52 protein-coding genes and 2 pseudogenes (1 of these 54 only partly in view) are annotated in these 57,671 nt (G+C 44.0%); 21 read left to right on the plus strand and 33 right to left on the minus strand.

Going from position 1 to position 57,671, the window contains the following annotated elements; translation table 11 throughout:
• Window positions 1-109: 109 nt before the first annotated feature.
• Entirely contained in the window at window positions 110-1,018 is a 909-nt protein-coding gene (gene nagK / locus QWZ07_RS13970; RefSeq protein ID WP_017112058.1) for an N-acetylglucosamine kinase, read from the plus strand.
• Window positions 1,019-1,232: 214 nt separating this feature from the next.
• On the plus strand, window positions 1,233-2,006 hold the full coding sequence (locus QWZ07_RS13975; RefSeq protein ID WP_261890905.1) for a YadA C-terminal domain-containing protein: 774 nt from the start codon (window positions 1,233-1,235) through the stop codon (window positions 2,004-2,006).
• Window positions 2,007-2,084: 78 nt separating this feature from the next.
• Here QWZ07_RS13975 and QWZ07_RS13980 read toward each other — a convergent pair whose 3' ends face one another.
• The 6 genes from QWZ07_RS13980 to QWZ07_RS14005 form a co-directional block, all read right to left on the minus strand.
• Window positions 2,085-2,351: a DUF2960 family protein gene (locus QWZ07_RS13980; protein ID WP_004733780.1), complete on the minus strand. Its 267-nt coding sequence runs from the start codon at window positions 2,349-2,351 to the stop codon at window positions 2,085-2,087.
• Between the two features lie 283 nt (window positions 2,352-2,634).
• Window positions 2,635-4,452: a bifunctional molybdopterin-guanine dinucleotide biosynthesis adaptor protein MobB/molybdopterin molybdotransferase MoeA gene (locus tag QWZ07_RS13985; protein WP_192853721.1), complete on the minus strand. Its 1,818-nt coding sequence runs from the start codon at window positions 4,450-4,452 to the stop codon at window positions 2,635-2,637.
• Complete coding sequence (mobA, locus tag QWZ07_RS13990) at window positions 4,452-5,036, minus strand: molybdenum cofactor guanylyltransferase MobA (protein ID WP_192853720.1); 585 nt, start codon at window positions 5,034-5,036, stop codon at window positions 4,452-4,454. The genes QWZ07_RS13985 and mobA overlap by 1 nt, the downstream gene beginning before the upstream one ends.
• Window positions 5,014-5,733, minus strand: a complete 720-nt coding sequence (locus QWZ07_RS13995; protein ID WP_192853719.1) for an energy-coupling factor ABC transporter ATP-binding protein — start codon at window positions 5,731-5,733, stop codon at window positions 5,014-5,016. Before QWZ07_RS13995 ends, mobA begins: the two co-directional genes overlap by 23 nt.
• A 10-nt stretch (window positions 5,734-5,743) precedes the next feature.
• Window positions 5,744-6,442 (minus strand): ABC transporter permease, encoded by a 699-nt coding sequence (locus QWZ07_RS14000; RefSeq protein ID WP_017107083.1) that lies wholly within the window; start codon window positions 6,440-6,442, stop codon window positions 5,744-5,746.
• A gap of 148 nt (window positions 6,443-6,590) precedes the next feature.
• Complete coding sequence (locus QWZ07_RS14005) at window positions 6,591-7,397, minus strand: ABC transporter substrate-binding protein (RefSeq protein WP_102268003.1); 807 nt, start codon at window positions 7,395-7,397, stop codon at window positions 6,591-6,593.
• 302 nt (window positions 7,398-7,699) lie between these two features.
• Here QWZ07_RS14005 and QWZ07_RS14010 point away from each other — a divergent pair, with 302 nt between their 5' ends.
• From QWZ07_RS14010 to QWZ07_RS14020, 3 genes are all read left to right on the plus strand, one after another.
• Window positions 7,700-9,163, plus strand: a complete 1,464-nt coding sequence (locus tag QWZ07_RS14010; protein WP_032501258.1) for a sigma-54-dependent transcriptional regulator — start codon at window positions 7,700-7,702, stop codon at window positions 9,161-9,163.
• The gene (locus QWZ07_RS14015; protein ID WP_192853718.1) at window positions 9,153-11,180 is read left to right on the plus strand and encodes a sensor histidine kinase; all 2,028 of its coding nucleotides are present in this window, start codon (window positions 9,153-9,155) and stop codon (window positions 11,178-11,180) included. The genes QWZ07_RS14010 and QWZ07_RS14015 overlap by 11 nt, the downstream gene beginning before the upstream one ends.
• Window positions 11,181-11,459: 279 nt before the next feature.
• Window positions 11,460-13,079: a methyl-accepting chemotaxis protein gene (locus QWZ07_RS14020; protein WP_192853717.1), complete on the plus strand. Its 1,620-nt coding sequence runs from the start codon at window positions 11,460-11,462 to the stop codon at window positions 13,077-13,079.
• Between the two features lie 149 nt (window positions 13,080-13,228).
• On the opposite strand, the gene QWZ07_RS14025 is transcribed toward QWZ07_RS14020, so the two are convergent.
• Both QWZ07_RS14025 and QWZ07_RS14030 read right to left on the minus strand, forming a co-directional pair.
• Window positions 13,229-14,116 (minus strand): mechanosensitive ion channel family protein, encoded by an 888-nt coding sequence (locus QWZ07_RS14025; protein ID WP_017112066.1) that lies wholly within the window; start codon window positions 14,114-14,116, stop codon window positions 13,229-13,231.
• Window position 14,117: 1 nt separating this feature from the next.
• Window positions 14,118-16,463, minus strand: a complete 2,346-nt coding sequence (locus tag QWZ07_RS14030; RefSeq protein ID WP_017112067.1) for an ATP-binding protein — start codon at window positions 16,461-16,463, stop codon at window positions 14,118-14,120.
• Between the two features lie 460 nt (window positions 16,464-16,923).
• Between QWZ07_RS14030 and QWZ07_RS14035 the strand changes: the two genes are divergently transcribed.
• A complete protein-coding gene (locus QWZ07_RS14035) occupies window positions 16,924-18,507 on the plus strand; it encodes an ABC-F family ATPase (protein ID WP_017107090.1) in 1,584 nt (527 codons plus the stop codon).
• A gap of 179 nt (window positions 18,508-18,686) precedes the next feature.
• On the opposite strand, the gene QWZ07_RS14040 is transcribed toward QWZ07_RS14035, so the two are convergent.
• The 10 genes from QWZ07_RS14040 to fdhD form a co-directional block, all read right to left on the minus strand.
• Window positions 18,687-20,576 (minus strand): methyl-accepting chemotaxis protein, encoded by a 1,890-nt coding sequence (locus tag QWZ07_RS14040; protein ID WP_192853716.1) that lies wholly within the window; start codon window positions 20,574-20,576, stop codon window positions 18,687-18,689.
• Window positions 20,577-20,948: 372 nt separating this feature from the next.
• Complete coding sequence (cydX, locus tag QWZ07_RS14045; RefSeq protein ID WP_080585223.1) at window positions 20,949-21,053, minus strand: cytochrome bd-I oxidase subunit CydX; 105 nt, start codon at window positions 21,051-21,053, stop codon at window positions 20,949-20,951.
• Window positions 21,054-21,079: 26 nt separating this feature from the next.
• Window positions 21,080-22,216: a cytochrome d ubiquinol oxidase subunit II gene (gene cydB / locus QWZ07_RS14050; RefSeq protein WP_192853715.1), complete on the minus strand. Its 1,137-nt coding sequence runs from the start codon at window positions 22,214-22,216 to the stop codon at window positions 21,080-21,082.
• Between the two features lie 9 nt (window positions 22,217-22,225).
• On the minus strand, window positions 22,226-23,842 hold the full coding sequence (locus tag QWZ07_RS14055) for a cytochrome ubiquinol oxidase subunit I (protein ID WP_192853714.1): 1,617 nt from the start codon (window positions 23,840-23,842) through the stop codon (window positions 22,226-22,228).
• A 108-nt stretch (window positions 23,843-23,950) separates the two neighbouring features.
• Window positions 23,951-24,559 (minus strand): HvfX family Cu-binding RiPP maturation protein, encoded by a 609-nt coding sequence (locus tag QWZ07_RS14060; RefSeq protein ID WP_065112601.1) that lies wholly within the window; start codon window positions 24,557-24,559, stop codon window positions 23,951-23,953.
• A complete protein-coding gene (locus QWZ07_RS14065) occupies window positions 24,556-25,341 on the minus strand; it encodes an HvfC family peptide modification chaperone (protein ID WP_192853713.1) in 786 nt (261 codons plus the stop codon). The genes QWZ07_RS14060 and QWZ07_RS14065 overlap by 4 nt, the downstream gene beginning before the upstream one ends.
• Window positions 25,334-26,218: an MbnB/TglH/ChrH family RiPP precursor modification enzyme gene (locus QWZ07_RS14070; RefSeq protein WP_192853712.1), complete on the minus strand. Its 885-nt coding sequence runs from the start codon at window positions 26,216-26,218 to the stop codon at window positions 25,334-25,336. Before QWZ07_RS14070 ends, QWZ07_RS14065 begins: the two co-directional genes overlap by 8 nt.
• A 113-nt stretch (window positions 26,219-26,331) precedes the next feature.
• On the minus strand, window positions 26,332-26,646 hold the full coding sequence (locus QWZ07_RS14075; protein WP_017112074.1) for a hypothetical protein: 315 nt from the start codon (window positions 26,644-26,646) through the stop codon (window positions 26,332-26,334).
• A gap of 1 nt (window position 26,647) precedes the next feature.
• Window positions 26,648-27,589 carry an MBL fold metallo-hydrolase gene (locus tag QWZ07_RS14080; RefSeq protein ID WP_102339642.1) on the minus strand — a complete coding sequence of 314 codons (942 nt, stop codon included), beginning with the start codon at window positions 27,587-27,589 and terminating at the stop codon, window positions 26,648-26,650.
• A 334-nt stretch (window positions 27,590-27,923) separates the two neighbouring features.
• Window positions 27,924-28,748 carry a formate dehydrogenase accessory sulfurtransferase FdhD gene (gene fdhD / locus QWZ07_RS14085; RefSeq protein ID WP_017107095.1) on the minus strand — a complete coding sequence of 275 codons (825 nt, stop codon included), beginning with the start codon at window positions 28,746-28,748 and terminating at the stop codon, window positions 27,924-27,926.
• A gap of 356 nt (window positions 28,749-29,104) precedes the next feature.
• Here fdhD and QWZ07_RS14090 point away from each other — a divergent pair, with 356 nt between their 5' ends.
• From QWZ07_RS14090 to cobB, 11 genes are all read left to right on the plus strand, one after another.
• Window positions 29,105-29,569 (plus strand): DUF3305 domain-containing protein, encoded by a 465-nt coding sequence (locus QWZ07_RS14090; RefSeq protein WP_017112077.1) that lies wholly within the window; start codon window positions 29,105-29,107, stop codon window positions 29,567-29,569.
• Window positions 29,559-30,176, plus strand: a complete 618-nt coding sequence (locus QWZ07_RS14095; RefSeq protein ID WP_192853711.1) for a DUF3306 domain-containing protein — start codon at window positions 29,559-29,561, stop codon at window positions 30,174-30,176. Before QWZ07_RS14090 ends, QWZ07_RS14095 begins: the two co-directional genes overlap by 11 nt.
• A 301-nt stretch (window positions 30,177-30,477) precedes the next feature.
• Window positions 30,478-32,139 (plus strand): 4Fe-4S dicluster domain-containing protein, encoded by a 1,662-nt coding sequence (locus tag QWZ07_RS14100; protein ID WP_192853710.1) that lies wholly within the window; start codon window positions 30,478-30,480, stop codon window positions 32,137-32,139.
• A gap of 9 nt (window positions 32,140-32,148) precedes the next feature.
• Complete coding sequence (locus QWZ07_RS14105; protein ID WP_192853709.1) at window positions 32,149-32,781, plus strand: TorD/DmsD family molecular chaperone; 633 nt, start codon at window positions 32,149-32,151, stop codon at window positions 32,779-32,781.
• Between the two features lie 76 nt (window positions 32,782-32,857).
• On the plus strand, window positions 32,858-33,058 hold the full coding sequence (locus QWZ07_RS14110) for a twin-arginine translocation signal domain-containing protein (RefSeq protein WP_029225905.1): 201 nt from the start codon (window positions 32,858-32,860) through the stop codon (window positions 33,056-33,058).
• 10 nt (window positions 33,059-33,068) lie between these two features.
• Window positions 33,069-35,924, plus strand: coding sequence for a formate dehydrogenase subunit alpha (locus QWZ07_RS14115; RefSeq protein WP_102307847.1), 2,856 nt, complete (start codon window positions 33,069-33,071; stop codon window positions 35,922-35,924).
• Between the two features lie 11 nt (window positions 35,925-35,935).
• Window positions 35,936-36,544, plus strand: a complete 609-nt coding sequence (gene fdh3B / locus QWZ07_RS14120) for a formate dehydrogenase FDH3 subunit beta (RefSeq protein ID WP_010440854.1) — start codon at window positions 35,936-35,938, stop codon at window positions 36,542-36,544.
• Between the two features lie 13 nt (window positions 36,545-36,557).
• Window positions 36,558-37,631: a formate dehydrogenase subunit gamma gene (locus tag QWZ07_RS14125; RefSeq protein ID WP_017107102.1), complete on the plus strand. Its 1,074-nt coding sequence runs from the start codon at window positions 36,558-36,560 to the stop codon at window positions 37,629-37,631.
• Entirely contained in the window at window positions 37,615-38,031 is a 417-nt protein-coding gene (locus QWZ07_RS14130; protein WP_192853708.1) for a hypothetical protein, read from the plus strand. Before QWZ07_RS14125 ends, QWZ07_RS14130 begins: the two co-directional genes overlap by 17 nt.
• Before the next feature lie 412 nt (window positions 38,032-38,443).
• Window positions 38,444-39,664 (plus strand): ammonium transporter, encoded by a 1,221-nt coding sequence (locus QWZ07_RS14135; protein WP_102327403.1) that lies wholly within the window; start codon window positions 38,444-38,446, stop codon window positions 39,662-39,664.
• A gap of 204 nt (window positions 39,665-39,868) precedes the next feature.
• Window positions 39,869-40,603: a Sir2 family NAD+-dependent deacetylase gene (gene cobB / locus QWZ07_RS14140; protein ID WP_065112610.1), complete on the plus strand. Its 735-nt coding sequence runs from the start codon at window positions 39,869-39,871 to the stop codon at window positions 40,601-40,603.
• 135 nt (window positions 40,604-40,738) lie between these two features.
• Here cobB and QWZ07_RS14145 read toward each other — a convergent pair whose 3' ends face one another.
• From QWZ07_RS14145 to potA, 6 genes are all read right to left on the minus strand, one after another.
• The gene (locus tag QWZ07_RS14145; RefSeq protein WP_192853707.1) at window positions 40,739-41,554 is read right to left on the minus strand and encodes a GGDEF domain-containing protein; all 816 of its coding nucleotides are present in this window, start codon (window positions 41,552-41,554) and stop codon (window positions 40,739-40,741) included.
• Window positions 41,555-41,637: 83 nt separating this feature from the next.
• A complete protein-coding gene (locus tag QWZ07_RS14150) occupies window positions 41,638-42,675 on the minus strand; it encodes an extracellular solute-binding protein (RefSeq protein WP_076672077.1) in 1,038 nt (345 codons plus the stop codon).
• 227 nt (window positions 42,676-42,902) lie between these two features.
• Window positions 42,903-43,937 (minus strand): extracellular solute-binding protein, encoded by a 1,035-nt coding sequence (locus tag QWZ07_RS14155; protein ID WP_192853706.1) that lies wholly within the window; start codon window positions 43,935-43,937, stop codon window positions 42,903-42,905.
• Window positions 43,938-44,074: 137 nt separating this feature from the next.
• The gene (gene potC, locus QWZ07_RS14160; RefSeq protein ID WP_004733706.1) at window positions 44,075-44,845 is read right to left on the minus strand and encodes a spermidine/putrescine ABC transporter permease PotC; all 771 of its coding nucleotides are present in this window, start codon (window positions 44,843-44,845) and stop codon (window positions 44,075-44,077) included.
• Window positions 44,845-45,702, minus strand: coding sequence for a spermidine/putrescine ABC transporter permease PotB (potB, locus tag QWZ07_RS14165; protein WP_192853705.1), 858 nt, complete (start codon window positions 45,700-45,702; stop codon window positions 44,845-44,847). Before potB ends, potC begins: the two co-directional genes overlap by 1 nt.
• Window positions 45,686-46,801 (minus strand): spermidine/putrescine ABC transporter ATP-binding protein PotA, encoded by a 1,116-nt coding sequence (gene potA, locus QWZ07_RS14170; RefSeq protein WP_192853704.1) that lies wholly within the window; start codon window positions 46,799-46,801, stop codon window positions 45,686-45,688. The genes potB and potA overlap by 17 nt, the downstream gene beginning before the upstream one ends.
• Window positions 46,802-47,131: 330 nt before the next feature.
• On the opposite strand from potA, the gene QWZ07_RS14175 reads away from it, so the two are divergent.
• The 4 genes from QWZ07_RS14175 to ttcA all read left to right on the plus strand — a co-directional run bounded on the left by QWZ07_RS14175 (window position 47,132) and on the right by ttcA (window position 50,848).
• On the plus strand, window positions 47,132-47,995 hold the full coding sequence (locus QWZ07_RS14175) for a DUF2189 domain-containing protein (RefSeq protein WP_102311104.1): 864 nt from the start codon (window positions 47,132-47,134) through the stop codon (window positions 47,993-47,995).
• Window positions 47,988-48,836 (plus strand): glucosaminidase domain-containing protein, encoded by an 849-nt coding sequence (locus QWZ07_RS14180; RefSeq protein WP_192853703.1) that lies wholly within the window; start codon window positions 47,988-47,990, stop codon window positions 48,834-48,836. The genes QWZ07_RS14175 and QWZ07_RS14180 overlap by 8 nt, the downstream gene beginning before the upstream one ends.
• A 123-nt stretch (window positions 48,837-48,959) precedes the next feature.
• On the plus strand, window positions 48,960-49,610 hold the full coding sequence (locus QWZ07_RS14185; protein WP_192853702.1) for a DUF2987 domain-containing protein: 651 nt from the start codon (window positions 48,960-48,962) through the stop codon (window positions 49,608-49,610).
• A gap of 344 nt (window positions 49,611-49,954) precedes the next feature.
• Complete coding sequence (gene ttcA, locus QWZ07_RS14190; protein WP_192853701.1) at window positions 49,955-50,848, plus strand: tRNA 2-thiocytidine(32) synthetase TtcA; 894 nt, start codon at window positions 49,955-49,957, stop codon at window positions 50,846-50,848.
• A 156-nt stretch (window positions 50,849-51,004) separates the two neighbouring features.
• On the opposite strand, the pseudogene QWZ07_RS14195 reads toward ttcA, so the two are convergent.
• From QWZ07_RS14195 to ccoP, 9 genes and pseudogenes are all read right to left on the minus strand, one after another.
• Window positions 51,005-51,115: pseudogene (locus QWZ07_RS14195) on the minus strand (universal stress protein UspE); the annotation flags it as partial.
• 62 nt (window positions 51,116-51,177) lie between these two features.
• The gene (gene tnpA / locus QWZ07_RS14200) at window positions 51,178-51,615 is read right to left on the minus strand and encodes an IS200/IS605 family transposase (protein WP_192854770.1); all 438 of its coding nucleotides are present in this window, start codon (window positions 51,613-51,615) and stop codon (window positions 51,178-51,180) included.
• 107 nt (window positions 51,616-51,722) lie between these two features.
• Window positions 51,723-52,577: pseudogene (gene uspE / locus QWZ07_RS14205) on the minus strand (universal stress protein UspE); the annotation flags it as partial.
• 132 nt (window positions 52,578-52,709) lie between these two features.
• Window positions 52,710-53,456 (minus strand): fumarate/nitrate reduction transcriptional regulator Fnr, encoded by a 747-nt coding sequence (gene fnr, locus QWZ07_RS14210; protein ID WP_192854314.1) that lies wholly within the window; start codon window positions 53,454-53,456, stop codon window positions 52,710-52,712.
• Window positions 53,457-53,542: 86 nt separating this feature from the next.
• The gene (locus tag QWZ07_RS14215; protein WP_192854339.1) at window positions 53,543-54,217 is read right to left on the minus strand and encodes a sulfite exporter TauE/SafE family protein; all 675 of its coding nucleotides are present in this window, start codon (window positions 54,215-54,217) and stop codon (window positions 53,543-53,545) included.
• On the minus strand, window positions 54,207-54,455 hold the full coding sequence (ccoS, locus tag QWZ07_RS14220; RefSeq protein ID WP_192854315.1) for a cbb3-type cytochrome oxidase assembly protein CcoS: 249 nt from the start codon (window positions 54,453-54,455) through the stop codon (window positions 54,207-54,209). Before ccoS ends, QWZ07_RS14215 begins: the two co-directional genes overlap by 11 nt.
• Window positions 54,455-56,827: a heavy metal translocating P-type ATPase gene (locus QWZ07_RS14225; protein ID WP_192854316.1), complete on the minus strand. Its 2,373-nt coding sequence runs from the start codon at window positions 56,825-56,827 to the stop codon at window positions 54,455-54,457. Before QWZ07_RS14225 ends, ccoS begins: the two co-directional genes overlap by 1 nt.
• A 5-nt stretch (window positions 56,828-56,832) precedes the next feature.
• Window positions 56,833-57,312: a FixH family protein gene (locus QWZ07_RS14230; RefSeq protein WP_017108020.1), complete on the minus strand. Its 480-nt coding sequence runs from the start codon at window positions 57,310-57,312 to the stop codon at window positions 56,833-56,835.
• 85 nt (window positions 57,313-57,397) lie between these two features.
• Window positions 57,398-57,671, minus strand: partial view of a cytochrome-c oxidase, cbb3-type subunit III gene (ccoP, locus tag QWZ07_RS14235; protein ID WP_017112094.1) — the final stretch only. The gene runs 701 nt beyond the window's last position; 274 of the gene's 975 nt are visible here — the last part of the coding sequence; the start codon falls outside the window, past its right edge; it ends in the stop codon at window positions 57,398-57,400.

The raw sequence follows: 57,671 nt of genomic DNA on the forward strand, positions 1-57,671 counted from the left end.
GTTTGTTATCTATCACGGTTTGTAGGGGGAGTGTTATGGATAATGCTCCTTAGTTGTTTAATTTAAAAATTTTATTTGCCCTAATTTAGGGAAAAATTGGAGAGATTTCATGTATTACGGCTTCGATGTTGGCGGCACAAAAATTGAGTTTGGTGCATTCAATGAGAAACTTGAGCGAGTAGCAACAGAACGTGTTCCAACACCAACAGACGATTATCAATTACTGCTTGATACGATTGCTGGTTTAGTTAAAAAATACGACAGCGAATTCTCTTGCGAAGGCAAAATTGGCCTTGGTCTTCCTGGCATGGAAAACGCAGACGACGGCACAATGCTGGTTGTTAACGTACCGGCTTCAACAGGTAAGCCACTGCGTAAAGATTTAGAAGCGCTTATTGGTCGTAGTGTAAAAATCGAGAATGATGCGAACTGTTTTGCGCTTTCAGAAGCATGGGATGATGAACTTAAAGATGAACCATCAGTTGCTGGCCTAATTCTAGGTACTGGCTTCGGTGGTGGTTTAGTTTATGAAGGCAAAGTGTTCTCTGGTCGTAACCACGTTGCAGGCGAGTTAGGCCATATGCGTCTTCCTATTGATGCATGGTTCCACCTTGGCGACAACGCGCCGCTATTAGGTTGTGGTTGTGGTAAAAAAGGTTGTTTAGACAGCTACTTATCTGGTCGTGGCTTCGAATTGATTTATGAGCACTACTTCGGTGAGAAGAAGAAAGCGATTGAAATCATCCAAGCGTACAACGAAGGTGAAGCAAAAGCGGCTGAGCACGTAGATCGCTTTATGGAGCTATTGGCTATCTGTTTTGCGAACCTGTTTACGGGTCTTGACCCACATGTTGTTGCACTGGGTGGTGGTCTTTCAAACTTCGAACTTATCTACGAAGAAATGCCAAAGCGCATACCTAAGTACCTACTGTCTGTAGCGAAGTGTCCTAAGATCATCAAAGCGAAACACGGTGATTCAGGCGGTGTTCGTGGCGCTGCATTCCTTAACATTAAGTAATCGCAACTTAACGTTAAGCTAGTTCAAAGCACAAATAAAAATGCCGCAATCTCGAAAGAGGTTGCGGCATTTTTTAATTCAGATAACGCCCACTGTCACTTAATGACAATTTTGAGCCTAACAAATGATTATAGTCCTCTCACTCCCGAGGACTTTGTTTGCTGAAATAGCACATTTCCTCTGAGACTTTGTAATTACATTTAGAGGAAACCTCGTGAAACTAAAAACCATCGTACTGTCAATTTCACTTTTATCATGTTCAGCTTTTGCTTCTAATACAACCTTTGACGACAATTGGAAAGCAAATACAACAACAGCACTTGATATCATCGCGAACTCAAATAATGAAGCAATCAAACAATATACAAAAGACCAGTTTTGGGCTCGAGATGGCCAAGAACGTGCAGACTCCGCGCGTAACGCATTGCAGTCTGCATCGCGCGAAGAACTAATTGTCATGAGCAAGATTACTTTAAATGAAGGGTCGTCGACGGAAAAATCAATGCTTGAATCGATGGTAACTGATGTTATTCACTTTGACGAAACAATCAGTCAATCTGAAAAAAATGCGTTAATTGATGAGGTTGGTAAAAAGTTTGAAGGTAACGAGCATCTTACTTTGGACGAACGTAAACAAGTAAATGATGCGATTGAAACAGCTATCGTTGAATCTGCTATTGAAAACAATGCAATTGATGAAGCTTTCAAGCAAGAGATGAGGCAAGAAGTTGATCGTTTAGATGACCGCATTGACGGCACTCAAGCATCATTACACGCAGTAACCAATGCTCGCCCTATGCTTGCAGAGCAAGGTGATTTTGCTTTGGGTGTAGGTGTAGGTTTCTCCGGTAATGCACAGGCTGTTGCGGCAGGTGTCGGTTATTCTATCAATAAGAATTGGTCAGCTTCAGCAACCGTCAATACGACGACTGGGATTGAAGATAATGACTTCTCAGCGGGTGCAGGTATTCAATATACATTTAAATAAGTTTCTATATGAAACAAAATCTCGTCATATAAAAAAGGGAGCTCAATAGCTCCCTTCAAAATCTAAATAACTTATTTGCTATTTCTTCTTTTTGCCAACGCCAAGGTTGTCTTTTTGCTTCAACGTAAGCTTAGTAAAGCCTAGCTTACGGAAATAGTTGTCTTGGTAGTTACGAACCGCTTTAGTATCAGAAATAAACTCAAGCTGTTGCTCAGTTTTTAGATACTCAGTGATGTCGATACCTTCAGCTGCAGCTACAGCTTCTTGGATCGTGCGGTGTTCTTGTTTCGAAAACAGTAACTCTTTGTCTTCGTCTTTGTAAGTGTACAGAATGGTACGAGCCATGATGCTCTCCAATAGAATTATTACTTTGCGCGCACTCTACATAAAAACAGTACGTGGCTCAAGGTTATGATAAAAAATCTTAAGATTATCGTTCTTCAGGCTTATCGCTATTTAAGCTTTCTGTCTTTTAAGGAACGAACAGGTTGTCTTTTACGAAACGAACAGAAAAGAAAGCCCCATAACATCGAAAATTCGATAGGAAGGGGCTTTATCTATGTTTTGGCAAAGAGCTTCTAAGTCATTTAAAAAGCGGCCAAGTCAATTCAGGTCATTGAACCTTCAATTAAACACGACCTTGAAGTGGAATGATCGTTACCGTCTCGCCAACTTTCACGGTATCAACCGCTGGCGAGATTTCGATTAAGCAGTTCGCTTCGCTCATTGAACGCAGAATACCTGAACCTTGCTTACCGGTTGTTTTCACTTCAAGCACACCTGATTCGTTCATTGAGAATACGCCACGGCTAAACTCAGTACGACCTTGACGAGAACGTAATTGCTCAGTTGCTATCGCGTTCGCTTTCACTGGTGTCCAGTTAGTTTGACCTTGTAGCTTACGGATTGCTGGTTCTACAAAGTTAATGAACGACACCATCACGGCTACTGGGTTGCCCGGTAAACCGAAGAAAGGTTTATTTTCAATTTTTCCGTAAGCAAGAGGGCGGCCTGGACGCATGTTGATACGCCAGAAGTTAATCTCACCCAACTTATCTAACGCGAGTTTGATGTAGTCAGCATCACCAACAGACACGCCACCTGAAGTCAGAACCATGTCGGTCTCTAACGATGCAGCATGAAGTACATCCATCATCTTTTGTTCGTCATCTTCGATAATGCCGTAATCAACGATGTCGCAACCTAGCTTTTGAAGCATACCGATAATAGTAAAACGGTTCGAGTCATAGATAGAGTTCGGCTTCTGCTCACTACCCGGTGCTTGAACTTCATCACCCGTAGAGAACACACCGACTTTAACTTTACGTAAAACAGGGCAGTTGCCAAAACCTAGTGACGCCATCATGCCCATTTCTGGTGCTTCGATTCGTGTGCCACGAGTAAAGACAGGTTGGCCGATTTCTAAATCTTCGCCCGCCATACGGACATTTTGTCCAACCGAGATTTTAGCGTCTGGGAAGCTAACTGTGTCGCCTTCTTGAACGGATTGTTCACGCATCACGACGACATCAACGCCCTCAGGCATTGGAGCGCCCGTCATGATCTTAACCGCTTCCCCTTGTTGAACGGTTTTATCGTAGCTGTGACCAGCCATGACTTCAGCAACGATGTTGTAGCTGTCCAATTCTAGGTCTTCGCTACGGATCGCATAGCCGTCCATTGCAGAATTAGTATTCTGAGGTACGTTGATTGGTGAAATAACATCTTCAGCCAGCACACGCCCGTAGCCTTGTAGTAATTCAACACTCTCAGTGAGGTCGAGCGCATCAATACTATCGACGATCTTTTGCTGACCTTGCGTAACGCTTAGGCCAGCAGGAGAGAAGGAGTCACAACACACAACAGGTATATCGTCTTTTGAAGATGAACACGACGCTGTTTTGCTTGTGGTCGATGAAGGGTCGAATGACTGAGCATACTCGATGATGAAATCACGAATCGCTTCTAAGTCGCTGATCGCCATTTGTGGCAGGTCAGATTCAACGTGGCTGTCTGCAGCAATCGCAATAATGTTGTTATCGTTTGGATACAACCAAGGTTTACCAACTTCGTCTCTGTGCAGTTCAATTTTTGGGAAGGCAATGTTCTTGCAGCCTTCAACCAGAATCAAGTCCAGCGTGTTGGTATCGAAACGTGTCAGTAGATAATCAAAATCAGCTTCGGCTTCTGGCGTTTCTGTCATCATCACGTGACGGTTACGCGAAGCGATCAGCATTTGATTGGCTCCAGCCTTACGTAGGCGGTAGCTGTCTTTGCCTGGCTTATCGACATCGAAATCGTGGTGAGCATGTTTAAGAACACCCACTTTTAAACCCGCATTCGTCAGCAGAGGCAACAACGCTTCAAGTACGGTTGTTTTGCCTGTGCCGCTGTAAGCAGCAAAGCCCAATAAAGGAAGGTTAGGGCGTTGTTTTGAATCTTTCATTATTGAAGCGTTCCAAATTGGGTGAGTTCTTCTGGCGTATTGAGATTAACAAAGCAGTTAGGCGCGTCGCTAAAGTCGACGTACTCAGTCACACACTCTTTGTACAACAAGATGATCTTGCGGTCGCCACGCTCTAAAAACGCTTCTAACTTTGGCAGAACACGTTTGTGGAACAGGGTGAATACAGGTTGCTTAAATTCGCCATCATGAGCCACAAGAATGTCGCTGTCTTCTTTTACTGCTGCACAAAAACGCTCAACAAGGTCGTCACTGATTTGAGGGCTGTCGCAAGGAACAAAGCCTACCCAATCTGTGGTCGCGTTTTTAAGGCCAGCGTGAATCCCACCCAAAGGGCCTGGGTAGTCAGGGAAAGAATCGGACACAACCGGTGCAAATGCTTGGTAACTGTCTAAGTTACGGTTGGCATTGATGGTAATGCTGACATCTTGTTGGGACAGCTTGTCTATAACGTATTGAATAAGCGGAGAACCGTTGAGCTCAACGAGTCCTTTATCTTTTCCGCCCATACGGCTGGCTTGTCCGCCAGCCAAAATAACCCAACTAGTTTGCGTTGAAAGCAACATAAATATTCTCTTGTGCTTTGTTCTTTTTAATAACTTGAAGAAGCGGTGATTCGGTCAAAGTGTTGTCTTTGATCCACCACTGCTTCTTACATAAATCGGTTAACGCGTTAGTTTGGTGGCTAGTGATGACCAAACTCGCGCCTCTCTGAAGAAGATCTTCGGCCATAATGACCAATCTTTCAATAGATTCTTTGTCTAAAGAAGCACTTGGTTCGTCCATCAGCAAGATTGAAGGCTTGAGAATCCAAGCTCGTGCCATTGCCACGCGTTGACGCTCACCACCAGACAAAACAGAAATGTGCTCGTCTGCTAGGGTTTCTAAACCTACCATCCTCAACGCATTAATTATTTGAGCTCGCTTATCTTTTTGGCTCTCTTTGTTAAAGCGAATGCCATAAGCGACATTTTGGTACACCGAGCCATCAAAAAGGTAAGGGGTTTGGTGGAGATAGATGATGTCTTTAAATTTTAACCGAGGAAACAGGCTGTGTTGCCAGCTTTGTGTCGGAGACTGAATACGGCCAGAGCTCGGCTTGATCAATCCTGATAAGATTTTAAGTAGGGTCGTTTTGCCAACACCGTTATCGCCTTTGAGATAAATAGCATCGTTAGGGCCGATCGACAATTCGGGGATGTGGAACAAAACACGCTCTTTGTAGCGCATTGAAATTTGCTGCGTTGTTATTTTTATACTCATGACAGCGTTCCTAAGTTCTCAAGTAGCCTTTTCCTCTCACACTGGAAAGGAAAAAGTTAAGGGCTAATGCCAATGCTAATAAGACCATACCAAGTGCCACACCTTGAGCAAATGCGCCTTTGTGACTTTCCATAGCAATAGCCGTAGGGATATTTCGTGTCATTCCCATAATGTTACCACCCACCATCATCGAACAACCGACTTCGGTCACGATACGTGAGAATGCAGCAATGGTGGCTGCCAACAGAGGGAATCGTGTTTCCCAAATTAAAGTACACGCGACTCGAGTGGTTGAGACTCCAAGGGTACGCGCTGTTTCTACTGCTCGGCGATCGCTGGCTTGCAGCGCGCCATGCATCATAGCAACCAGAATTGGGAAACAGATCAGCATCTGACCGAGAATCATCGCCTTTTGCGTGAACAGCAATTGCCAGTCACCCAAAGGGCCAGAACGAGAGAGCATCATGTACATCAACAAGCCAATTACCACGGTCGGTATCGCTTGTAAGGTGTTGATCACCGAAAGCAGCGCCCATTTACCGGGGAATTCGGTGTAAGCCAATAAGAAAGCCATGATGATTGCAGGAACAATCACCAATGAAATGGCGGACAATGAAACGCTGAAAGATACCGCGACGATTTTCCACAGTTCGTGGTCAAAACTCACCAGTAGATTCATTGCATCAAGCGTTGTTTGCCATAGGGTCATGAAGTATCTCGTTTAAAGCGACAATAAGTCTTAAAAAGTAATGCTGATGTTTTGGTAATAGCTGACACTGGATCAGTGAAACAGGGTGAGTCAGCCATTCATTCTTTTCGAGTTCACTATTCACCCTGTAAGAATAGTGCAATGACGACTATTCTGCGCTTGCAACAAACAGTTGTTTGCCGTGCAGTTTAAAGTCGTTAATCAGTTTCTGACCTTTAGGGTTAACCAACCAATCACTGAATACTTTCGCTGCTTGGTAGTTGATGGTCGGGTAGCGCTCTGGGTTAACAAGAATCACTTGGTAAGGGTTAAATAGGTTCTTGTCACCTTGGAAAAGGATTTTAAGATCCAATTTGTTTTGGTAAGCCAACCAAGTACCACGGTCTGTCATGGTGTAGCCTTGCATTTCAGACGCCATGTTTAGAGTAGGGCCCATACCTTGACCAACACTGCGGTAACCACCGAAGTTTGGTTCCATTTTGGTTTGTGCCCAGATACCCATCTCTTTCTTATGAGTACCAGAATCGTCACCACGAGAAACGAACGTCACGTTGTTCGTTGCAATCGCTTTGAACACATCAGCCACTGCTTTTTGAGATTCAATTTTCGCAGGATCATTTTGAGGGCCCACAATAACAAAGTCGTTATACATCAGTTTACGAGGTAGAACGCCATAGCCTTGTTCAACGAAATTCGCTTCTGCTTTTGGTGCGTGAGTCATCACCAGATCGACATCGCCGTTCTCACCCATACGAAGTGATTTACCCGTACCTGCAGCTAGAACGTCAACTTTAATACCAGAGTCTTTTTCGAACTCAGGTAATAGGTAGTCTAGTAGGCCAGAGTGATACGTGCTTGTTGTTGTCGCAAGTTTGATGTGCGTGGTGTCTTCTGCGCTGCTAGCCGAGTAACTGACGATAGATAGAGCGGCAATAGTTAAGGGAATTGCTTTCATTATTATTATGTCCATTCTGTTATAAATGAATGACACGCCTTCAACTTCAAAGGGCTCAAAGAAGGTCATGTTCATGAGTGCTAATTTTTGTAATTAGAAATCATCACCTTATAAGCAATGTTAGTGCCAATAAATCATGCATCAGATCTCATTAAATTGCTGTTATTTCGAACGAAACTGCGTCATTTGACCCCATAAATTAAAACAAAACATGAGCTAGGACAAAATGTCGCACATTGACCCTGTTGCGTAAAAGGTTAATTGGTACACTCTGTCCCAACTTTCCCTATCGGCTGATCATTATGTCTTTACCTAGTTCAAGCGCCTCTAACCTCAACTCCAACACATTGACTCAATATCAGGCATTTTCTGTCTTGGTGGTCGACGATGAAATTGGTATGCAGGCTATTCTTAAGAAAGCACTAGGTAAGTATTTTGGCAAGGTATCCAGTGCCGGTTCCGTAGAAGAAGCTGAAGTTCTACGCTGCAACGAGCACTTCGATTTGATCGTGCTTGATATCAATCTTCCAGGTCGTTCTGGTATTGAATGGGAAGAGGTATTCAACGACGCAGACAAACGCGCCGACGTAATTTTCATGACAGGTTACGCTGATCTCGAAATGACCATATCTGCACTTAAGCTTGGCGCCTCTGATTTCATTTTGAAGCCTTTCAACTTAGAACAGATGATAAAAGCAGTACTTCGCTGCATGGACAAGCGCCTAGACCAAAGAATGCAATATGCGTTGAAACGCGACGTAAGCCGCCATATCAAAACGGAACTGATCGGTAACTCAGATAAAACCAAACAACTTAAGCAGCTCATCAGTCAATTCGCACCATCAAGAGCATCGGTGTTAATCGAAGGCGAATCTGGGACGGGTAAAGAGTTGGTTGCTCGTGGCGTGCATGAAGCCAGCAAACGAACAGGGCCATTTGTGCCAATCAACTGTGGAGCTATCGCTCCTGAGCTTTTAGAAAGTGAATTGTTTGGCCATACGTCTGGTGCCTTTACTGGTGCTAAGAAAAATAGAGAAGGCCTATTTAGAGTCGCAAGTGGTGGCACATTGTTCCTTGATGAAATCGGTGAGATGCCACTGCCAATGCAAGCAGCGCTGTTACGCGTTTTAGAACAACGAACGATTCGACCTGTTGGCAGTGAGAAAGAGATCGCTGTCGATGTTCGTGTGGTCGCAGCGACAAACCGTAATCTTCAAGAAGAGGTCGATAAAGGACATTTCCGTCGTGACCTGTTTTACCGACTTAATGTTCTTAAAATTGACGTTGTCCCACTAAGAGAACGTCCGTCCGATCTTATTGAGCTCGTTCCTTACTTTACCCGTTTACTATCGAGCGAGCTTTGTGTACCCGTTCCAAACTGGGCGCATGAAGACATCTTGGCAATGAACGAGTATGAATGGCCGGGGAATATCCGCGAACTTAAAAATTTAGTCGAACGTTGTATCTTATTAGACAAGCCACCAGCTCATTACTGGCGTGAGATTAACGGTGACCCAGCACCCACCAGCATTTCAGTGACGGTGTCACATGGCGCTGAGTTACCTAATTTGGATAACAATGATGCCGTTGAAGGTTACCCAAACACTTGGACACTCAAAGATGTTGAGAAAGCACATATAGAACAGTTGGTTAGTTTTCATGATGGGAACAAATCAGCAGCGTCTCGGGATCTTGGCGTTGCTCGTAAAACGTTAGAGCGTAAATACAAAGAATGGAATACAGAAGGCTCTGAATATGCCGATTAGACGTCATTGGTGGTCAAAGTGGGCGTTCCGATTCAAAACCATGGTGCGGTACCGTCTGTTATTTTTAACGTCGGCTCCGATCATCTTAACTCTATGTGCTCTGGTTGCGATCACTTTGTATTGGTCTGTTCACTACACATGGCAGGGCGCATTGATTGATGTTGATGAGCGGTTGGATGTTGCAGACAACAGTATTCAACTGATTCAAAGCCAACAGGCCTATAACGTTCAAGCCTTTGCTGAGTCTTACAACTTCCGAATCAAACTCAAGAGTGATATTTCAAAAAAAGAGCTCACACGCTGGGTTTCAGAAAACAAATCTCGCTATGAACTCGATTTTCTGCGCTGGCGTAGCGTCGAGAGCATGGAGAAAAAACTTGAATACCTCAACCTGACACACAAAGCGTCGTTCTTTAGTGTATTAAGCCAAAGCGAGCTCAACGATTTAGACCAAAATCTTGCAAGGCAAGCCGAAGTCCCAATGCTTAATAGTCGAAATGTTGAAACTCGTGGTTTGGTTAGCCGCACTGTTGTGTCGATTCGAGACAAGAATGATCACGTCATTGGTTTTCTTGATGGCGGGATCTTACTGAACAACAGCACGCAGTTAGTTGATCAGATCAGCAACTTAATTTATCCGCAACGCGATAGTTTCAATCGTCGTATCGGTACTGTCACGGTTTTCCTTGATGACCTACGTGTGAGTACGAATGTACCGCTGAGCAGTGAAGAGAGTGCAGGGCGTGCAATCGGCACTCGTGTTTCGCATGAGGTTCACTCAAAAGTCTTGAATGAAGGCAAAGAGTGGTTGGATCGTGCTTACGTTTACGACGCTTGGTACATCACAGCATATCAACCGATTCATGACCAGTTCGATAACGTTATCGGCATGCTCTATACCGGTTATTTGATTTGGCCATTAGTGGAAACGTACTTAACCAACCTTGGTGAAATCAGCATTACCATTGTGCTGTTACTCTTGATCTCCGGTTGGATCGTTCACCGTGGCGCGCGTGATCTTTTCAACCCAATTGAACGCATCCATAAGGTCGTGAAGCTCGTCCAGATGGGGCAAGACAAGCGAATAGGTACGCTTGGTTTAGATGATCAACACGAACTCACATTGCTGGCTAAGCAGTTCGATAAAATGTTGGATTTGCTCCACGAACGCAATCAAGAAATTCAACAAGCGGCGTCTGAGCTCGAATGTAAGGTTCATTCTCGTACTGCCAGTTTGAAAGAGAAAACCGAAGAACTCGAACTTCATATCCAGCTTCTCAACCAAGCTAGAGATAAGCTGGTGGTTAACGAGAAATTAGCCGCATTAGGTGAGTTAACCGCAGGTATTGCTCATGAGATTAATAACCCAACAGCTGTGATTCTTGGCAATGTCGAGTTGATGAAGTTTGAGCTTGGTGACGAAGTGGCCCGTGTAGACGAGGAAGTCCACGCGATCATGGAGCAGATCGACCGAATCCGAAACATCACACGAAGCCTACTTCAATACAGCCGACATGGCGGCGTACAAGACGAAATCACTTGGCAACACATCAATCCAATCGTCGACGAGAGTATTACACTTGTCAAAACAGGCGCTAAGAAGAAAGGCATTGTTTATGTCTCACAACTGCACGCGAAAACGTCTGTCGAAGTGAACCGCAACCAATTGCTACAGATTCTGGTTAACCTACAAATGAACGCGATTCACGCGATGGACGGAAAGGGCACATTGACTATTTCAAGTGAAGACTGGGTTGAAAACGGCGTGTCTCATGGGGCTATTGTTCATGTTGAAGACGAAGGCTGTGGTATCAAAGAAGAGCAATTGAAACGTATTTTCTCGCCTTTCTATACCACCAAACGCGACGGTACAGGTTTAGGTTTGTCGGTATCTCAAAGTATCTTGAGTCAAACGGGTGGCGAGATACGTGTCGAATCAGAAGTGGGCAAGGGAAGCCGCTTTAGTATCTACCTTCAACAAAAAGCGACACCACAATTGTTGGTCTCAAACCTATAAGTTTTAGCTTTAAGATCGAATCCAACCATATTATCACCTGATAATATTTCTATTGCGCTTGGGCGGTTACATGAACGTTTCAACCCAAGCACGAAAATTCCGCACTACTAAACTATCGCCAACCAAATCTCAACCTCTGCCCGTTTGACGAGCACCTCCTTTTAGCTATGTAACATGGTGTATATCTTTTGATCTTGATGCATATCATCTGAACTGTACGAAATTTTGATAACTTGGTCGAAAATCCATAATCAAAACAAATAATAAAGTCAGTCAGCTATGAAATTAAGTAACTTATCTATCAAATCAAAACTCGTATCCATCGTTATTTTATCGGTTGTTCTATTGGTAATGGCATCCACTTTTAATTTAATGCAACAGCGCGCTAGCTCCATGGAAGAGCGGCAAGATAAACTCAGTGCACAAGTCGAAACAGCGGTCAGCCTAGCTCAACACTATTATGACCAACGAAATGTTCTTGGCGAAGAGACAGCAAAGAAACAAGCACTGCAAGCTATTGAAACGCTTCGCTATGACAGCACCAACTATTTTTGGATCTTAAACCAACAACTCAACATCATTAGTCATCCACTCAAGCCAGAACTCAATGGCAAAAATGCGGGTAACTTAAGAGATGGCGCAGGCAAGCAACACTGGCGTGAGATGGTCACCATCTCTCAAACAGCGCAACAGAAAGGCTTTCTTGACTACCAATGGAAGAGCCCGAATGGAGAGTTGAAAGACAAGATCTCATACGTACAACTGTTCCCTGAATGGAACTGGGTGCTAGGGTCTGGAATATTGGTCGCTGATATTCAAGATGCGTTCTATGCGTTGGCGATTAAAGAAGGGATGGTTGCGGTTGTGTTGTCTGGTCTGTTGTTTGCGATGGGCTACGCGATATCCAATAACATCCTTGTGCCTCTCAATAAGCTTATCGACAACACCCATAAGATTGCCGATGGTGATCTTCGTGTGCGTATGAATATGACGCGTAAAGATGAGCTAGGCGATATGAGCCAACAGATCGACACCATGCTCGATAAATTGCAAAGCACGCTGCGTACCGCCAATGAATCTGCGGACCTGTCCAGTAACATGGCAAGCCACATTGCTCAAGCGAGTGAAGAGGCGGCGACCAGTGTCAATTCACAACATGCTCAGCTTGAGTTATTGTCTACCGCGATGACGGAAATGAGTGCCACCATTTCTGATGTCGCGGTTAATGCAGAGAACACAGCGGCGAGTACCAATAAAGTGGTCGATCATGCCAATCAAAACGACAAGAACATGCAGGTCACGTCTAAGACGATCTCTCAAGTTTCAGAAAACATCTCTACGGCAAACGAATTGGTAAGAGATCTACAGTCCGGTGTTAGCGAAATAAGCCAAGTGGTCAGCGTGATTCGTGATGTATCAGAACAAACTAACTTATTGGCACTCAACGCAGCGATAGAAGCGGCACGTGCGGGTGAACAAGGAAGAGGGTTCGCGGTTGTAGCAGACGAAGTTCGTAACCTTGCTAGTCGTACTCAGAACTCAACCAATGAAGTGCAATCGACAATTGAGAAACTCACTCAGCAAGCCGAGCGCACCTTTAAAGCGATGCAAAGCAGTAACGAGAAAGTGGATCACAGTGTCGTGGCCTCGAATGAAACACGCCAACAACTGGATGTGATTGTGAATGAGCTGCACAACGCCAACGACATGGTGGCTCAAATTGCAGCAGCCTCGGAACAACAGAGCACGGTAGCAACCGAAATGAGTGAAAGTGTCACTGGGATTCATCTGGCGGCTAACGAAGTACTGCAAGCTTCACAGTCGCTGGCAGAAGACAGCCAGAAAATGGCCAACACCACAGAACACCTTACTGATCAGTTGAAGTACTTTAAGGTTTAAGTCCGACCTAGGTTTTTACCGAGCAAGGTTTAAGCTAAACCTCATAAAAAAACACCTCCGCACTTAAGACAAGTTCGGAGGTGTTTTTGTTTGTAGATGACTGGATTGGTAACTTGCTCAGCAAAAGGAGCGCGTTAAGCCAATCTCGATCAATGCGTTGCCACTGAAATTTTCGGTGGGTTAATGTTGTGCTTCTTAAACTCTTTCATTACTCGAAGGGTAATGTCTGTTTCAAACAACTTCTCATACGCCGTATCGACCACATAAGCCTTACAAGTTAACTGTATTGCTAGGTAGTTATCCGTAATCGTCTGTTTAACCAGAACCGTAACAGGCTTAGGCAAGTGGATGTAACGGCTTGAAGACGCGGCTTCTTGAATTAGGTCACGGGCTAGGGTGATGTCTTCATCCATGCTGACATAGAAAGGGATCACCACTTGCATATCCAATGCGCCATAGTTACCGCTCGTCGTCACTTCATTCAAGAACTTGTTGTTCGGGATCGTGATGATGTCATCGTTCAGCGTTCTCATACGAACAGAACGCAAACCAATAGTGATAATGTCGCCGTAGTTACCTTCGAACGTGACACGGTCACCAACCTGAAAGGGTCTATCGATCATCACCGTGATACCCGCGATAAAAGAAGCCGCCAAGTCTTTAAGTGCAAAGCCAACAGATACGGCGAGGGTACCACCAATCAGAGCGAGTATTTGGTCGTTGATACGAAAGCTCATCATAAACACGATCAGACCCGTGCTCACATAGATGAAGAACTGCATAAACGACTGAAGCTTTTGCAGTAGCATTCGATATTGAACAAATTGGCTACCAAAGCTCGTTACCAAGGAGTTGATGAATTTGAGCAATAGCCACATTGCGGCAATGACGATAGCGGAGAAAAATACGCCACTCCATCGTACCAAGCTCGCAATCTTCGAGATGTTTTCTACGTTGGCCAGCTCTTCCGTCGCGAAGGTCGGAAAACTCACAGTAGTCGCAAGGCCAACAAGTAATAGGATAAATAATTTCTTCATTTTACTTCACCAATAAATGTTGACGGTCGAGAACGTTAGTAATGTGGCGGAACCAGTGATCGGAAATTTTTGCCTTCTCTTCACTCCAACCAATGTAACCTCGACTTTCGAAGTAGCGCAAAATGCCCGTAATCTCAGCAATACTCAGTTGAGTACAGTCAGACAGAACCTCAGGGGAGGCTATCTCTAGCTGAACAATCGATCGAAGCACGGCCAGCATGGGTTTGGGCATGTTCTCTAACTCTTGCGCTTCAGGCACATGGAACAGCCTGACGACAGCTTGGTCGGTGTCTTTGTTTCTATTGAGAGATAAACGGAAGAAGCGGAGCGCCACTGTGGGGTTACCATCAGAGTAATGCCATAGAATTCGATAGAAGCCTTGGCGAGCACGTTCTTCTTCTGTCATCTCATCTTGATCCCACTGTTTAGGAACCACCAAGCCATCAAACGACAACGGCTTTTCTAACTCGGTATTGATACGGCTTGTTAGTAACTCGCCGATTTGCTTCTCAGTCCAACGAGGTAGGAAACACACGAAATCAAACAATAGACGCTCACCACGAGCTCTATCGACAAATCGCCAGCTTGATTTAGCAATCGACATCACTACACGGTGGTTCTTTTTAGAACGGCGCAGTAAGTTGGTTAAGCGAATCAGATCAGACAATCCGCCAACCATCGGCTTAACAAGTCGTTGTGCGTTGTCGATCGCGATCAGGTAAGTGGTTTCGCTTTTACGTAAGTGAGCCAGAATCTGAATTTCAGTCGCTTCTTCTTCTAATCCGATGCTTACAGCTAAGTGGCAAAGAAACTCTTTGTAACCCGCATAAGGACAGCTAACGTAAATTGGCTCAGCGTTGGTGACTTTATGTAGCAATGTGTAGAGCAGCGTTGTTGAACCCACGCCACGCTCACCAGACACAATACAAATCGCTGGGCTGTCAGACATCAGATAACGGTTAAGTTGTTTAACTTCATCGCCCGCATAGTCAATCAAGGTGCTATCGATTGAACCTGGCAGAACGTATTCAAAGGTTTGATCGCCTTTGATTCTCACGAGGTTCTGTTGGTTCTTATCAAGGTCGGACTGTTTTGCGACTTCAATTCTAAATAGATAAGCAAGCGCCTGACTAAACAGGGTATAACCGGATAACAGCGCCATAATACGATGCTGGAAGGTATAAACGGATAGCCATACAATACCAATTGCGGTTGCCAGTATATTGAGAATAAATGTGTCTTGGCGATTCACAGCCCAGTTCACCCATACAGGGCGATCTGAAATATGTTGTAGCGCATCAAACACTTTTGCGCGCCATAGCCTCAATACTGAGATAGTCACAAGAACAAACCAGAAGAACAGCGCACTGTAGATCCAGCTGTAGATCGTGCCTTTACCTAGCGTACGAATCGAAATCTGCAGAATCACACCCGCGACAATGAAGCTCCACACGTAACGACGAATGGTCGAGAGGCGCAATGCAATCACTTCTTGGTTTGATGTGCGACCTAATCGGTAAGCAAACTCAAGAATAAAGCTGATTGCTATCGAGCCACCGAGAATCCACCACGTAAAGATCTCGAGGAAAATTAAGTGCTGCAAGCTCGGTATGCTTGAGAGAATACGCAACGAAATAGTAATCGCGATTAACCACGCTATCGCTCGATGGGCACGACTCACGTACCAAATCAAACGCACCAAGAATGGAGGATTCTGTTTCGCTTCTAAGAAATTAACTCGGAACAATTCAATCAGGCGCGTGCTGTTTGATAGCCACCACACCAAACCAAAGTAAATAAACAGCACTTTCAAAGACGCGCCAATCACAGGAACTGGTGAAATGAAGATGTCTTTTATCAACGCTTTGAAGCTACGAGTTTGGAAATACACCAGATATTCAACGTTGAGCTTAGTCAGTCGCCACTCTTGCTTAAACTGTGTGACACCATAAGGGCCAAAACCCGTTAGGCGCTCTTTGTTCGCGGTAGTCGTCTGCTCAAGTAAGTGCTGCTTACTCACATTTAAACTGTTTAATGTTACGTAGCTCGATTCAACATCGAACCACAGATCCGCATCGCTGTTTTTTCGATAATCCAGAAGCTGTTGATCAAAGGTTGCGATTTGTTGGTTTTGGACACGAAGCACTTCAGCCAATAAAACATTGACCTTACGTTTGTCAGCCGCTTCCATAAACAGAGGGTCGGGGAGTGCATTAATGCGTTGATCCAGATCTTGGGCAATGTCAGACACCTGAGGACGTGACTGTAAGTCATATTCCAAGTTGGCATGACTAGGCCAAGAGATCATGGCCAAAGTGAACAATAAGAAGCGCGATAATGAACGCATAAAAGTCTCTTAGAATTATGAGGTTAGGATTACTATAGTTAGATAATGGTGCTTTGTGAAATCTAACCCTTTTTCGGGGGCGAGTACTTTATTCCTGTTTCTTTCATCTTTGTCATGAAATTGTCAGGGTTTGGGCTAGTATTTGAGCATCAGCCAATACCGAAAATAAATAGGGGAAAGTAGGTTAGGTTGTAACGATGCGCCGTGCGATATATTCAATTATCCGTGGGATTTAAGGCGTTATATAAACCCTATTATCGACGGCTGTTCGCTATTTTGTATTTTCCTCATTGTGGCGTTTTAATGAACACAAATAGAAAATCAAAAGTGTGAGTCAGCTCAAATTATGATTTGGCTAGGTTATCACTCACTTAATGGCCTGTAATTGCAATCAATACTTGAAGTTAAAGCCCCGAAGAAGTAACGTTGCGGCGTTTTTCACATTAAAAAGGTAAAGGCATTGATCTCCACAGCAAATATCACTCAACAATTCGGCGCTAAGCCACTTTTCGAAAATATTTCAGTTAAGTTCGGCGAAGGTAACCGTTACGGTTTAATCGGCGCGAATGGCTGTGGTAAATCGACGTTCATGAAGATCCTATCAGGTGAACTTGAACCAAGTGCTGGTAACGTAAGCTACGATCCAAACGAGCGCGTAGCTAAACTAAACCAAGACCAATTTGCTTACGAAGAATTCACGGTAATCGACACGGTTATCATGGGTCACAAAGAGCTTTGGGCTATTAAGCAAGAGCGTGACCGCATTTACTCTTTGCCTGAAATGAGCGAAGAAGACGGCATGAAGGTAGCTGACCTTGAAGTTCAGTTCGCTGAAATGGACGGTTACATGGCAGAAGCTAAAGCCGGTGAGCTTCTTCTTGCTGTAGGTATTGAAGAATCACTGCACTTCGGTCTAATGAGTGAAGTAGCACCTGGTTGGAAACTTCGTGTTCTATTGTCTCAAGTACTGTTTGCAGACCCGCATATCATGCTTCTTGACGAACCAACGAACAACCTGGACATGGACACCATCAAGTGGTTGGAAGATACGCTTAACCAACGTAACTGCACAATGATCATCATTTCGCATGACCGTCACTTCCTAAACTCAGTTTGTACACACATGGCTGACCTTGATTACGGCGCTCTTCGTCTGTTCCCAGGTAACTACGATGAGTACATGACAGCAGCGACACAAGCTCGTGAACGTCTACTTTCTGATAACGCTAAGAAGAAAGCACAAATTGCTGAACTTCAAACGTTCGTTTCTCGTTTCTCTGCTAACGCATCTAAAGCGAAACAAGCAACGTCTCGTGCTAAACAGATCGACAAGATTCAACTAGACGAAGTTAAAGCGTCTAGCCGTCAAAACCCATTCATCCGTTTCGAACAGTCTAAAGAACTATTCCGTAACGCACTTGTGGTTGAAAACCTAGCTCAAGGCTTTGAAGAAGACCTATACAACAAGTTCGATGCGATTTTCGAAGTGGGTGAGCGTGTTGCTATCATCGGTGAGAATGGCGTAGGTAAAACAACGCTTCTTAACACACTAGCGGGGGCTCTAGAAGCGCGCGAAGGTGAGTACAAGTGGTCTGAAAACTCAAACATCGGTTACTACGCTCAAGATCACGCACATGATTTTGAAAAAGACATGAACCTATTTGATTGGATGAGCCAGTGGCGTCAAGAAGGCGAAGACGAGCAAGTTGTTCGTGGCTTCCTAGGTCGTATGCTGTTTGGCCAAGACGACATCAAGAAATCTGTAAAGGTTATCTCTGGTGGTGAGCAAGGTCGTATGCTTCTTGGCAAGATCATGATGCACAAGCCAAACATCCTTCTAATGGATGAACCAACGAACCACATGGATATGGAATCTATCGAAGCGCTTAACTTGGCTCTTGAGAACTACAAAGGCACATTGTTCTTCGTATCTCACGACCGCGTATTCGTAGACTCTCTAGCGACTCGAGTTCTTGAAATCAAAGACGGTAAGATCAACGACTTCCGTGGTACTTACGCTGAGTTCTTGAAAGCACGCGCTTAGTACACATTAAACATGATTACGTAATACAACGTTATTACGTATTCCTGAATAGAAAGGCCTCTATCTTTGTGAATAAGATAGAGGCCTTTTGTTTATCTATGTTTTTGATGCCAGTTTTTTCATATCAGCTTTTTCATCGCAAATAAGTCGAGTGGTTGCTCTCAAATACTTATTGCTAATCAATATTTAAACTGCGCCACAATCTTCTCTAGCTTCACACTCACGTTCGATACTTGTTCACTGCAACGAACAGACCCAGATACCACTGTATGAGTATCACTCGCCAAGTGGGCGATATCAGTGATGCTGCGGTCAATCTCCGCTGATACCATGGACTGTTCTTCAGACGCCGTGGCAATCTGGCTGTTTAAGTCGAACATTTCCCCGACTTGAAAGTGTATTCCTTCAATCGCATTCACCACGTCTTTGGTTTGATGCTTAACTAGGCCTGTTTGCTCTAAGCTCACTGACATCTTCGCGACCGTTTTTGCTATTCCCGACGTTAGGCCATGAATGGTCGATTCAATTTGATGGGTTGAATCGTTAGTCATTAGCGAAAGCTCTCGCACTTCGGAAGCAACGACTGCAAACCCACGACCATGATCACCAGCACGCGCAGCCTCTATCGCTGCATTTAGCGCGAGTAGGTTAGTTTGTTCCGCTATACCTTGAATCGTAGTAACGACTTGATTGATTTCGCGACTCTGATCTTCGAGCTGAACAATTAGGTTTTGAGACTCAGCAATGTTCTCGGCCAGCACATTAATGCTGTCATTAGTTGCGTGGGTTTCTTGCAACGCTTGATGTGCATTATCTTTGATCTTTTCAGCGTTCATCGCCGCGTTTTCTATGTTCGCCGTCACTTCATTACTGGTCATCACCAACTCATTAACTGCCGTCGCTACTGATTCAGATTGTTGCTTCTGCTTTTCAGCATTACTCATACTTTTGATTGCCGCTTCTTCAGAGCTGCACGAACTATCGGTCAACACCGTCATTACGCCAGACAGCTCTTTAATATTGCCATGCAGTTTATTGATGAAGGTATCGAAGGAATGCGCCAACTGAGCAAGTTCATCGTTGCCTTTGGCGTTCATGCGCACAGTTAAATCGCCATCTCCATTGGCAATTGATTCCATCATCACGTTTATCGCTTTGATTCGCGCAAGTATGTTGCGACCAATAAACACCAACAGCAAAGAGAGCAGCGCAACAATCGCCGCACCAAAAAGGTGTAGGGTGTTTTTGGTATGTGTACCCGCTGTGGTGATAGCTTGACTTATCTCGGTTTGTACGGCTTCAATGGCTTGTTCTGTTTGGTGGACGTTGCTACGTAAGGCGCCTCTAAGACCGAGTTCTGCCGACAAGCCTAAATTGGTGTTGGCCAATAGGAGCGTTTCAACCGCAGCTTTGTAGTCCGAATAGGCTTGCTCTGTCGCAACGGACGTTTGAGAGTAGGGTTCAAACTCTTTAAGAGCATCTGCTAACGCCATATGGGTTTGGTCATTGATATGAGCGAGATAGTGGAAATCTTTTTCAATCAACTCCAATAGCGCAAGCTCTAAAGCCAAACTCGATTCAGATTCGATCGCTGATTTTAATTTGTTTCTTTTGGTATCTAACGCAGCGACAAAGCCTAAGGGCGCGGTCGTACGTTCAATGTTATTTACTTGTTCGACAATTTGGTGAAACTGCTTTTGATATTGATGAAGGGTATCCGAAATCCGTGTCATTTGGTCAGACAAATGAAGCTCGTGTGAAGCTAGAGTTTGGTTCAAAGTCACCAATCGTTGATTCAGGGTGTTGGCGGTTTCGTCGAAGCGTTCTGCGTATTTGTTATCGTGGCGAGATAAGAAATCTTTTTCGTGTCGCCTCAGGGTTAGTAGGTCAACAGAGCTCCTCAAGTTTTCAGAGGCAGCTCGCTCCAAGGATTCAAGCTTATCTAAGCTGAACTGCTCGTAAATCGCATAGATAAAGACTGAAACAAACAGGGTGAGGTTGATTAGAATGAATTTACTGCGTATTGAAAGAGACAGCGAATGACGCTGAGTTTCCGATGGATTACTCATGGTTAATTCCCTTTAAGCCAGTGACGTTAATATTCATCTTTGTTTTGTAATTAATAGATTCATTAAAATGATGAATATGTAACTAATAGCTTATGAGGTTGTTAAAGCAAGGTTCATTGGTAGCAAAGGTTACTTAAAACCTGATATGCAAAAACTAAGCGATTTGAGACGCCAGTTCCCTTGATGCAATACGCAAAGGCTACGATACAAAAAGCTTAGATACATAGAACTCATATAGAACAAGGCATGAATAAGAAAGCCCTCATTAACACGAATGTCGGTGATCTTTGAGATCGTAGGCATCGCATTTAATGAAGGCTTTTAAGTGAGTTAGCTTATTGTTTCGTTAACACTTATTACTGAATCTACCGTTCAGTTTTGTTCATCAAGAAAGTCGGTGTGTTCTAGCCATAGCGCATTAATAATTCCAAACGCGCAGGCTAATAATACGCCCAGTACCCAACATAAATACCACATAGGTTATCCTCCTATTTCATCTCTAATTAATACAGTGACGAACTGTTATCGTGAATGTATTGGCTATCTAGTCGACCGAACATTTTGTAGTAACACCAGATTGTGTAACCCAAAATAATTGGCACCACGATAACTGCGACAACCGAGATAATGCTCAGTGTTAACTCACTCGATGTTCCGTCCCATAGCGTTAAACTATGCGAAGGCATCAAGCTAGACGGCATGATCATTGGGAATAGGGCAACGCCCGCTGTCGTTATGATGCTTGCTATTGATAAGCTCGAAGAAGCGAAGGCCAAACCAGCGCGGTTAAGTCGAGTCATCACGGCACAACTCAGCATTCCGATGATACCTAGAGCGGGAATTGCCAAAAGTATCGGGTAGTTTTCGTAGTTATGTAGCAGTAAGTCATCAAACTTCACTACATGCTTTAGTAATGGGTTTGAAACACCATCGGTCACAACTGGGCTAGTAATCAGGTAACCCGGAAGTGTATATGCGTATAGCCCACCAACAATAAACAGAACGACAGTGACAAGCGCCATACATACGATCACTCTCTGTGCGCGTTGTTTTAAATCACTCGTCGTTTTCATCTGTAGGAATGCCGCGCCTTGCGTGACAACCATCGCCAAGCTCACCAAGCCACATAGCAGTGGGAAGGGCGTGAGTAGATCCCAGAAACCACCTTGGTATGACATCATTAGCAATTCATTAAATTCAAACGGAACGCCAATCATCAAGTTCCCGAAACCAACACCAAAGATAACCGGAGGAATGAAGCCACTGACGATAAGCGCAATATCACAAGCTTTCTTCCATTGCGGATTGTCGATCTTAGCGCGGTAATCCATACCGAGGGGTCTTAACCACAAGGTCGCCAATACTAAAATCATGGCTAAATAGAATCCGGAGAACGCAGCCGCGTAGATTGCAGGCCATATCGCGAAGATAGCGCCACCCGCCGTAACTAACCATACTTGGTTACCGTCCCAGTGAGGGGCAATCGAGTTAATCATGATTCGTCGATCAACTTCTGACTTTCCTAGAACAGGGAGCAACGCCGCAACGCCCATGTCGAATCCATCGGTAATGATAAAACCGATCAACAACACGCCAATAACTGCCCATGTAAACAGGCGAAGATTTTCGTAATCAAACATCTGAATTCCTTAATGAAGATCGATAGTTTTATCTAACTGACGCGGTGCGCTTTGCTCACCTGTAATAGCAAGATCTTGGTTTGATTGCTCATGATGATAGCGACCAGTCTTCAGTGCGCTCGGGCCCATTTTCGCAAACTTAACCATCAGGAACATTTCTATAATCAAGAACGCGGTGTAGAACAAATAAACCAAGCCGATAGAGATCCACAGACTTGAAGCGGGTAGATTAGAAACCGCCATGTTGACTGGTAGAATCTCACCAATTGCCCATGGTTGACGGCCATATTCCGCAACAAACCAACCTGCTTCACAAGCAATCCAAGGAAGTGGAATCGCACATATCGTTGCTTTCAATAACCAACGATTGGTACCAATCTTACGGCGACAAATTTGTACGAATGAAAGACCTATAATGGCGAACATTAAGACGCCACACACCACCATGATGCGGAAACTCCAGAATAGCGGGGCTACCGTTGGGATTGTGTCTTTTGCTGCTTGTTTGATCTGTTGCTCTGTTGCATCCACCACGTTATCGCTGTATTTCTTAACCAGTAATCCATAACCAAGATCATGTTTAACCAATTCAAACTCATCGATATTTTGTTGTGATTTATCACCAGAACGTAGTTTTTCTAATAGTCCATAAGCTAAGATGCCGCTGCGAACACGTTCTTCATTCTTTGCCAATAAATCATGAATCCCGACAACTGGCGTATCCAAAGAACGCGTTGCGATAATACCCATCACGTATGGGATCTTAATCGCGTAGTCCGTCTCCATGGTTTCTTGGTTTGGGAACCCGAACAATGTAAATGAGGCAGGGGCTTCTTCGGTGTGCCATTCAGCTTCGATAGCCGCTAGCTTCACCTGTTGAACATCTCCCAACTCATAACCAGATTCATCACCTAGCATCACTGTCGACACAATCGCAGCCATACCAAAAGCACTTGCAACTGCAAATGAACGACGAGCGAACGCTAAATCACGCCCTTTAAGCATGTAGTAAGCACTGATACCCATAATAAATAGCGCGCCGGTTGTATAACCTGCCGCAACGGTATGCACGAACTTCACTTGAGTCACTGGGTTGAAGATCACTTCGACAAAGTCTGTCATCTCCATACGCATGGTTTCGAAGTTAAACTCTGCGCCCACTGGGTTTTGCATCCAGCCATTGGCCATCAGAATCCACAGACCGGAGAAATTTGAACCTAAGGCCGTCAACCACGTTACCGATAAGTGCTGACGCTTAGAGAGCTTGTCCCAACCGAAGAAGAACATACCGACTAAGGTTGATTCCAAGAAAAACGCAACAAGCGCTTCAATCGCCAGTGGGGCACCAAATATGTCGCCCACATAATGCGAGTAATAAGCCCAGTTGGTTCCGAATTGGAATTCCATGGTTAGGCCGGTAGCAACACCGACCGCAAAGTTAATACCAAACAATTTACCCCAGAACTTGGTCATGTCCTTGTAGATGGTTTTGTTGGTCATGACATACAGCGATTCCATCACTGCGAGTAAGAAGGAGAGGCCTATAGTTAGGGGGACGAATATAAAGTGATAAAGAGCGGTACTTGCGAATTGAAACCGCGACAGATCAACGACATCTGTAAGCATAAAAACTCCTTCCCGCCACGAGTGTGACGGGTAAGACAATGGAAAATAAGATGATAATTAGAGAGAACTAATTAAAGGTTTTACATGTAGCTGAATGAAAAGAATCTATTACCAACGAAGTGCTTTGTTTTGTTTTTTAGAGAACTGTTTACGTAGCCAGTAATCTGCACTCACGTAACGGCCACCACCGTAAACAAGCAGTACCAGCAGCATCACGAAGTAGGTGCCTGCGAACTCCATACCGTTGTTCAGCATTACCGGGTCGCCAAGTTCAGTGATGTAGTTGTAACGACCTGGGAAATTAACCGAAAGCCACTCGATGAAGCCATTAAGTCGAATGGTTGCTTCCATATCGCCAGTCGCAATTGCATCCCAACCGTGTTTCCAGTGAACCATTGCACTCGCGACGCTCATCATGAAAATCATTGGAATTGATATAAAGCGAGTAAACAGACCTAACGCGATACAGATACAACCCAATACTTCGGTCGCTGCCGCTAGGAATGCCAATAACTCTGGGAAGGGAAGATTAAGACCACCATCGGCTGCCGAGGCACCAAACCATGCCACAGTTCCCGAGAAGCCCAGCACTTTAGAGCGTGCACCGACATAAATAACCGGAATCAAATAGAGACGAACTGAAAGCAGTACTAAGTAATCGTATTGTTTGCATTTGTCGACAATAGCGTCGTACCAGCTGAGGGCTGACTTAATCATAATTTTTCTCCTAAAGAGTGAACGCCAATCAGTTCAATTTCACTGAAGTGTTCGACCCAATTAATAAATTCGAATCTCGCCAATTGTTGAGCAATTATTTGTTTTATATCGGCTAAAGAACGATTTGGTTGCTGTTGGATTATTTGGATAATCGCAACATCAATTTCTCTTAGTTTTATCGTGTTGACGCGTTGGTCAGAGTCGCGATAAATCGCGTAATAAACGGGATACCGCCTTTGTGTTAGAAACGTCAGCGACTCACCATGAATAATGAAAGGTACCTGCACGAGCTTCATCGTACTGTTGACTAACATACCCAATTGAAGCTGTCGTTCATCGACGTGAAAGTCACGCGTTCGCGACAAAGGCAGAACTTGCTTTGAAGAATCAATCTCAACGCAAAAGGCACACCATTCGTACTCCAACACCGCGAGTTGATCGGCTGTAAGCTCATGACTCGCACTCAAGGTAGACAAATCACTCAAACTAGAGATGTACATTGGTTGAGTTCGACGTTGAACAAAGCTGACAAACTCAGTTGCTATATGATGAAACTCTGGCTCTGAGGCGTAATGCACGACCACAAATTCATCAACTAACATCAGTAGTTGGTCTTGGTCGACTTGCTGACAAAACAGCGGGAATGTGTTGTTCAATACACCAAATACGTTGTCTCTAATGAATTCGCTGTATCGACACACTGCGTTGTCTTCAAGTGGCGAACGTATCAATGCGGTTAACGCCTGCGTTTGACTGATCATCATGCTAGGAGGGTTATGCATAAACCAACTCCTGATTCATTGGACGATGAGCAACACCTGCGTTCAATACCTGACGATGCACTGTTCGTAACTCTTCACTAAGCACAACCAAAGGAGGTACGTTGTTGTCTCTTTCAAGTAACAACGGTTTGCTGCCATGAAGATCGAATACATAACGCGCCAAATCGATAACCTCTTGCTGTACTTCCATACCGTGGGTATCAAGTAGCGACCGGTCACCTTCAACCGATCTGTTACTTTCAACCAAATGCCCAGCAATGTGGTAATAGCGAATAGCATCACTTGGTAAAGCCTTAAGCATTTCAGTTGCATCAAAGTGGTGGTTCTGACTGTTTACATAAAGATTGTTGATATCGACCAACAACTCACAGCCACTGCGCTTTGCTATTTCAGCGATAAACTCGCCCTCAGGCATCTCATCTCCGTAATTGTGGTAATAAGAGATGTTCTCCATGACCAAAGGACGTTGAATGATGTCTTGGACTTGTTTGATTCTGTCCGCAAGATAGCCGATATTTTCTGCGCGGCGTGGCACAGGTAACAGTTCATAGAGATACCCTTGGCTGTCTCGAGAGAAACTCAAATGTTCGCTGTATACCTGAATATTCAGTTCATCGAGAAATTGACCAACCTGACGAACAAACTTCGTATTAAGCGGCTGACAATCTCCAATGGATAAGCTCAAACCGTGTGCGATCAAAGGGTATTGCTTCGCTATATCCTGTAGTTGTTCGCGCTTAAGTCCGCCTAGGCTCATCCAGTTCTCGGGAGCTAATTCCAGAAAATCGATATCAGGGTGCTTTGGGGAACGAGCGAGCAGTTCAATATGCTCACTGCGTAGCCCAATGCCTTTGTCTGTATTCTGAATGGTTCGCACTTTATAGTTTAACTCTCTGTTTTTAGGGGCTCGGTCATTTGATGCTGAAGCTTTAGTTTTTAAAGTATTAGTTTTTAAAGCTCCAGTTTTTAAAGCAATAGTGTTATGCGTTTCTACTGGCCACATACACCACCTGTCACCTTGCTATTCGCCATTAAGATGCGCTCTTTACTTGGCGAGATACCTTCAGCCGTTAAGCCACATTTCCCATCACGTGCACGCACTAAACGGTCTTGAGGGTTGCTTGTCAGTTCCGCTTTTTCGAAGCGTTTTTCTGTACCACATTTACCCGCGGCACATTTACCTCCGTGTCCTGAAGATTGTTTCGCTTCAACAGGGGCTTCGGCAGGTGCATCAGCAAACGCCATTGCAGAGTTAAGGCTAATCACAGAGGTGATCGCGATTGATAGGGCGATTTTGTTGTTCATATTATTTCTCCTTTACAGCAGACATAGGGAAACTAGCCAAATCACGACCAGACATGATTGGCCCATCGTAGTATTCGCGTACGATTTTGATCGATTCAGATTTGCGCTTAAGACCTAGACCCATCCAGTGGTTAAGTACCAACATTTTTGGATTGATCTCTTTAGCAATTTCACCGATGACAGAAGGCTTGGCGTGCATGAATGTAGAAACACCATCGGCTTGTTCATGAATCGCCATTGGCATCATCATGATGTCGGCGCCACGCGCGAAGTCTAAGAACGCAGGGTTGCTACCATTTTGGTCAGCTGAAATCACCATCACGCCTTCTTCACTTTCGATTCGGTAAGCGAGACAAGGCACATCACCATGAGGAATACCCAGAGCTGTGATCTTCAAACCATCTTTTTCGTAAACAACGGTTGGCACTGTGGATTGATAGTCAACATCGGTAAGATTGACTGGGAATAGGCCATCGGTTCCATCGTATAAACCTGCAAGGTAAGCGTATGCGCCATGGTCTGGGTCAAAATTCGCTGCGAAGTAACCGTTAAGGCTTGGGAATGCAGAACCTGCGGTTGGACCTGAAATCTCCAATGCCTTTTCACGTTCAAAGAAGTAGCCACCTTTAAGGAGAGCAGGTAAATCATTAACGTGATCGGTATGGAAGTGAGTGATACCCATGAAATCTAGGTCTTCAAGTTTTGCACCCGCTTGACCAAAACGTAGGTAAACACCGCCACCGGCATCAATCATGATTCGTGATTTACCTTTCCACCATACGATTTCACCGGATGATGCACGTAAGTCATCCGAGATAGGACCGCCAGAACCCAGTATTTGTAACGTAAAATCCGTATCCACTGGCTTAAGTTCAATTGCGTGACAGTTGGCGCCCAAGGTCAGTCCAAGAGCGATTGCTAGAGCTTTTAAAGGCTGTTTCATATTGTTATCCAATTCTTTGTTTCTTATGTGTTTTCTTCGAAGTGAGCATTCAAAGAAGTGAAGCTTTTGCCAAGCAGCACAATAAGTGCGTGCTTCGCTCTGTTCACGGAACACAAGATAAAGAATTGTTAACGTTCGGTATATCTAGTTAATTTGAAAATAACGTTCAATAAAACCAAACGAAAAGATCGAACTCGTTTCGAAAAGGGAAATGTACTTGAGAAATAGGGGGGAGTTTGGGAGTTTGGAACGAGAAGAACGGTGGAATTAAAGTGCAAGCTTACATTTGCACCTTAATTCTAATAGATAACCAATGTCTAAAACGAATGATCGTTTACTGGTCACCTTTTACATCGAATTCAATCTTCTCTGCGCCAGTGAACACTTGGAAACGCAGGCCTTTAGCGCGAGCAATGGTCGTGATACCAAATTGCTGAGCCAAATCTAAACCCATTTGCGTTACGCCTGAACGTGATAACAGAACAGGAATACCCATCTGCGCTACTTTGATGACCATTTCAGAAGTCAGGCGGCCAGTAGTGTAAAAAATCTTATCTTCACCAGACTCTTTGTTAAGCCACATCTCACCAGCCAACGTATCTACCGCATTGTGACGGCCAACATCTTCAACAAACGATAGAACCTTGTCGTCTTTGCAAACAGCGCAACCATGGACCGCGCCAGCTTTCTTGTAAGTGTCGTTGTAATGAGTTAGTGCTTCTAGAGCGGTGTAAATTTCAGATTGCTTAATCTTGGTTTGAGGCACCTGGTAATCTTCCAACTGCTTCATCACGTTACCAAACATGGTGCCCTGACCGCAGCCAGAGGTCACCGTCTTCTTCTTAAGCGCTTGCTCAAGCTGGCTCGTATCTTCATTGGTAATAACCGCTGCAGAGCTGGTTTCCCAATCAATGATGATAGATTCAACCGCTTCAGGGTCAGAAAGGAAGCTTTGGTTCTTCAAATAACCCAAGACTAAAGATTCAGGGCGTGAGCCGAGCGTCATCAGGGTTACGATCTCTTTCCAGTTCAACATGACGGTAAGAGGGCGTTCGCAAGCGATCTGTTTGGTTAGCTTCTCACCATATTCATCAAATACTTCAACTTCGATTGTTTGAAGTGGGTTTTCGCTAGTTTTTATTATGTTTGGTTTTACCACAATCACTTCCTACTAAATGAGATAGGGTTGTAACAAGAGGGTCTAACGCCGATCCTGTTAATCGATTCTTTAACTCATGCTTAAAGCAAATCTTATTCCAAAATAACGGGTATTCAGGAAAACATGAAGCATTCGATTAAAATAGCGCAAAATATGAGAGTTCACCGAGTGGAGTTGTCTGAATTTACGTGTATCGACTACCGTTATAGATACGACTTAATAACGAAAGCCATCATGTAAGATGGTAAAAGTTAACGTGTATTGGCGTGTTTATTGCTTTATAGCGCTTATATGATTGAGCTAAGTACAAAATGTCCTAAGCACATTCAGACCAAAGAAAATCAATTGGGTGAAGTATGTCTGAGATAAAAGAATTCAAAGAACAATATGAAAAAACAGAAGCAGCTTGGCCAATAGGTGTCCAAAGAATAGAGAAAGAGATCAAAACAGGTATCTGGGTAACCACTCAATGGGAATTGATGGGGTTTGAACTGTCACCAGAAGATGACGCCCCAGACGTTTGTTTACTTCAGTTACACAAAGACGAGCGTACTGACTACCGTTTCAATTTAAGCTCCCAACAACCAAAGCTATTCTTAGTGATGGATAACGTTGATTCAGGTGTTAAGCCCGTTATTCAATTGCTGACAGCTTCTCAGTCGGTCGCAGGGCAGTATATGGATGGAGACAATCAAGTGTTGTCTTACGATATTCCTTTGCCCGTACAGGCTTGGATGGAAGCCTTCATCGGCCGTCATGGTGAGTTGCTAGAAGCAAGACGTAAGAAACGTAAAGGTGCGGGTAGATCAAATGGCAACTAACTTCTTTAGCCGTTGGTCTCAACGAAAGCTTGATGGAACCACTGACGAACCTTTGGAAGTAGAGCAAACACTGGAAGCAGCAGCGCCTCAGTCTTTAGAGAGTGACGCTTTAGAAACCAATGAAGAAGTTGACGCTGCTGACGTTCAAGATCCAGAACCAGAAGCCACTGAAGATTTGTCTGTTGCTCAATTATTAGTGTCAGAAGCCTCAGAAAGCGTAAAAAAAGCCGCATTACGTAAATTATTCCTCTCAGAGGAGTTTAACGTGCGTGATGGCTTGGACGATTACGACGACGATTACAGTAATTTGAAGACTCTTTCTGAAGGTGTTGCAGAAACTCTTCGCGATTGGGTAAAAGATAAGACAGAAGAAGACACAGTAAACGAACCTGAACAAGTCGCTGATAATGAAGAAGAAACTTTGATTGATGAGATTAATGACTCTATTCATGAATCCGAAGAAACCGAATCAGAACTTAGTAAAAGTGACGAAATTGCGGGGGAAGAAAAAGAACTGTATAAAAACACAGTGGTCGGCAATAGTGATACTGAGACTAACGAAGATGACCTAAAAGAGATGGGACAAAATATACCACACAAAGAATAGGTACATTTTGACTAAACACTCAATGAGCCGCTTGCGACAAAATGTCCCAAGCGGCTTTTTCATAAGCTTAACAAACTAAAAATTACGCTAATCCATTGAAAATAATCAATTATTAAATTGGCATGGCATTTGCTAAATATCGTTCATTATCGACTTTTTTGTAGATAGCCCGAGTAAGGTTGACTAGATAATGAATAGCTAATGAAACCATTAGTTGTTAACCGATTACTCAGCAAGTTCTCTAACGCTAACTACAATGAAGATTGAACAGATTATCCATGTCCAAAGATGGAACTGAGCAATGCTTAAACAATTATTAGAACAAGCAACTTCAAATAACGCTAAAGCAAGACTGTATACATTTGAAAATACAGTTGAATTAACAAACCTAATTCCACCGACAGTAAGTTATGAGAGCGGGGGAAACACACTCATCATTGGTCCAACAAAGATCATTGAGAGTGCGGCTGCGCAATTACCTCAGCTGACGAGTCTAACTTTACTTTCTACAGATGGAGAAAAGGGAACTAACCCAGAACTTTACTTCGCTAATTCGGTTCAAGTATCCGGTTTCCTTGGCACGTTTGAAGTTCTGATTGAAAGCAAAGGCACATCAAGCAACTTGGCAAAAGTGGCTATTAATCACGATTGTTTCGATGTGGTTTTAGACCTTTGCCTGAATAGTTGCATGACTGAAGAAGTACCTGTTCCTGGTTATTATCCAGTAGGGCGCGGTTATCCAAAACTGGCTGAAGCGTTAGAAGAGATTCCAACGCTAATGGGCACGTTCGATAAGCCTAAGTTCTTCCGTTTAGACACAGACCTTTGTGCACACAGTTCTCGTGGCGTTAAAGGCTGTGAGCGTTGTGTTGATGCTTGTCCTGCTGGCGCTCTTTCAAGTGAAGGTTCAGATAAGACAGGCCACAAGATCGAGATTAACCCTTACCTATGTCAAGGCGTGGGGACTTGTGCAACGAGCTGTCCTACAGAAGCCATTACCTATGCGCTTCCAAATCCTGACGATACCCAAAAATTCATTGAACGTACGCTAGCTAACTATGAGCAAGCGGGCGGCCTGGATCCTATCGTGCTTATCTGTAGCTCTCGTCATGAAACCTACAATGTGATGGCGTTAAAGGCACTGCCAGATAACGTGATTTCGATTGTGGTTGAAGAACTGCCATCTATTGGTATTGATACGTGGTTTGCTGCTTTGGTTAACGGCGCAACTCAAGTTCTGTTTGCAGCTTCTCGCTTTATGCCAGAAACCATCATTCGCGTTCTGAATAACGAAGTCGGGATCGCTCAAGAGCTTCTTGACCAGATTGGTATTCCGAAAGAAACCATCGATATCCTTTACCTAGAATCGCTTCGCGAAGGTCCTCCGACACTATGTGTTGATTCATTCGACCTTGCACTTGGCGATCTTCAAGGCAATAAGCGTCAACGTTTATTCACAGCACTCGATGCTATGTCTTCATCTCGTATTCCGGTTGAAAACATTGTTGAGCTGCCTTCGAATGCGCCATACGGCACGGTTTCGTGTGAAAGCAAAGATTGTACTTTGTGTATGAGTTGTGTGGCTGTGTGTCCAACACGTGCGCTGCATACCGACGGCGCGTCTCCATCGCTTAAGTTTGTAGAACAAGACTGTATTCAATGTGGTCTGTGTGAAAAGGCATGTCCTGAGAATGTTCTTACTCTGACTCCTAGAATGAATTGGGTAAAAGAAGAACGTCAGAAGGCTGTTGTGATTCATGAAGAGAAAGCAGCGGAATGTTTACGTTGTCATAAGCCATTCGCACCACAGTCTATGATTGACATGCTACAGAATAAGTTACGCGGTCACTCTCATTTCTCGGATGAGACAGCAATTAATCGTATTGCGATGTGTGAAGACTGCCGTGTGGTAGACATGTTCGATTCAATGGCTCAAGACCCATTGAAACAATTGAAATACTAGGAGTTGGACTTGGATACTCATTTAGATCAAGAACAGACACTAAGAACTGAAATCTATCTGGTTCTTTCTGCATTGTTTCGTAGCGCACCTTCTGAAGAGGTGACCGACTTTCTAAAGACGCTAGACATTGAAGCGTCTGAGAGTGCGATGCAAAGGGCTTGGATTGCGATTCAACAAGCAGCAACCGAATCAAACCGCGAAGCACTAGAAGATGAATATCAGAATCTTTTCATTGGCATTGGTCGTGGAGAGATTGTTCCATTTGGATCTTGGCATAGAACAGGATCGATGATGGAGAAACCATTAGCTGAGATCCGTCACGATCTTGAATTGCTTGGCATTGAGCGTGATGAGCAGGTTAAAGAGCCTGAAGATCATATCGCGGCTCTTTGTGAAGTAATGGCGATGCTAACCGGTGAAGAAGACGCGTTACAACAAGCCGTTTTCAATAAACATATCGGGCCTTGGTTTAACTCTTTTACACGTCAGCTTGAAGCAGCAGAGAGTGCAAACTTCTACAAATCTGCAGCTCAACTATGTGAAGCATTCTTAACGTTGGAGCAGGTTCGTTTCAGCGTGAATACAAAAAGCAGTAAACACAAATTAAAGATTGATGTGAAAAACGTCACTGATTACGAGTAATCGAGCAGTACGCGATTATATCGATAGAGGGGCATGAAGCCTCCAAAAAGATCTACCGCAAGGTAAGGAAGCAATGATGAAAGATAATAAAGAAATAGATACAAGCCGTAGAGACTTACTCAAAGGTTTAACGACTGCAGCCGTTGCTGGTGCCGTTGTCGCTGGTACAACCAAAGTGGCAACCGCTTCAGAAACTGTTGAAATGCCTGAAAAAGACGTGAAGAAGACGGGCTATCGTGAAACGCAACATATTCGCGATTACTACGACACACTTTAGGAGATAACGGATGAAACTTGTCAAACGCTCCGATAGTGTGAGCAAAGAAACCAATCAGCTAGGTGTGTCTCGTCGCGCCTTCATGAAAAACACTTCACTTGCTGCTGGTGGCGCGGTTGTAGGCGCAAGTCTATTCGCACCGGGCATGATGAAGAAAGCACAGGCTAAATCAGTCGACCCAGAAGCGAAAACAGAAGTAAAACGTACTATCTGTTCTCACTGTTCTGTGGGTTGTGGTATCTACGCTGAAGTTCAAAATGGTGTGTGGACGGGTCAAGAGCCTGCTTTCGATCACCCATTTAACGCTGGTGGACACTGTGCGAAAGGCGCAGCACTGCGTGAGCATGGCCACGGTGAACGTCGTCTTAAGTACCCAATGAAATTGGAAGGCGGTAAGTGGAAGAAGCTTTCTTGGGAACAAGCGATTGAAGAGATCGGCAACAAGGCGCTAGAACTTCGTAAAGAGTCTGGCCCTGATTCGGTTTACTTCCTAGGTAGTGCAAAACACAGTAACGAGCAAGCTTACGCATTCCGTAAGATGGCGTCTTTGTGGGGAACAAACAACGTTGACCACCAAGCGCGTATTTGTCACTCAACCACAGTAGCGGGTGTTGCAAACACTTGGGGTTACGGTGCGATGACAAACTCGTTCAATGACATGCACAACTGTAAATCAATGCTATTCATTGGCTCGAACCCTGCAGAAGCTCACCCGGTTGCGATGCAACACATCCTGATCGCGAAAGAGAAGAACAACTGTAAGATCGTTGTTGCGGATCCTCGTCGTACGCGTACTGCTGCGAAATCTGATCACTATGTTTCTCTTCGCCCGGGTTCAGATGTTGCCTTCATTTGGGGCATCTTATGGCATGTATTTGGAAACCAATGGGAAGACAAAGAGTTCATTCGCCAACGTGTATTCGGCATGGAAGAAATCCGTGAAGAAGTAGCGAAATGGAACCCAGCAGAAGTTGAGCGTGTGACTGGTGTAAGCGAAGAAGACGTTTACCAAACTGCGAAACTACTTTCTGAAAACCGTCCGGGTTGTATTGTTTGGTGTATGGGTGGTACTCAACATACTACCGGTAACAACAACACTCGTGCTTACTGTGTACTTGAGCTTGCGCTCGGTAACATCGGTAAATCAGGCGGCGGTGCAAACATTTTCCGTGGACACGATAACGTACAAGGTGCAACTGACCTTGGCGTACTGTCTGACACACTACCAGGCTACTACGGCTTGTCTGAAGGCTCTTGGCGCCACTGGTCTAAAGTCTGGGAAGTTGACTTTGATTGGGTCAAGGGACGCTTTGACGACAACGCATACGGCGGTCAAAAACCAATGAACAGTGCAGGTATTCCTGTATCTCGTTGGGTTGATGGTGTACTTGAAAACAAAGACAACATCCGTCAGCGCGAAAACATCCGTGCCATGTTCTACTGGGGTCACGCGGTGAACTCTCAGACTCGTGGTCCTGAGATGAAGAAAGCGATGCAGAAGCTGGATATGATGGTTATCGTTGACCCATACCCAACAGTAGCAGCAGTAATGAACGATCGTACTGACGGCGTTTACTTGCTTCCTGCAACAACTCAATTTGAAACCTACGGCAGTGTAACGGCATCAAACCGTTCTCTACAGTGGCGTGACAAAGTGGTTGAGCCTTTGTTCGAATCTAAACCTGACCATGAAATCATGTACCTTCTTTCTAAGAAGCTTGGTTTCTCTGATCAGCTGTTCAAAAACATCCGTGTTGAAAACAACGAGCCGCTTATCGAAGACATTACTCGTGAATTCAACAAGGGTATGTGGACGATCGGTTACACAGGTCAAAGCCCTGAGCGTTTGAAAGAACACCAACAGAACTGGCACACGTTCCACAAAACAACACTTGCTGCAGAAGGCGGCCCAGCGAATGGCGAGACTTACGGTCTGCCGTGGCCTTGTTGGGGCAACCCAGAAATGAAACACCCGGGTACGCATATCCTTTACGATACGTCTAAACCAGTAGCAGAGGGCGGCGGTAACTTCCGTACTCGTTTCGGTGTGGAGTTCGAAGGTCAAAGTATTTTGGCGGAAGACAGCTACTCGAAAGGCAGCGAAATCAAAGACGGTTACCCAGAATTCAGTGACAAACTTCTGAAGCAACTGGGTTGGTGGGACGATCTAACCGCAGAAGAGAAAGCTTCAGCGGAAGGTAAAAACTGGAAAACTGACGTTTCTGGTGGTATCCAACGTGTGGCTATCAAGCATGGTTGTATTCCGTTTGGTAATGCGAAAGCGCGTGCGATTGTTTGGACATTCCCAGACCGCGTACCTCTACACCGTGAACCACTTTACACGCCACGTCGTGATCTTGTTGCTGATTACCCAACTTGGGACGACAAAGAAGCAATTTTCCGTGTTCCTACGTTGTACAAGTCAATTCAAGACCAAGATAAGTCTGGTGAATACCCAATCATTTTGACTTCTGGTCGTCTGGTTGAGTACGAAGGTGGTGGTGAAGAAACACGTTCAAACCCATGGCTAGCAGAACTTCAACAAGAGATGTTTGTTGAAGTGAACCCGAAAGACGCAAACGACATTGGCTTTAAAGATGGTGATGATGTTTGGGTTGAAGGTGCTGAGAAAGGCCGTATCAAGGTGAAAGCGATGGTTACTCGTCGTGTTAAACCGGGTTTAGCGTTCTTGCCGTTCCACTTCGGTGGTAAGTTCGAAGGCGAAGATTTGCGTTCTAAGTACCCAGAAGGCACTGATCCTTACGTTATTGGCGAAGCAGCCAATACAGCAACCACATATGGTTACGACCCTGTCACGTTGATGCAGGAAACGAAAGTAACCCTTTGTAATATTCGTAAAGCGTAAGGAGTCTTAAAATGGCTAGAATGAAATTTCTTTGTGACACCAAACGTTGTATCGAATGTAACGGTTGTGTCACTGCATGTAAGAACGAAAATGATGATGCTCTGGAATGGGGTATTCAACGTCGCCGCGTTGTGACACTGAACGATGGTGAGCCGGGTGAAAACTCTATCTCAGTCGCATGTATGCACTGTACTGATGCCCCTTGTATGGCAGTTTGCCCAGCAGATTGTTTTGAACATACAGAAGATGGCATCGTACTTCACAATAAAGATCTGTGTATCGGTTGTGGTTACTGCTTGTTTGCTTGTCCGTTTGGCGCACCTCAATTCCCTAAACAGGAAGCCTTTGGTGAGCGCGGTAAAATGGACAAATGTACCTTCTGTGCTGGCGGCCCTGAAACAGAACCAGGTTCTGTGGAAGAGCGTCAGAAGTACGGTGCGAACCGTATTGCTGAAGGCAAGCTACCAATGTGTGCTTCGCTTTGTTCAACAAAAGCGCTGCTTGCAGGTGATGCTGAGCAAGTCTCTGACATCTTCCGCCAGCGTGTTGTAGAACGCGGAGCGAAAGGTGCTGGTTGGACAGACGGCAACGACCTTTCTTACGATGCGATGAAGAGCTAGTTAGGAGAGACATATGCTTACAATGTTTAAGCGTCTCTTCCTTGTTGTGCTGCCGATGTTGGCAGCACTAACAATGCTGTCTCCTTTGAGTCATGCATCTGAGACGAACTCATCACAAACTCAATCGAGCTCTGCTGAAAGAGAAATCACACAACTTGCTGGCGCTGATTTTTGGCGACAAGTAAGAAACGGTGAGGAAGGTTACACCACATCTCAATCGGCTGAACACGGTGTGTTGATCAGTACTCCGGGTCAAACGTGGTACATATTGAAAGAGAAGTGGATGTCGCCAGCAGGTGCCGTCGCTATCTTTGGCAGTATTGCTTTCGTGACTTTGATGTACGTTGTGATTGGCCCATTAATGCTGAGTGCGCCAAGAACTGGCCGTAAGATCAAACGTTGGTCTCGACTGGATCGTGCGTTGCACTGGAGCATGGCGTTTACTTTCTTAACGCTCGCGTTCAGTGGTTTGATGTTGGTTTACGGCAAGCACTTTTTGAAGCCGTACATTCCAACTGACCTTTGGGGCTTTATCGTTCTATTGGCAAAGCAATACCACAACTACATCGGCCCGATTTTCTATGTGTTGTTGATGGCTGTTCTTATCAAGTGGTGGCGCAAGTCAATCTTCAAAATGGTTGATATCCAGTGGTTCATGAAACTGGGTGGTATGGTAGGGAAACACAAAGGTTCTCATCCATCTGCAGAGTTTTCGAACGCGGGTGAAAAAGCGCTATTTTGGCTGCTTATCGTTATGGGCAGTGTCGCAGCGATCAGTGGCTTGGTGTTAGATTTCCCAATCTTTGGCCAAACACGACGTGATATGGAGCTTTCGAACTTAGTTCACATGCTTGCTGCTTTGATCCTTATCTGTGGTTTTGTGTTCCACATCTATATTGGCTTGTTCGGTATGGAAGGCGCACTAGAAGGTATGGTAACAGGCGAAGTCGATGAAACCTGGGCTAAAGAACACCATGACCTTTGGTACAAAGAAGTGATGGAACAAGAGAAAAACGGCGTTGAACAAAGCGCTAACGTAGCAACAGAGAAAACGGAAGGGGTGAATAAGAATGAACAAACCTCATAAGGGTATTTGGATTGCTTACATCCTAAGCTGCTTTACACCATTTACTTGTCTTCTCTCTGGTGTGATTGCCATTATCTACGCGGGCTATCGTTTAGATAAAGGCGAAGACGGCGAAGTCGTGGATACCCATTACTACGGCTTGATTCGCTCGTTCTTCTTGAACCTGACGTTCTTTGTTGTGCTTATCGTCACGGTAGCGACCTCTAACGGCGTGTTAATCGGTGTGAACGATTACTGGTATCAAAACCATATTATCGATGACATCGCTTACTACATTCCATATATAGGCATGTTATTTGGTGGTGTGGCGATTGTGGTTTGGTTTATTCGCATGTATCAAGGTATGCAGCGTTTAAGTCAAAACCTCCCGCAAAACCCGACAACAGGTCCAAACCTTTAAGCGTTTATATGTAAGTCGCTCGGGTTACCAAACTCGATAATAGCTCCTTTGTCGATGAGTTAACTCTAATCGGCGAAAGACATTAAAAGCCCAGTGATTCATTTCACTGGGCTTTTTGTCGTTTGGTCGCTAGATAACTGATCTAATGCCCTACATTGACCGCATCAATATGGTGCAACTCCCTCAATTGGTGCAATCAGTTATCGAATATTTTCTCTCCTTGAGAACCAATAAAGTGCACTTTAGAAATTAACCACAAAGAATCAATAACTTAAAATCAAACTCTGTTGCACGTTTTTTGCGTAACCAAGTTGGAACGCATCTTGCGTTTACTGTTGAGTCTTTAATTAATTACGACATCAATTCGCACGGTTCTAGTGCAATTGAGACAAAGCTAAGGGAGAGAGCTTTAATGAGTCAAACGGTTAACCAAGTTCATAGCGCAGTACAGAGCTTGACGCAGAGTTCGGATACTCTGTTTTTATTACTAGGCGCGATCATGGTCTTCTTAATGCATGCTGGTTTTGCATTTTTGGAAGTCGGTACAGTTAGAAAGAAGAACCAAGTTAATGCGTTGGTTAAGATCCTCTCGGACTTTGGAGTCTCCGCCATTGCTTACTTCTTTATCGGTTATTGGGTCGCTTACGGCGCGCACTTTTTTGCCGATGCAGAAACGCTATCGCAAGGGAATGGATACGAGCTGGTTAAGTTTTTCTTCCTAATGACCTTTGCAGCAGCAATCCCTGCGATTGTATCCGGTGGTATTGCAGAACGTGCACGTTTCTACCCAATCTTGATTGCGACACTGTTTACCGTTGGATTCATCTACCCGTTTTTTGAAGGCATCATCTGGAACGGTAATTTTGGCTTTCAAGCATGGCTAGAAGGACAGTTTGGTTACGGATTTCATGACTTCGCGGGTTCTGTTGTGGTTCATGGCGTTGGCGGCTGGATTGCATTGGTCGCGGTTTACTTCCTTGGCATGCGTAAAGGCCGAATCCGTGCAGGTAAACACACCAACTTCGCACCATCGAACATTCCTTTCTTAGCATTAGGTTCTTGGATCTTATGTGTGGGTTGGTTTGGCTTCAACGTGATGTCTGCTCAAGCAATCAATGGCATCAGTGGACTCGTTGCAATGAACTCATTAATGGCGATGGTCGGTGGTATTCTTGCGGCTTTAGTCGCAGGTAAAAATGACCCCGGCTTCATTCATAATGGTCCTTTGGCTGGTCTCGTGGCGATTTGTGCTGGTTCAGATTTAATGCATCCACTCGGCGCACTGGTAACAGGCGGCGTAGCTGGCGCATTGTTCGTTTACTTGTTCACTTACATGCAGAACAAAACACAGATAGATGATGTGCTAGGTGTGTGGCCTCTACACGGTGTATGTGGTGCATGGGGCGGCATTGCAGCAGGTGTCTTCGGTCAACAAGCATTCTGGGGGTTAGGGGGCGTAAGCTTTACTGCTCAGGTGATTGGTACGCTAGCGGGCATTACAGTCGCTTTAATCGGTGCATTGGTTGTCTACGGTGTGTTGAGCAAAGTAACTGGCCTAAGGTTAAGTGAAGAAGATGAGTTTAATGGCGCGGATCTTTCTATCCATAAGATCTCATCAATCAACGAAGACTGATCACGATTCAATAGATAAGCATCAAGCGGCTTCGGCCGCTTTTTTTGTCCCTATTTCATTTCTGAACAGCAGACTTCGAGCGAGTTATGTCACAAATAACCAATGAATTCAGTTGGCTAAGACTATGGTCTAATCCCTAAAACTATTGTTGGAATTTGAACAGTGCTAAGCTGTTACACAGTGACATATCTAAAAGGACGTTATATGCATTTCCCATACAGAAATATCGTAATTCTTACTGGTGCCGGAATCTCAGCGGAGTCGGGGATACAAACATTTCGAGCGCAAGACGGATTATGGGAAAACCATAAAATCGAAGATGTCGCGACACCAGAAGGTTTTGCAAAAGATCCAGATTTGGTGCAAGAATTCTACAATAAGCGTCGTCATGGCTTACAAAGCGAAAGCATCCTGCCAAATGCAGCCCATAAGGCGCTAGGAGAGCTTGAAGACAAGCTCGACGGCAAAGTAACAATCATCACTCAAAACATCGACAACCTTCATGAGCGCGGTGGTAGCAGCAATATCATCCACATGCACGGCGAGCTATTGAAAGCGCGATGCAGCGAATCCAATCAGGTTATCGAACATAAAGACAATATCGAAACCGGTGAGCTTTGTCATTGTTGCCAGATCCCAGCTCAAATGCGCCCTCATATTGTTTGGTTTGGCGAAATGCCGTTAAGAATGGGCGACATCTATTCTGCATTAGAAGACGCAGACTTGTTTATCTCTATCGGTACGTCAGGTGTGGTTTATCCAGCGGCCGGTTTTGTTCATGACGCTAGAATGCATGGCGCACACACTATCGAGATCAACCTTGAACCGAGTGCGGTTGAGAGCGAATTTGAAGAGAAACGCTACGGCAAAGCCAGTATTGAAGTGCCGAAATTAGTCGGTGAGCTGTTGTCTGTAGAGAAAGGATCTTTAACCGCTTAAACTCGATACAGAGCTTTTGATCGAGCCTTAGCCAAAAGGCAAATACGCGTCTAACTGCAAGTAAGTTAGATAGGTATTTGCTTTTTTGTTGATGAAGACTTTGTTCATAACGACAAATGGCGGCCTCTCAAAATCTTAACTCACTGAAGATTGAGAGCTAACGCCGACTGAACGCTGCGCTTTTTTCATTTCGTACATCGCCTTATCCGACTTATCAAGCGCCTGTTGAAAGTTTTCTTGGCAAGTGACTTCGATGCCGTAAGAAAAGGAGATATTTTCACCGTGAAGTAGATTGTTTACCTGACTGACGAACTCACCACCACGACCCAGCTGCGCTGTTGCGACAAACTCATCACCGCCTACTCGAAACACCATTTCATCTTCCAATACCGCTTGGGTTAATGCTTGTGAGAAGCGAACAATCATTAAATCTCCGACTTTATGGCCTTTACGATCGTTCACCGCTTTTAAGCCATCCAAATCGAAATAGATGAGTTCGAATTCTTTCAATGTAATCGCATCAAACTTCTTACGGTTATACAAACCTGTTAGCTCATCTTGCTTGCTTTGATCTTTTAATTGAGTCGTCAGCTCAGTAATGCCGTAGGCAATAAGTAAGAAGGCTATTTGTAATAAACCGTCTTCAAGAAAGGTGTCGAGTAGTTCGTTCCTGTCTGCCCATTCATCGAGATGTTTGAGTTCTGTGGTCACATCATAAAATAGGTTGAAAATAAGCAGTAGGGCGCCGTAACGAAGGACTTTGTGAGGGCGAATGGCGTGACGAGCAACGTAGTAGATGTACATGGTAATCACGAGCGTATTTGTTTCAAAAAACAGGTCGTAATTTGACTCTATATGTATAAACGAACTCAGGCCAAGCATCAAGAAAGACGCAAGAAGCATTAGAGTCACAACCAATAATATAGGGTTCGCTGGCATTTTAAATCGCACTTCATATTGTTTACATAATCCTATATAAAGTGTAGATAAAAATAAAGCGGCTTACGCCGCTTTATTAATCAGTCAGTAACAATCTAGTTGTTTACTTTAAGTTTTTGGAAGTACTCGTCATAAATGACGCTCGCTTCGCCAACTTCATCTTGCCAAACGCCGTTATCCATCACTGATTGTGGTGGGAAAACGTTCTTATCTTCAGCAAATTCTTTAGGAAGAAGAGGGTAAGCCGTTTTAACTGGCGTCGGGTAACCGATCTCTAAAGCAATCTTAGCTGCGTTTTCAGGGCGAAGAAGGAAGTCGATCATCTTATGTGCCGCTTCAGTGTTCTTAGCACCTGCTGGAATCGCTAGGCTGTCCATCCAGAAGATAGCGCCTTTCTCTGGCCAAATGATGTCAATCGTTGCACCTTCTTGGCGTGCCATGTAAGCAGAGCCATTCCAAAGCATACCAAGAGACACTTCACCCGCTAGGTAAGGGTTCGCTGGGAAATCTGAGTTAAATACCAATACGTTTGGCATCAGCTTACGAAGTTCTTCGTACGCTTCTTTGATTTCTTCAGGGTTTGTTGTGTTTGGAGAGTAACCCAGTTTAGACAGTGCGATATGGAAAACTTCACGAGAGTCATCCATCATCATCAGTTGACCTTCCCACTGTGTATCCCACAGATCGCCCCAGTTTTTAATTGAAGACTTGTCTAGCATATCTGAGTTGATACCAATACCCGTTGCGCCCCAGATGTATGGGATCGAGTAGTTGTTGTTTGGGTCAAATGGCTTATCTAAGTAATTTGTATCCAAATCTGCAAAGTGGCTTAGCTTAGTTTTATCAAGCTCTTGAAGCATGCCTTCTTTACGCATCTTAGAAACGAAGTAAGTAGAAGGAACGACCAAGTCGTAACCCGTACCTTGAGTTTTTAACTTAGCGTACATGCTTTCGTTAGACTCATAAGTTGAGTAATAGACTTTAATGCCAGTCTCTTCTGTGAAGTCTTCTAGTACTTCATTTGGAATATATTCAGACCAGTTGTAAAAATACAGTTCTTGGTCAGCTGCGAAAGAGGGTGTAGAAAGTAAAGTAGCAGCACACAATGCGCCGGTATACAGTGTTTTTTTCATTACTGTTCCGTTCATTTGTTTGATTTGGAGCTGGGTATTGAACCCAAAGTAAATGGATTTCTAAAAATCGCGCTAAATTATAGCAGTGATATAACAAAATAGGCAGCCTAAGCTGCCTATTCATTGATATTCTTATTTTTAACTTGTTGATTACCTAACTAGACTTGTTAAGTAAACCAGTTACTTACTAGCCTCTGTTGACCAGAGCAATTAGGTAACGAACTCGCTTACTGACCGGCTTTAAGCTTCATGAAGTAATCTTCGTACTTCACTGTCTTATCGCCAACCGCAGCTTGCCATTCCACACGGTCAAGGTCTTCTTGTGACGGGAACAAAGCAGGGCTGTCTTTGAACTTCTCGTTAGACGCTTTAACTGCCGTTAGGTAGCCTGTGTCACGAGATATTTGCTCTGCGATTTCTGGGCGAAGTAGGAAGTCTATCATCTTATGAGCTGCTTCTACGTTTACTGCGCCAGAACTGATAGCAAAGTTATCAACCCAACCGATGCCGCCTTCTTTAGGGAAAACCAGTTTAATCGGCAGACCTTCATTTTGCGCTGCAGCAGCAGAACCGTTCCAAAGCATACCAAGACCCACTTCACCAGACATGTATGGCGCGCCAGGGTTATCTGAGTTAAACACAAGAACGTTTGGCATCAACTTACGCAGTTCAGCGTAGGCTTCGTCGATTTCTTTCTCGTTCGTCGTGTTACCTGAGTAACCTAACTTTCTCAGCGCGATGTGGAACACTTCACGTGTGTCGTCCATCATCATTAGCTGACCTTCAAGTTCAGGCTTCCATAAATCTGCCCAGCTTTGGAAATCTTCTGGATCGTACATGTCTGTGTTAACAGCCAAACCAGTAATAGCAACTACGTGTGGAATAGAGTAGTCGTTATTCGGGTCGTATGGCTTATCTAGGTAGTTTGTATCTAGATTGGAAAAATTGCTTAGCTTAGTTTTGTCGATCTTTTGAAGCATGCCTTCGTCGCGCATTTTAGACACGAAGTAGGTTGAAGGAACCACAAGGTCATAACCTTTATTGTGCGTTTTCAATTTTGCGTACAAAGTTTCATTCGACTCGTAAGTCGAGTAAATCACTTTGATGCCCGTTTCATCAGTGAACTGTTCTAAGATCTCACTGTTGATGTAAGGTCCCCAGTTCATGAATACCAATTCTTTGTCATCTTTTGCAAACGATGGTGCAGATAACATTGAAAGCGCACATGCACTACCAGCTAATAGAGTAGCCCATTTTTTCATTGACGTTAGCTCCAAACTAAACGTTGCCTAAAGGCAGTAGATAGAAAAACAGAATGGCAATTTACCATTCTGTTTATGAATAACATTTTTGTTAAACTTGAATCTTATCAAGTCCATCTCAGTAAAGAGTAGGAGACTTACTTGATTTTCTCTCTCGCTAACAACTGAGAAATAATCACCAGTATTAACGACACCACTAACATCACTGTTGCTAGGGCATTGACCTCTGGAGATATACCGACTTTAACCATCGAGTAAATCTTCAGTGGCAAGATTTCGTAAGTTGGCCCTGTAACAAAAGAGCTGATGATCACATCGTCCAAAGACAGAGTGAAGCTCAATAACCAACCCGCAGCAACCGCTGGCTTAGCAAGAGGCAGGATGATCTGTTTTAGAATCGTCCATTCACTTGCACCTAAATCTTTTGCGGCTTCTAGCATCTTCACATCAAAGCCATTCAAGCGACTGTAGACCGTGACAACAACGAACGGCAGACAGAAAGTAATGTGCGCTGCAAGTAGGGTAAAGAACCCAAGTTGCACACCCATTACCAAGAATAGCGCAAGAAGCGAAATCGCCATTACGATATCTGGTGACATCATCACGATGAACAACATGCCATTGACGATGCCTTTACCTTTAAATTGGTAACGGAATAGGGCAACAGCAGTCAGGCTTCCGACAATCGTTGCGGCAGTTGCTGAGAACACCGCTACGTTGATCGAGTGCCACGCAGCCTGCATTAGGCTGTCGTTGTTAATCAGCGCGTCATACCACTTAGTGGTAAAGCCACCCCATTTCATGCCGAATTTATTGGCATTAAACGAGTTTGCAATCAATACGATAATAGGTAGGTATAGAAAAGCGTATACCAGCGCCATAAAGCTGAACTTAACTGTGCGACCCATTAGTCTAGCTCCACTTTCTTATTCAATAACTTGCCTGCACGGTAGTAGGCATAAAGCATCACGGCCATAGCCGTAGTCAGTGCAATACTGGTTGCTGCGCCAAACGGCCAATCACGAGCATTGAGTACTTGGCTCTTAATAACGTTACCGATCAATAGGTTCTTGGCACCGCCCAACAAGTCTGAAATGTAGAACATGCCAAGCGCAGGGAGCAATACAAGTAAACAACCGCCGATAATGCCTGGCATCGTTAGCGGTAAAACAACCTTCAATAGCGTTTGAAGTTTGTTCGCACCTAAATCTTTCGCTGCTTCTAAATAAGTATCGTCTAGCTTTTCAATCGCTGAATACAACGGCAAAATCATGAACGGGAGTAGGATATACACTAAACCGATCATTACTGCCGTTTCTGAATACATAATACGAAGTGGTTTATCGATAATGTCTAACGCCAACAAGCCTTTGTTCAACACACCTTGAGTCCCCAGAACCACTTTTAATCCGTAAGTACGAATCAAAGAGTTTGTCCAGAACGGTACAATCACTAAAAACAACATGATTGGACGCCATTTCGCAGGCATTTTTGCCACGATGTAAGCGAATGGGTAACCAATAATTAAACAAAGTAGGGTTGCGACAATCGCCATATAAAATGAGTGCATCAGCACTTTAAAATACAGCGGGTCAGCCAAACGCAGGTAGTTATCGAGAGTGAAGGTCATCTCGATCAAGTTCGCTTCATCACGAGCTAGAAAGCTAGTACCTATGATCATGATGTTTGGAATCATCACGAACAGCACTAACCAACCTGTGATTAAAGCAACAATCGCGTTTTGTAAATTAAACTTCTTGCTCATCTTCTAACACCACTTCCCAGCTATCAACCCAAGTTACTGCAACTTTTTGGCCCAGTGAGTGATCAACATCAGGGTCATCTTCGTTGAAGAATTCGCTAACCATGACACGCATACCTGATTCAAGTTCTACGACTGAATCTAATGTCATGCCTTTGTAGGTTCGCTCGACAATGTGGCCAACAATACCGCTTTGGTCCGACTCTTTAATTTCTTCGATACGAAGATCTTCAGGGCGAAGTAGTACTTGCAGTTTTTGGCCCGGTGTTACGTCTTTATCGTGATAGATAATTGACTCTTCACCTTCGATTGTCGCAACAATGCGCTTTTCATCTTGACGAGATTTCGCTGTCGCTTCGAATACGTTAATTTCACCAATGAAACGAGCAACAAATAAGTTCTTAGGCTCTTCGTAAATTTCTCTTGGTGTTCCGTCTTGTTCAATCACGCCATCTCGCATAACAATAATACGGTCAGACATGGACAATGCTTCTTCTTGGTCATGCGTTACAAAGATGAACGTGATACCAAGTTGACGTTGCAGTTGTTTAAGCTCGATTTGCATCTGTTTACGTAGTTTGTAATCAAGAGCAGATAGAGACTCATCCAACAAAAGAACCTTAGGCTTATTAACGACAGCACGAGCGATTGCGATACGTTGCTGTTGACCACCGGATAGCTGGTGTGGCTTTCGTTGTGCCATTTGTTGTAGGCGCACCATTTTTAAAGCATCCATTACACGAGGTTCAATCTCAGTGTTTGGCACTTTCTGCATGCGTAAACCAAATGCCACATTGTCGAAAACGGTCATATGTGGGAATAGGGCATAGCTTTGGAATACAGTGTTAACATGCCTTTGCTCAGCAGGAACTTGGGTTACATTCTGTTGGGCTAATAGTATTTCACCACTATCTGCCGTTTCAAACCCTGCAATCATTCTTAGTACCGTGGTTTTACCACAACCGGACGGGCCTAATATCGTGAGAAACTCACCATGATTTACGTTTAGATCAAGATTGCCGATGACTTCCTTACCATCGAAACTTTTACTAATGCCAGTTAACTGTACGACTGGCTTTCCTACTGATTTTTTAGCGTTCAACGTCTGTTTTTCTCCACCTTGGTTCTATTTGAGACCTGTTGCTATACACTTTTAAGGCGCGCATGATAATCACCAAAAACGTGAATTCAAAGCATTTTTTACCATTCGAAGATAAAAAATTTCGCAGGTAAAACTAAACATCCTTTACCATACTGTTATTTATTGGGTTTACACCTTAATAAGTGTCTAATTATTAACCATTAAGACGCAAAAGCAAGCCTTGTTACAGATTCATATTTTAGTTTGTGTCCGACATATGAGTATAATGAAGGTAATTTTTTATCAATAAGTTAGGTGGCTTCAAGCAATTGAACACACCTAGGTATCAATATGAACAACGACATCGAAAAAGATTTTAATTTGGGCGGTAGTATCGACCGTGCACTTTCCGGCGATTATGAGCTCAAAGCAACGGCTGTATTCCAAGAAGCATGGAAACATACGGTAAGTCACTTTCTTTCGTTTTCTCCTGCGATCGTTGCATTGATGTTCGTGCAATTGGCTATTTTTTACATCGCATTGAAATTACAACTTGGTGATCCAGCAGTCATTTTAGATGCCGTTATCGACCCTGAGGCATTTACACCACAAATCGTTGAATCTATTTTCATCGCTAACTTTAGCTATGAAGTGGTGAGTGCACCTATCTATGCGGGCATCAGCCTAATGGCAATGAGCCACGCTGCAGGTTTGCACACCAAAACTCGTCATATTGGTAAAGGCTTACAATTTACCGTACCGGTTATCTTGGTGACATTGTTCAGTTTAATGCTGCAAGGTATCGCAGGAATGCTATTACCGTTTCTTTCTATCTACTTTTCATTGGCTTTCAGCCATTCAATCCTATTGATTTGTGATAAGAAAGTTCCGCCAATGCAATCACTGTTGCTTTCACTACGAGCAGTAAATAAGAAAATCTTCACCGTTGCATCTATTTATCTATTAGTGATGCTGATGTTTATCGTCGCTGCGATGATGTACGGCATTGGCTTGATCTTCGTTTTACCATTCTTCTTCCACGTGAAAGGCATTCTTTACCGCGAAATGTTTGGTATTAAGTTAAAAGTTATTGCGTCAGATCGACCAAATAACGATGACGATCATAACGACAGCAGCAATGGCGACAATAATAACGGCGGCAACAACAGTAACGATGGTAACAAAAACAAAAACCCTCAGGTGTTCGATGCGTAATAATGTCAAAGGCAGCGCAAGTAAATCTCTTGCGCTAAAGGTTACTGCACTGGCGATCGTGGGTTCTATCTCACTGGTTGGCCCTTACATTTACCAAGAAGAAGAGCGCCGACGCTCGGCAGACCAAAGTTCAAATACATCAAGTCAATTTGGTGATTTGACCGTAGCTTCAGATCGACCAAATTTTGCTGCTATTGAAGATGTGAACAAGAAAAAAGAGACCTTCTTTTCTTACCTCCGTCCTAGCATCAACATCGAGAACAAGCGAATTACCAAAGAGCGTGCATTTTTAACCAAGATCTCTGAATCAGGTATTACAAATATTGATTCAGAAGACGTATCGTATGCGAAAAGGCTAGGGAAGTTATACAGCTTGCCAGTACCATCTTCAGGATTAGATCAAGCTTGGCTTACGGAAATGCTTAGTCGCGTAAATGTACTACCAGAGGCGCTTGTATTAACACAGGCTGCTAATGAATCGGCTTGGGGTACATCTCGCTTTGCTACTAAAGCCAACAACTATTTCGGACATTGGTGTTACACCAAAGGTTGTGGTCTGGTTCCGCTACAACGTAACGAAGGCAGTTCACATGAAGTGGCTACATTTTCTTCAAGCCAAGAATCCGTTCATCGTTACTTCATGAACTTGAACCGTAATCGTGCTTATGCCGAATTAAGAGCGATTCGAGCAAAACTGGCTACTCAGGGCGACGATTTGTTAACCACTGAATCTGCGACGAAGCTAACCAACGGCTTGCTAAAATATTCTGAGCGAGGTTCAGACTATGTGACTGATTTACAAGCTATGATCCGTCACAACGAGGTATACTGGAAAAAGTAACTCGATTTGGTCTCAGTTTGGTTAACCACGAAAGTAAGTTATCATCCAAACGGCATCACACAAAGAGCAGCTAACAGCTGCTCTTTTTAATTATGAACGCTCAACTTCGACAAGATTATAATAATGAAAAAGACAGCACTCGCTCTATTAGCCTCACTCAGCCTTGGGGTTTCTCTTCCAGCTTCAGCTCAAGAATACATGTTCACGTATTCCAAGCTCTACACACAGCTTAAAAACAACACCAAAGAAGGGCATGATGATGTCAAAGTTGCGGTCTTCTTTGTTGATCAAAAAGCTCAGACAACTTGTCATATCAGCAAAGCTTGGATGGAGAAGGAAGAACATTATGAAGAGCTAAAAGTCTCTCCAGCAAATGAATTGCTTCTACCTGTCGATCAAAACCTACGTTCAGCTAATCCTCTTATCTTTGTACAAACACAAGAACAAGAGTGCGCATATTCGCTCGTTGTCATGACACAGGAACCTTTAGCTGGAACGGTTGAAGTGGCACAGCTAGAAAGCCTGTTACCGCAGATGCAAGCGATGCTAGAAGACGTAAGCGGCATGTTCTCTAGTTGGTTCACACCAGATATCCAAGGCGTAACGTTAGAGTTTGATAACAAGCTTGAAGGCAACATTGCTCTGTCTAACGGTAAGCAAATCCCAATTAAAGAAGGGCGCGCGAAATTCACGCTGGCTGAGCTCAGTGGAAGTGACAGCATCACGTTACCAGAAGCCACGGTTCGTGTTTTGCCTTACATCCCAGCGCAATAATTACGAACAGCCTGAAGCTCTTTATTTCGCTTCAGTAAGATCTTTACGAAACAGCCTGTTCTACTCTGAACAGGCTGTTTTTATTTATAGTCTTAAATCTAAGCCTTTGGTCTTGCCAAATCATATATCTCAATACTCTTTCATCATTGGTTCTTACCTCTTATTACGACGTGTTTTCTCACCATTAGAAGGTAGAACGCATGATATGGCAGAATCTTTCTCCTGCTCGGCTTGTTTATCCTGCCGTTACTGTTTCAACCTGAAATAAAAATCCGTATAATCCACGCCCTAAAACAGTCCCACTAGCAATCTACAGTCGGTAATACGACGGTGTGAGAGTCGCAATGAACCAAAACGAAAATAAAAAAGATACACTTGAATTCAACAAGCTTCAGAAACTTCTAAGAAGAAATGTTGGGAATGCCATCGTTGACTACAACATGATCGAAGAGAATGATGTAGTAATGGCGTGCATTAGTGGCGGTAAAGATTCATTTGCGATGCTAGACATTTTGCTACGTTTACGTGAAGCAGCACCCATCAAATTTGATGTAGTAGCAGTAAACCTAGATCAAAAACAACCTGGGTTCCCTGAGCATATCCTTCCTGAGTACTTTGAAACTCTGAACATTCCTTACTACATCGTAGATAAAGATACGTACTCAGTAGTAAAAGAAAAAGTGCCAGAAGGTAAGACGACATGTGGCCTTTGTTCACGTCTGCGTCGCGGTACTTTGTACTCGTTTGCAGAGAAGATTGGCGCAACGAAGATTGCTCTAGGTCACCACCTAGACGACATTGTTGAGACTATGTTCCTGAACATGTTCCACGGCGCTCGTCTTAAGGCTATGCCACCTAAGCTTCGCTCTGACGATGGTCGTAACGTAGTAATCCGTCCTCTGACTTACTGTCGCGAAACTGACCTAATCAAATACGCTGAGCACAAAGAGTTTCCGATCATTCCGTGTAACCTGTGTGGTTCTCAAGAAAACCTACAACGTCAAAACATCAAAGCGATGTTAATTGATTGGGATAAACAAACTCCAGGCCGTGTTGAGAAGGTCTTCAAGTCAATTCAGAACGTGAGTCCGAGCCAATTGGCAGACCGTGAGTTGTTTGATTTCATTAACTTACCTTTAGACCGTACTGAAGAGTGCAAAGCATACGAATTCCAAGAAGCTGAAATCTCGTCGTCAAACATCGATGAGTCTTTGTACATTGATGTCACCAACGTTTAAGCCTTATTCGTCGAAGAATCGCTATAACGTATAGATAAATAAAAACGCCTCAAGCAATGCTTGAGGCGTTTTTTATAGGTTAAATATGTAGATTAAAATACATATTTAGATTGTCGATTTTTAAACCTTTAGTCTTTAGCCTTTAGCCTTTAGCCTTTAGCCTTTAGCAAGGTTAGGATCGAGAGGGCTCACATAACCCGATGGCTTAAGAGCCAGAACGTCACAATTAATCTTATCGATAACGTGCTCGGCGGTATTACCAAAAAAATATCCGCCTTCTTAGAAGGCGGTTTTGCTTTATAACCCCCTAGAAGGGGGCGTCCACGCTATCAGTTCTTCAATAACTGCAGTTGTTGTTCATACTCTATGTCCTGTTTATCTTGGTGTCGGACATATCGTCGAATGACTTCTTCATTCACACCGACCGTATCTACAAAATACCCTCTAGCCCAAAAGTGATTTCCCCATAGTTTCTTACGTATATGTGGAAATTTATTGAAAAGTCTAATTGCTGTCCGGCCCTTTAAAACTCCTAACAAACTCGAGATCGACAACTTGGGAGGAATAATGACAACAAGATGAACATGATCTGGTTGAACATTTAACTCTAAAACCTCGCAGTCTTTCATATTGCACAAAATATAAATTGAACGATAAAGCTCCTTTCCAACCTTATCTTTCAAAATCTTATATCTATACTTTGGAGTCCAAACTATATGGTATTTGCAACGCCAATAGACATGTGATGAACTTCTGTAATCGCCCATGTGGTTGTTTCCTCTTACTTGTGGTGAATAAGAGGTTACTTCTAACATGGGCACTTCTTCAGGCTATAGCCTAGAGGAACAATCACCACCGCCCTAGGCGGTGGTTTTGAGGAGCCAATAAACACGGCAGATAAACCAGTACGGCCTGTCGTTCCCAAAATCACCATAGCGGCGCTGTTTTCAGACGCTACTCGTGGAATCACATCTTCTGGTAAACCTTGCTCAACAACCGTTTGCTCTTCGCACATACCATGCTTTTGACGCAGCGCTTTCATTGCCGTTAAGTGGTGGCCGCGAACCGCATCAGTGTAAGATGTCGGATCAAACTCAGGCAATTCAATCGTAATGTTAGCTGGCGTAACCGGGTAGGCATTCACTAAGAAAGGTTCAGCATCCAGACGCCCCGTAATCTCAAGCAATCTATCAACCATAGTATCGTTAAGCTCGAGGTGGGCCTCTGTTTCTGAACCTACGTGTACCGAAGCATAAATCTTCGCATTATCAGGCCAGAAATCATTTTTAACTAAGAGCACTGGGCTAGGGCACTTTCTCAATAGGTGCCAGTCTGTAGGGGTAAAAATCACAGACTCTAAGGTATCGTGCTTGCGCGTACCCTTGATTAAGATCTCATGTCCGCCACTGTATACCTCTGCAATGATCGCTTCATAAGGGCGGTTATGCCAAACCACTTGAACATTAAATTCAATAGAATCGTCAAGGTAAGGTTCCGCGACTTTATTCATCCAAATTTCGCGTTGATGAATCACACCTTTGCGCATTGCGTCTCTTTCATCAACAGAAAGCATTGATGTCATCTCATACGAAAAATCGTAAATCGACAAAAAGAAAGTGATGTGGCTTGTTGAGGTGCTTTTCTTTGCAAGTTGGATAGCACGAACTAGAGCAGGTTGCTCATCGTGATTAATGTCTGCGACAACTAAAATTTTGTTATAGATACTCATAACTAAGCCTACTTTTCAGACCGAACATATAAATAATGTAGCGTAGTTATGGAGAGATTAAGAGAAATATAAGAGGTTTTAAGGGAGAAACATGATGTAGCTCATTTTTGAACTACATCATTGATATCTAAACTATTCTTTTGAAACGCCAGCAAGTTCCATCAGAGCATCGTGATCTTCGATAGTGATGTATTTGCCTTTAACGCTCAAGATGTCAGCTTTTTGGAAACGACCTAATAGACGGCTGATTGTTTCAACAGTCAAACCAAGATAGTTACCAATGTCGCCACGAGTCATCGTTAAGCGGAACTCTCTTGGGCTGAAACCACGTTGAGAGAAGCGAGTAGAAAGGTTGTAAAGGAATGCAGCAAGACGCTCTTCCGCGTTCTTTTTAGAAAGAAGCAGAATCATTTCTTGGTCACCTTTAATCTCGTTACTCATCAGACGCATAATTTGCTGACGCAATTTAGGCATTTTTCCTGATAAGTCATCAAGGATCTCGTATGGAATTTCACACACCATAGAAGTTTCAAGTGCTTGTGCAAAGCTAGGGTGTTCGTCACCCGTAATCGCATCAAAACCAACAAGATCGCCCGCTAGGTGGAATGCAGTAATCTGCTCATCACCTTGCTCGGTAATCGTGTAACTCTTGAGCGTTCCAGAGCGAATAGCATACAGAGATTTAAGCTCGTCACCGGCTTTAAATAACTCTTGGCCTTTTTGAATAGGCTTTTTTCTCTCAATGATCTGATCAAGTTGATCAAGTTCAGATTCATTCAAAGTAAATGGGATACAGAGCTGGCTAATACTACAATCCTGGCAGTGGATTGCACAGCCACCAGACTGAACACGTTTCGTCACAGGCTTTTCAGAAATCATAACAATCTTTCACTATTTGATATACGTCAATATTTTAGCATTCCTTTATCCAGTTGGGTAGTAAAAAAACCGGATTTAAAGAACGGCTATACGGTATAAATAATGAGCTGCAGTGCCATATATCCAGTATAAAAACCGTAAATAAGGATTAGAATTGCGCCTAATTGGCGAAATAAGTCGGCTTGTTGCAGTTTTTTTAGAAAATTAGCACCCATACCAACAGTAAGCATGGCTGGTAGCGTCCCTAAGCCAAACGCCAGCATGATACCCGCTCCGTTGTACCAGCTTCCAGATACCGCTGCCCACGTCAACATAGAGTAAACAAGGCCACATGGAAGCCAGCCCCAGATAAAACCAAATGGTAAAGCATGGCTAGGGTGCTTTAATGGTAGAAATGATTTACCTACAGGAGAGATGTGACGCCATAGTTTTTGTCCGACTTTTTCAAAGAACAACAAGCCGAACCACCATTTACCGATGTACAAACCTAAGATAATCATAAAGACGGCAGCAAATAAACGAAGCCAACCAAGCAAGGCATTAAAATCGCTCAACTGGCCAATCGAAGAGATCGCACCGCCAATCGCGCCACCAATTACGGCATAGCTTAGCAGTCGTCCGAGATTATAAAGCAGAGGAATAACAGGGGAAGGTTTACTGTTGCCAATAGACAGAAGAGACGCAATACCACCACACATTCCCATGCAATGGCCTGCGCCGATCAATCCAACAACAAAAGCGCCAATCCAATCAGGCGTCATCATTCTTTTTTTCTACGTTAGATTGTGTTTCAGAAGAGCCTTGTTTCTTGTCAGTCTCTTTTGAGGCTGTAGTAGGCTTGGTATCAACGTTAATATGGTTGTCTTCATCAAACAGAATGTTGTGGCCTTGACGCTCAAGGTCTTCAAACTGCTCACTCTTAACGGCCCATAGAAAGATACCGACAGCGATGCACACAAGTACGATCGCAATTGGAATGAGTATGTATAAACTTTCCATTATTTACCTTGCTCTTTTAAAAGCCTTAACGAATTAGACACAACAATAATAGAGCTAGCAGACATGCCAACAACAGCAATGTAAGGAGCAACCAAACCAGCGACGGCCAATGGAAGAATAAGTAGGTTATACCCCAACGACCACGCTAAGTTTTCACGGATTATCTTACGCGTTTTAAGCGCCAATGTACGTGATTTAAGTAATCTATCGAGTTTATCGCCCAATAACACCATATCCGCTGAGGCTTTCGCTACGTCCGTACCGCCACCCATCGCAACCGAAAGGTGTGCACCCGCAAGAATAGGCGCATCGTTGATGCCATCACCAACCATCATGGTGATGTCACTAGCGTCTCTAGAGTTTAAATAAGCCAGTTTATCTTCCGGCTTCGCGTTAGCAACAATGTCAGTAATACCAATCTCTGCCGCTACAGGTTTCGCGTTAATCAAAGAGTCACCAGTCAGCAGCGTGGTTTTGATTCCCGCTTCTTTGAATTGCTTAATGAACTCAATACTTTCTTTACGAATCGGGTCTTCATAAGTGAATGTTGCGATATGACGGCCGGCCATCGACAAGTAAATACCGTTACTTTCAGATGGCTGAGCTTCACCTAAAATGAACTCGCTACTTCCAATCGCCACTTCTTGCCCATTCCACTCACCAGTGATACCAGAGCCAATTACGTTATTGACAGACTCTACTTCTATATCATCAGAGAGATGAGTCTTGAACGCTTTCGCAATAGGGTGGTTAGCATGTTGCTCTAGGCTCGCCGCTACTTTCAAACAGGTGTCTTTATCAAGTTCTGCGAAGGTTTCAACTTTGCTGATACGAATATCACCTTCAGTCAGCGTGCCCGTTTTATCGATGATTAAGTGGTTCACTTTACATAAGGTTTCAAACACGTGGCCTTTGCGCAGCAAAATACCAAAGTTACCCATGCGAGATGTTGAACACGTAATCGCTGTCGGCGTCGCAAGAGACAGGGCACAAGGGCACGTCGCCACTAACACTGAAAGCATGATCCAGAAAGCGTCTTCTGGTCGTGTTTGATGCCAGTAGAACCAAGTACCGAATGAAATAATCAAGATAACCGCGACAAAGTATCTTGCTACCACATCAGCGATTTCAGCGATGCGAGGTTTAGACAATTGAGCTTCATCTTGAAGGCGAACGATATTAGAAATAACCGAATCCGCTTTAGAGGTCATCACTTCTAATTCAAACGATTCATCGCCATTCAGTGTGCCAGCAAAGACGGTATCGCCTTCATTCTTAACCACATGAATTGACTCACCAGTCAGCATGGATTCATCAATGTGATTTCTGCCAGATAATACTTTGCCATCCGCAGGAATATGCTCACCAGGAAGAACGCGAATCAGATCGCCAACCTTCAAGGTTTTTACTGGAACTTGTTCACCGTCTAACGTTGTCGCCATCGCAGGAACCAACTTAAGCAGGTTACCGCTAGCGGCTGCCGCTTTACGACGCGCGCGCATCTCAAGGAAACGACCAAGCAACAAGAAGAAGGTGAACATCGAGATAGATTCAAAGAACACTTCGCCTTGCTCTGTCACCGTTGCCACTAAACTTGCAACATAGGCAAACAATAGAGCGATCGACACAGGAACGTCCATACCCAAGGTTCGGCCTTTGATACTACGCCAAGCGTTAATATAAAACGGTAATGCAGAGTAGAGCAGTACAGGCGTTGCGAAGATCAAACTCACCCAACGAAAGTAGCTTTTGAATTCCGGCTCAAGGCTGCCAAAAACTTCGAGATAAAGCGCCACAGCTAGCATCATGACTTGCATGGTCGCTAAACCCGCGACACCAAGACGATAAAGGTAGTTTTTCATCGAACGATGATAAGCGGCTTCTTGTTGGTCAGCTTCGAATGGTGCGGCTTTGTAGCCCAACCTATGAATCGCGGATAGCAACTCGCTCAGTTTGGCCTGAGTGTTGTCCCAGCTAAGCAGGGCACGGTTAGTCGTGGTATTAACACGAATACTCACAACGCCTAGCTTTGAGGATACTTGCTTCTCAATGAGCCATGCACAGGCAGCACAAGAGACGCCCTCTAGTGACAATGTCACTTCAGAGGTATTTTCAGAGTTACGAACGAACTCCAATTGAACATCTTCATTGTCGTAATGACTCAGTGCCAGAAGCTGCTCTGGCACCAAATCTGCTTTTTCAGCAGGAGCAGTACGGTATTGGTAATAAGAAACCAAACCACTATCTATGATTGTCTGGGCTACGGTTTCGCAACCCGGACAACACATCGGTCGAACCGACCCTAAGATTTCTACTTTAAAATCCGTTTCCGCTGGTACATCTTCACCGCAGTGATAACAGGATTCACACATAAGCTTTAGTTCGTTAGTTGAGTAGGAGTATCAATAGGGAAGTTCATGCGACCTTGCACTAACCATTCAGAATCATGCGGAGAAAGCTCAATAAACCATGGACCTTGCATTTCATGATCCAGAGTCAACGTGTAGTTGCCGCTCGCATCAGCCGTCAGTAGCTGGGTGAAATCACGGTCAGGCAACGTTCTGTGCACGAACATTGCGCTAATAGCAGGAAAGTGGTCAAGCTTGCCTTTGTCTAGAGTAATGATAACCGAGTTACCTTTCTCATTAACTGAAGCTGATAGGCCAAGTTCTTTAGCAATGTTTACTTTTGAAATGTCGACATTAATGCCTTTTCCTTTTTTATAGTAATCCTCAGTCACTAGGTCTACAGAGTTCTGTGTGAACACAATGACCGTCATGATGGTCCAAATAACTACTGTCGCTGGCAACGCGATTAAGAACCACGGCCAAAACTGTTTATACCAAGGCTTTACCATAAAAAATATCTCAAAAATGAATAAAAAGAAGGGCTTATAAAATAAAGGAAAGACAGCCTCTTAGAAAGAGGCTGTTATTGAAATGTTACTTATTATCTGAGTTACTTAAGCTCCACACGTACGATGCAACAAGCTGAACTTTGTCCTCGCCTAGAATATCCTTCCAAGCAGGCATTACGCCAGAACGGCCGTTCATTACTGTTTCAGTTACATCAGCGCGAGAATCGCCAAACAACCAATCGCGGTCTGTTAAGTCAGGAGCACCAACAGCAGGGTTACCCTTACCATCTGTACCGTGACACGCAGCACACACAACGAAACGTGCTTTACCAGCTTCTGCTTCACGTGCATTCACGCTA

Source organism: Vibrio lentus (genome assembly GCF_030409755.1).
In the GTDB taxonomy this organism is placed as follows: Bacteria; Pseudomonadota; Gammaproteobacteria; order Enterobacterales; family Vibrionaceae; genus Vibrio; species Vibrio lentus.

Bases quoted from the DNA above. Each gene is read 5' to 3' on its own strand.
- nagK (WP_017112058.1), top strand. From the start codon at position 110: ATGTATTACGGCTTCGATGTTGGCGGCACAAAAATTGAGTTTGGTGCA.
- QWZ07_RS13980 (WP_004733780.1), bottom strand. From the start codon at position 2,351: ATGGCTCGTACCATTCTGTACACTTACAAAGACGAAGACAAAGAGTTA.
- QWZ07_RS13985 (WP_192853721.1), bottom strand. From the start codon at position 4,452: ATGAAAGATTCAAAACAACGCCCTAACCTTCCTTTATTGGGCTTTGCT.
- mobA (WP_192853720.1), bottom strand. From the start codon at position 5,036: ATGTTGCTTTCAACGCAAACTAGTTGGGTTATTTTGGCTGGCGGACAA.
- QWZ07_RS13995 (WP_192853719.1), bottom strand. From the start codon at position 5,733: ATGAGTATAAAAATAACAACGCAGCAAATTTCAATGCGCTACAAAGAG.
- QWZ07_RS14000 (WP_017107083.1), bottom strand. From the start codon at position 6,442: ATGACCCTATGGCAAACAACGCTTGATGCAATGAATCTACTGGTGAGT.
- QWZ07_RS14005 (WP_102268003.1), bottom strand. From the start codon at position 7,397: ATGAAAGCAATTCCCTTAACTATTGCCGCTCTATCTATCGTCAGTTAC.
- QWZ07_RS14010 (WP_032501258.1), top strand. From the start codon at position 7,700: ATGTCTTTACCTAGTTCAAGCGCCTCTAACCTCAACTCCAACACATTG.
- QWZ07_RS14015 (WP_192853718.1), top strand. From the start codon at position 9,153: ATGCCGATTAGACGTCATTGGTGGTCAAAGTGGGCGTTCCGATTCAAA.
- QWZ07_RS14020 (WP_192853717.1), top strand. From the start codon at position 11,460: ATGAAATTAAGTAACTTATCTATCAAATCAAAACTCGTATCCATCGTT.
- QWZ07_RS14025 (WP_017112066.1), bottom strand. From the start codon at position 14,116: ATGAAGAAATTATTTATCCTATTACTTGTTGGCCTTGCGACTACTGTG.
- QWZ07_RS14030 (WP_017112067.1), bottom strand. From the start codon at position 16,463: ATGCGTTCATTATCGCGCTTCTTATTGTTCACTTTGGCCATGATCTCT.
- QWZ07_RS14040 (WP_192853716.1), bottom strand. From the start codon at position 20,576: ATGAGTAATCCATCGGAAACTCAGCGTCATTCGCTGTCTCTTTCAATA.
- cydX (WP_080585223.1), bottom strand. From the start codon at position 21,053: ATGTGGTATTTATGTTGGGTACTGGGCGTATTATTAGCCTGCGCGTTT.
- cydB (WP_192853715.1), bottom strand. From the start codon at position 22,216: ATGTTTGATTACGAAAATCTTCGCCTGTTTACATGGGCAGTTATTGGC.
- QWZ07_RS14055 (WP_192853714.1), bottom strand. From the start codon at position 23,842: ATGCTTACAGATGTCGTTGATCTGTCGCGGTTTCAATTCGCAAGTACC.
- QWZ07_RS14060 (WP_065112601.1), bottom strand. From the start codon at position 24,559: ATGATTAAGTCAGCCCTCAGCTGGTACGACGCTATTGTCGACAAATGC.
- QWZ07_RS14065 (WP_192853713.1), bottom strand. From the start codon at position 25,341: ATGCATAACCCTCCTAGCATGATGATCAGTCAAACGCAGGCGTTAACC.
- QWZ07_RS14075 (WP_017112074.1), bottom strand. From the start codon at position 26,646: ATGAACAACAAAATCGCCCTATCAATCGCGATCACCTCTGTGATTAGC.
- QWZ07_RS14080 (WP_102339642.1), bottom strand. From the start codon at position 27,589: ATGAAACAGCCTTTAAAAGCTCTAGCAATCGCTCTTGGACTGACCTTG.
- QWZ07_RS14090 (WP_017112077.1), top strand. From the start codon at position 29,105: ATGTCTGAGATAAAAGAATTCAAAGAACAATATGAAAAAACAGAAGCA.
- QWZ07_RS14095 (WP_192853711.1), top strand. From the start codon at position 29,559: ATGGCAACTAACTTCTTTAGCCGTTGGTCTCAACGAAAGCTTGATGGA.
- QWZ07_RS14100 (WP_192853710.1), top strand. From the start codon at position 30,478: ATGCTTAAACAATTATTAGAACAAGCAACTTCAAATAACGCTAAAGCA.
- QWZ07_RS14110 (WP_029225905.1), top strand. From the start codon at position 32,858: ATGAAAGATAATAAAGAAATAGATACAAGCCGTAGAGACTTACTCAAA.
- QWZ07_RS14115 (WP_102307847.1), top strand. From the start codon at position 33,069: ATGAAACTTGTCAAACGCTCCGATAGTGTGAGCAAAGAAACCAATCAG.
- fdh3B (WP_010440854.1), top strand. From the start codon at position 35,936: ATGGCTAGAATGAAATTTCTTTGTGACACCAAACGTTGTATCGAATGT.
- QWZ07_RS14125 (WP_017107102.1), top strand. From the start codon at position 36,558: ATGCTTACAATGTTTAAGCGTCTCTTCCTTGTTGTGCTGCCGATGTTG.
- QWZ07_RS14130 (WP_192853708.1), top strand. From the start codon at position 37,615: ATGAACAAACCTCATAAGGGTATTTGGATTGCTTACATCCTAAGCTGC.
- QWZ07_RS14135 (WP_102327403.1), top strand. From the start codon at position 38,444: ATGAGTCAAACGGTTAACCAAGTTCATAGCGCAGTACAGAGCTTGACG.
- cobB (WP_065112610.1), top strand. From the start codon at position 39,869: ATGCATTTCCCATACAGAAATATCGTAATTCTTACTGGTGCCGGAATC.
- QWZ07_RS14150 (WP_076672077.1), bottom strand. From the start codon at position 42,675: ATGAAAAAAACACTGTATACCGGCGCATTGTGTGCTGCTACTTTACTT.
- QWZ07_RS14155 (WP_192853706.1), bottom strand. From the start codon at position 43,937: ATGAAAAAATGGGCTACTCTATTAGCTGGTAGTGCATGTGCGCTTTCA.
- potC (WP_004733706.1), bottom strand. From the start codon at position 44,845: ATGGGTCGCACAGTTAAGTTCAGCTTTATGGCGCTGGTATACGCTTTT.
- potB (WP_192853705.1), bottom strand. From the start codon at position 45,702: ATGAGCAAGAAGTTTAATTTACAAAACGCGATTGTTGCTTTAATCACA.
- QWZ07_RS14175 (WP_102311104.1), top strand. From the start codon at position 47,132: ATGAACAACGACATCGAAAAAGATTTTAATTTGGGCGGTAGTATCGAC.
- QWZ07_RS14180 (WP_192853703.1), top strand. From the start codon at position 47,988: ATGCGTAATAATGTCAAAGGCAGCGCAAGTAAATCTCTTGCGCTAAAG.
- QWZ07_RS14185 (WP_192853702.1), top strand. From the start codon at position 48,960: ATGAAAAAGACAGCACTCGCTCTATTAGCCTCACTCAGCCTTGGGGTT.
- ttcA (WP_192853701.1), top strand. From the start codon at position 49,955: ATGAACCAAAACGAAAATAAAAAAGATACACTTGAATTCAACAAGCTT.
- tnpA (WP_192854770.1), bottom strand. From the start codon at position 51,615: ATGGGCGATTACAGAAGTTCATCACATGTCTATTGGCGTTGCAAATAC.
- fnr (WP_192854314.1), bottom strand. From the start codon at position 53,456: ATGATTTCTGAAAAGCCTGTGACGAAACGTGTTCAGTCTGGTGGCTGT.
- QWZ07_RS14215 (WP_192854339.1), bottom strand. From the start codon at position 54,217: ATGACGCCTGATTGGATTGGCGCTTTTGTTGTTGGATTGATCGGCGCA.
- ccoS (WP_192854315.1), bottom strand. From the start codon at position 54,455: ATGGAAAGTTTATACATACTCATTCCAATTGCGATCGTACTTGTGTGC.
- QWZ07_RS14225 (WP_192854316.1), bottom strand. From the start codon at position 56,827: ATGTGTGAATCCTGTTATCACTGCGGTGAAGATGTACCAGCGGAAACG.
- QWZ07_RS14230 (WP_017108020.1), bottom strand. From the start codon at position 57,312: ATGGTAAAGCCTTGGTATAAACAGTTTTGGCCGTGGTTCTTAATCGCG.